The following is a 51,682-nucleotide window of genomic DNA, read 5'->3' on the forward strand; positions in this document are numbered from 1 at the left end:
TATTTCGAGTATTCGCCCGATATCCGCAGAGCTATCTATACCACAAATGCTATTGAGGCTATGCACCGTCAGATCCGAAAAGTGACCAAAACCAAGGGAGCATTTACTTCTGATCAGGCGCTGTTAAAGTTGGTTTATCTCACGGTTAAAGAAATATCAAAAAAATGGACCATGCCTGTCCGGAATTGGGGATTGACAATGCAACAATTACATATTAAATTTGGGGATAGAATTAAAGCCTTCGGCAACTCCTTTTAGGGTTCGCACTCGAGGCTGAAAGCCTCTGAGAACGAACCCTAAAAGGAGTGATGTGACACAGTTCAGTTTACACTACCGAATTTTAATTCTAAATGAAAAGCTCTGATACGACAAATTTTATATAAATGAAAAAATGACTTTCTTGCAATAGTTTGAGAAAGTCATTTTCAATGGATTTTATTTAGAATAGATTTATAGATTTGGTCAGATTAATTTTTTTCTAGACCATGTACTGATTGTTTTTATTTATTGATGTTAAATCACTTCCATCGTTCTCATTTTACGATGTTTTTATTATTCACGGAGATTCCTATGACCTGGTGCCCTTTATATTCGGTTACTTTCTCAAGTTGCTGAGCATGCAATTGAAAACACGCCATCATTACGAAAGGGTACATAAGTCTTTTTATAATTCCTTTGCTTATTATATTTTAAGTTTCCCTGCTGCAGCCATTACCAGTCCGTCCAGCCAGTCCTGGTGCCCGTTGATCATTGGATTTGGTTTTTGAGCAGCAAGTTCTAATGCAGGTTTACCTATTTGTGATTCCTGGGTCAGGATACGTACACGATCACCTTCGAGGTTTTCAATCAGCCAGGCGTGGATAACATCCAATCTTGTTTCTTCATCACCTTCGGCCCATCCGTGCCAGGAAATTCTTGCTGGTTCACCATTTGCAGGAGGAAGATATTCTGTTATTTCAGCTTCGATCGGGAATCCGAATGTTTTAAATCGGAAACGTGAATTTGATGAAAACTCAGGTCCGCCACCATTGTCAAATTCTACATCCGAAGAATTGCCATAGTACTTTGGCCAGGCAAATGGATTATTGAGATATGGCCAGATCTCTTCAGCGGATAGATCCTTAATAATAACTTCATTAGAACAATAGTTGTCTGTTAGGCCTGGAAGATACTCCTGAGGCCAGTTGATTGAATTTTGCATTTGTTTGTAATTTTAATTAGCCCATTGTTAGTCCAACGGATTCCTTTTATCCTTTGGGAATAAAGACAGATGTTATACCATCAGGTCTTTCAATGGGTAAACGTTTGATTTCTATTCTTGTTTTTAAATCTATGACCGAAATATAATTATTTGGCGTACAGGATATAAACATCCTGTTATCATTGTCGATATAGATTCCGGCTCCTTGACCAATATGCATCTTTTTTTCAAGCTGAAAAGTTTCTCTATTATAGAATATCAGATCTCCTGTTTTCACACTTACAATACAGACCGTTTTGCCATCCGGTGTAATTTTTAAACGATGAAGCCCCTGAACTGAGGTTTTTATTTCTTGTTTGACCTCCTTTTTTTCGAGATCAACAATTACTAGCATTCCATCAGGTCTTGCTGCCCATAGTTCGTTTTCGTCGGGCGAAACATCAAAACCTTCTGCTCCAAGACCAACATCCAATAAAGTCTGCCGCCAATCATTTCTTGGTTTTACATTAGGAGGCTGAACACCGGTAGGTGGCATATATGGAGGGATCTCCTTATTTTCGTAGATGCTCAATGTACCACTTTCCACATTTGTGGTATAAAAGGTTTTGCCACTATTGTTCAAATAGATCAAATGTGTAAAATCCTGTCCCGTTCCTAATGCTTGAACTGCTTTGTTACCTTTAATATCATATATAACAACATTTTTTGAGCCCTGTGCAGTAAACCATAACGAGTCATTTCTAAATACTAGTCCGTGCGGAATGGTGAAAGGTCTTGTATCAATTGACTGTTCTGGTTCAAGAGTCTGCAGATTGATCACATTGATTTCATGGCCTCCAGCATTCATGAGCGGTATGGAGATATATGCTCTGGTTGCATCTGAGTTGGTGACAACTTCGTGCGGATCGTCGCCTACCGGTATTTTTTTTAAAATATCCAGTGTTTTATAATCCATGACAACGAGCTTTTTATCACCCTTTGACAGCGCCAATAGGTAATGGTTTTGCGCTGAAGTGGTAGTTCCTAAAATACAGAAAGCCAAGAATATTACGCGCTTTAAATTGATTATATTCATTGCCTTATTTTTATAACCTAGTTTTGTTAGAACTGAAAACTGTTTGAACGTGCTGAAAATATTCAGCTCTAAAACTTGCAACAAGCTCAAGTGATCCATTTTTCTCGACATCATGAAAGTGCTTACTTTCCAGCGGCTCTAGGCCACAGAATGCATTCATTCTATGAAAGGGAAAGAGTACACCGTCATCCACGCTGCGTCCCTGAAAAAACTCTTCTGCAACGGTAAATGAATCTTCCGGCGCATTCCATGTTGTTGTGACCATATATTTCTTGCCCTGCATTAAACCGCCTGTGCCATAATTTCTTGCTGGGTTATAGGCCTTACGTCCATCACTATAGTACATGCCTTTTCTATGCCCCGCCGTAAAGACCTTATCAATATATTCTTTGAGTGTGAAAGGGATGTACATCCACCAAATGGGGAAGTGGTAGATTATAACATCTGCCCAAAGGAATTTATCGACTTCCGCTTCATAATCATATTTCCCAGCTCCGGTTTCGGTTATTTTTAGTTCGAAACCATTTTCAGCAGTAAAAAAAATTTTATCCCATTGCATGATGGTTTCATTTAGCTTACCTCCTGAATGAGCAAATTTCATTCCACCATTGATTATTAATATCTTTTGCATCTCGCCATATTTAAATCTTGGCGCAAAATTATGGACTGTTGTGATTAAATAAAAATAATAGTATTTTTGCATAACTATAAAAATATTTATACATGAATGAAAATCTAGAATGGTTTAGAACGTTTAAGGTAATCTACGAAACGGGAACTTTAAGTGGTGCAGCCAAGCAGCTGTTTGTTTCTCAACCAGGGGTTGGTATACATCTTAATTCATTGGAAGCCTATACGGGATATCCCTTATTTGAGCGAAAGGCAAGAAAGATGGTTCCTACTGAGCGGGGTCATTTACTATATCAGCAGATGCAGCACTCCTTAAATGTTCTTGAAGATATACAGGGCCGATTCCGGAGAAAATCGGGTTCAGATCGACCGACAGTTGGTGTGGGAATGTGCGTGGAGACTTTTCAACAGGCACTAGAGAAACATATACCTTTTTTGGATTTTAACCTCATCATGCAGTTCGGTGAAAGTGATAAGTTGGCTGAGTTACTGGAAAATGGAGGAACTGATGTTATTTTAACAAGCAAACCTAAAATAGACAATAATCTGGTATATGAAGCATTTACTACTGAAACCCTGATGGTCGTATGTGGAAAAAATACAGATCTTGCTGGTTGGGAATCAATCAATCCTAAGGAGGGAGATGCGATGCGTAATTGGTTCCAGGAGCAGATTTGGTATAATACAGCCTCTGATATGAAGTTACTCAATCAATTCTGGGAAGTAAATTTTGGCATCATGCCTGAATTTGTTCCTAATTATATTGTTCCTAATAAATTTTCTATTATCCGATGTTTATCGCTAGGGCGAGGGCTTGCTGTTCTTCCTGACTTTATCTGCAATGAAGCATTTGAAAAAGATGAGATCAGAATATTATGGCGTGGGTTTAAAGACGTAAAAAATACCCTGTATTTTGGCAGAAGAAAAAAAAGTTTGTACAAAGAGCAGATAGATTTTTTAACACAAACTCTGATTGCTGAGTATGTAAAACTTGATGGCGAAAAATAGACACGTGATAAGTGTTACTAGATGGCATTGTTCAATAATTAGTTAAGAGGTAAATAATCTTTTTATCATCAACTAGTTGAGCATTGGTCATTGGGTTAATGCGTAGGTTGGATTAATAGAAGTTATTTATGGATACAAGTAGTTTAAGAAATAAAAAATAAATACCTTTAACCCATGATGAACAGCAAGTCCAATACCATTCCGCTCAACACGCTTTCCGATATTTATGCATCGGGGATTGTTGTTGCGAATAATACTAGCCAAACGTTAGGACTAGATTCGATCACAGAAGCAAACCGCGATGATTATCACATCTTCGTTATACTTGAGAAAGGTTCAGGGCTGTTTGAGATAGATTTTAAGCAATATGAATTAAACCCAAATCGGTGATGTACATGCAGCCCTATTAGGTGCATCGGGGTATCATGCTCAAAGATGTAATCTATATTGCCTTACATAGTCAGTACTGAAAATATAAATGCTGCTTATATACAGCTCTTAAAGGACACCAGTCCTGCATAACCAACTTGCTTATTATATCTATAAGTTATCAACTATCGGCTAAGTAACATTATTTTGTCGGACCATACAGGATAATTAGACAAACGGCACTTTTTTATACAAACCTGCCATATTGTATAATAAGCGGTCAATACAACTTAATATTTGATTACTTTTGCATGTTAAATACTTTTGAGTTATTATTAAAAAGAAATGGAGAACCTGACCGCTGACCAAAAGAACAGACAGCTGATCGGCTTACTGATCGATAGACGATACCGTTTATGGAGACACGGGGCATTTCTGTCGGGATTTTTGCTGTTGCTATTTTACAAGGTAAACCAGTCAACCGAATACCACGGTATTTACCGTTATTATAATCTGTCGGCGATCTTTCTGACGTTCAATTTCATGTTCTATTTCAACATGTATTTCCTGATCCCCCGTTTCTTCTTCCGGGCAAAGTATATCCATTATCTGCTGATCCTGATGCTAGTTGTATCGCTGGGGCTTTATGTGTTGGATTTTATTTCCGATACTCTGGCCCCGCACAGATCTCACGATACGGTCAAGGTGACCGAAAACATGGGGCATCCCATCTGGTTTATCATTGCTTATGCGGTGATCCTGGTGACCACTACCATAAAACTGTTCCAGCGGTGGACTTTGGACAGGGAAAGCTATGCGGAGCTGAAAGACCTTACCCTCAGTATGGAATTGGAAAGCCTGAAGAACCAGATCAATCCGCACTTCCTCTTCAATATGCTCAACAATGTAAATGTACTGATCCGTAAAAATCCCGACAGGGCCTCTATGGTCGTGTTTAAGCTTTCCCAGTTCCTTCGGTACCAGCTTTATGAAAATCAGACAGAGACCACACCGGTTTCGGCAGAAATAGGATTTCTTTCTAATTTCCTCAACCTTGAAACGATCCGCAGGGACAATTTTCTGTTCACCATAGAAACCGGCAACGAAAATCTGAACTCCGTTTTTATCCCGCCCAATCTGTTCACAACCTTTGTTGAAAATGCCGTAAAGCACAGTGCGGATATATCGGGGGGGGGCACCTTTGTGGGCATCAGCTTAAAAATAGACAACGGTAGGCTTTTATTCCACTGCACCAACTCAGTTGCGGCCGGCGAAGGTTCGCCAAATTCCGAAAAAGGAGGACTCGGCCTGATCAACATTAAACGAAGACTGGAGCTCTTGTTTGACAAAAATTATCGTCTGGATATCAGTACCGTAAATAACCAGTTTATCGTTGACCTGGAAATTCCTATAAATTAGCACAGCGATGCGACCAAAAAATATTGATTTGATTTTAAAGATGAAATGTATCATAGTTGACGACGAATCCTTAGCGAGGGAATGGATTTTAACACTTGTAGGTGAAATTTCCGAAGTTGAAATAATCGGCGAGTTTACGAACGCATTGTCGGCACTTGATTTTATCCGGGAAAGTGAGGTAGACCTTGTATTTCTGGACATACAGATGCCAAAGTTCTCAGGTCTGGAATTTGCACAGGAACTGCCTGAACGTACGATGGTCATTTTCACCACTGCCTTCCCGCAATATGCCCTACAAAGTTATGAGCTGGATGCAATTGATTACCTGCTCAAACCTATCGAAAAGGAAAGACTGGAAAAGGCCGTAGGGAAAGCGAAAGAATACCGTAGATTATTGCTTCCCGAAACTACCAAAAATACATTCGAGGGAAAGAGCAATGATTCCATACTGATCAAGGCAGACAGGCGATATTACCGGGTGCTGCTCGCAGAGATATTGTTTATTGAAGGACTAAAAGATTATGTGGTCATTCATACCGTCGAAAAAAAGCTGGTTACAGCCATGAACATTAAGAATATACTCCTAAAAATTGACCTCCCTTATTTTTTAAGGGTCAGCAAGTCCTATATTGTCAATGGAAACCGTATCGATTCGTTCGACAACCAGACCATATATATAGGGGAACATGAAATCCCGATAGGAGATGTATATAAAAAAGAATTCCAGCAGGAGTATACCAGACAGATTTTTGGAAATAATCCATGATCAGATATTCAGGCTGATAGCTGTATCCCTAACAGACGTTATTTCTCTCCGTCCTAAATCAGTCTCGGAGATCTTCACGATTAGTAACCTTTGGTCTAAAAAAAAGATAGGTTCGTATAAAATCAGAAAATGACTTTTAAAAAAATCTTTCCTTAGCACAAAGATCAAAAATCATTCTGTTTTTAATCGAAATATACAATACGTGAAGATGAACACAAGAAGAATAATCTTACTGGGGATCTGTTTGGGGATTTCTACATTTTCCTATTCGCAGGATCAAAAGGACAGTATTTCACAAAAAGTAGTTCAGTATGCTATGGAAAAATTTCCTTCCATCCGTACACTCAATATAGAATACGATCATCAGGCGCCGTTTAAATATTCATCAAAAGAAAATGTCAATAAGTTGCCCGAAAATAAGGTTGGTGGCGTAAACCGGGTGGTTATCGACGGAAACAAAACAGTTCTTGTGAAAAATGGATGGATTTTCGGAACGAAAATCAATTACAGTTACAATTCGTTCACTTTAGCAGACCCCAATCCTGTATCCGGAGTGCAGACTGAAATATTACAGGACTACCATTATTTCGCAGCGGGACTCAACGTGGCACGGGTATCCAAATTGTTTGGCAAACCGTTTATCTATTCAGGATCATTGATTGTGGATGGCAGTGATAAGCATTTTGAACGGCTGCGGGGAATACTTACCGGAACCTTGGTTTTAAAAACGGATGAACGGACCAAGATGACCGTTGGACTGGCTGCTATGGTAGATCCAACCGTATTGATCCCGGTATTGCCTTCTTTTTCCTATGAATATAAATTCAGAAATGGATGGATTCTCGACGTAATATTGCCACAAAAGGTCTATATGCGGAAAGAACTGCTTAAAAACGGAAGGATATCCTTCGGTAGCGAAATGGCGGGCTCTACATTTTATCTTTACGATCTTTATGGTAAAAAAAAGCGGTACCAGTATCAGCAACTGGAGATCAATTCCGGGTTGATGTATGAACATAATCTGGGCAGGTCTTTCGTGGGAACTTTGAAATCCGGACTGAGAAGTATACCGACAGGTCGAATTTTTGAAAAAAGTGGATCGTTCAACGATTATATTTATGAAGCAAGGCCCCAGTCTTCTTTTTACATCAATGTGGGTGTATCCTTTAACCCCTTTGAAATGAAGCGAAAGTAAAATTAAAATGATATTGTTTATTGATCTTGCCTTATACATTTAATTTATGAATTGTGGACCTGCAATCCACCCTTTGATGACATTAAACATGATAAAAATATTTAAAACTAACATTTCGGACAGAAATAATGCAGATCGGGTAATCAGGATGCTGGAAGATGACTATCCGGAATTTATGATTACAATCGATACTGAAGATTGTGACAATGTACTTCGGGTAGAAGGTAACAGGATGTTTTCAGCGGAGGACATAATTGATATTATAATGGTTATAGGATTTACTGTTGAAGAAATGAATTAATGCTTGATAAATAGGTATTACAGTATCAAACTTTAATACGATTCCTTTTTGCTAAGATTTATAAAGGAGCTGCCAAATCTGCATAGATTGGTTCGAGATTAAAGCTAAGATTGACGGTAAATGCAGAGAGTTTCTTGAGCGATTCTGCGAACAGAACATACAGTCCTACGGTACAGAACAAAGCCAATACCGCTAAATAAAATACATCCGATCCGTCCGGAACATTTCATTTGGGGAGAAATAAAAGAAAACCGGTAACAAAAACACCTAATCCCAATGTTCCACCCACGATCTGGTAATAATTGATCAGTTTAATATCGTAGGTTTGTACCAAACGCTCATTGTAAATCGTGTATAGTGCAGCAAAAAGCGCAAGAAACTACCCCTAATATGATACCGAGCTGATAAGATGAATCAAAGTGAAAAATTAGAAGAAATAATATTTGTAGACAAAGGACATGTACTAGCGAGAATATTTCCTGAATTACTTAAAGATTGGGTGGATTTTATAAGAACGGAAACCGAATATTTTAGAAATGAAGAAGATTATTATCGAAATAATTGTAAATTAACACTTTTATAGCGCTCGGTTTTTGGTACAATCTGGTCACTGATATTGAAGATCTATTGAGAAAATTTAATGTCGCATTATACCGGGATCCAAAGGTTTTTGCAGATCAATTGTTTTATTGAATATTCCGAAAGTGAACATTGTAGTTTGGAAGCTAGGATAGCTATTCACTTACTTTCTGGCCAGGAGAAAAATGTAGAACATAGAATCTTTAAACCATGAGAACTTTGATTTTCAGTATAGATAGCGTATTATTCGGTTTAGAAAATACAAGAGGACCAATGGAAATGGTGCAATTTGCTAACCGCCTAACTTCACATGAGGGGATTCGGTGGTTCAATCGAATGGCTTGTATCGAATTCAATGATCTAAATATTAATAAGGCACTTCCTGGTGGAGTGCATACTGATAACACACTTCTAATAGGACAGGAGAATGGTGTATATTTGGACCTTTACCTTTGTATCAGAAACGGGCGAAATTGTTGTAGAATAGCCACAGCACATTTTCCTGATAGCGAAATATATATCCATGACGAATACCGACATACAATATTTTTGGAGAAACTCACTGAGGACGAAATTAAAAGCCTTTTTAATTATGTACGTGGACATATAGAATTAATACATCTGAAGCCAGCCACTCGGGGATACTAAGCTTCTGTAATATGTGAATGGCAAAAAAAGCCATTCACATATTAATTAAAAACGTCCCTGTGTTTTCACACAGAGGCCTAGGTTATCATATCTTTATTTTGTTGCAAATAGCAAAAATTAATTCAATCACTTTTCTTGTTGATAAAAGTAAACCCAAAATCGATAATAACCAAATTTTTGCCACTCTAAATTTCCTTCAGTTCCTCGATATTGGTATCATAATTTTTATCTTTCAAATATGCTATCCAACTGCCGAGCATTATAAATTCTTGATTTCCTGCAGAAAGTAAATCTTTAAAAAGTTGTTTGAACCTTTTGTCGAATTTACTACTTACGCTTTTGGAGGTCTTCTTTAAATCATTAAAATCTTGGGGAAGATCATAATCATCTAAACTAAGATTGCAATCTTCGACCGCAGCCAAAATAAATTTTTCTATTGCTGGAAAAATCTGCACTATATAGTGATGTCTTGTCTTGTGTTTATGTAATGTGAGTGTACCATATGAATGAACCTCATCAAATTCGTTTAAATAGTCCAGTTGCAGTTTGTCTTTATCAATGATGCCAACAGCAAAATCGTCAGTGAATTTCTCCTTCATCACTTTTGCTACTGTACCACAACCTTTCTGATGGTTGAATCCCTTACCTGTGGGAACACGAGTCTCGATCAAATTTGTGTCGACAAAACATTCTTGTATAATATGTAAGTCCATACTAGATATAACTTTCGCTGTTTGTAAATAGATACACGCCATATTGGTAAACATCATGCAACTCCTTGTCAGATAATTGCCTTAGGTTAGTCTCATGATTCTCATAATTCACCGTATAAACCGCCAGCTCTTCTCTAGCGTTCTCTAAAAAATCATTTAAAATAAATGGGCTATGGGTTGCTATAAAATACTGATTATCTTTTTTGTGGATTATTTCTTGTGTTACATGAGAAATACAGGGAGGGAACGAATGAGCCTCCGGTTCTTCAAACAAAAGTACACAATCAGTATTCGTTACTACGGCAGTTTTAAAAAAGATAATCCTCTTCAATGTATCAGCAATTGAGTTATATGGGACAAGAAAAATTTCATTTTGATTTTCCTCTGACTGCATTATTCGTAATGTTTGGCTAGCTCTATCAAAAAACAAATTTAACCTATACTCAGCAAAAAGAGACGAAACTTCCTTTTTAAGCTTTTCGTCTTGTTCAATCATATTGAATATGTTCGTACCGAATGGTGGGACAAGATATCTCGCATAGGATTTTTTTTGAGGAATATTTTGTTGAAATGCATATTTCCGAATACTGGAAATATAACTATCTCCGCGTTTGAATTTAACATTGAGTTTATCATCAACAGAGTAAATCCCTAAATCTGCAGGGGTTTCAATTTTTATTTGTAGCCCTGTAGTCTTTTCATATGAAAATTGTACAAACCCTAACTCGGTTTCTATTCTTGCTGGGGCGTGATAATTTCCATTGTAAAAAGCTCTGTCTCACTTTCCAATCTAATTAGTTGATCTAGCCCCTTAGATGTATTTTCTCTCAAAAAAGGAATAGTGAAACTTGATAGTGCCTCTAAAATGTTGGATTTATTCGTGCGATCAATGCCTATAAGAAGGTTTATTCTTTTGAAACCGTCAATCTTAAAGTCCCTAAATCCACGAAAGTTTCTGATATATAAAGATTTAATCATGGTATTTTTATGGTTATTCCACCAAAATACCATTTATTTTAACACTGCAATTAATTGAAATGCTATCACACCACTTCTTCGTAATGGATCTGTTTTCTTTTAATCATTAATTTATGCTCTTTGAATATCTTTTGTTGAAGAGTTTTAAATTTTTGGTCGGCGGCTTTGGGTACAGCACTGGAGACAATGACGCCGATAAAGTCTTGCGTTCTTTTCTTTATTTTGCTGTTTAATATGTCGAAGGTACTTTTTATTTGTTCGACAGCATCGTCAAGTGATTGTCCTTTAAGTTCGACTAGATAAAATTTTTGATCTTCTTTTATTGCAAAGAAAAAGTCACATTTACGGATATTATTGTCTTTGAAAAGGCAATTATCGATGTGAATTTTACAGATGCTCTTCTTGCTTCGGTTGTTTATTACAAATTTTTTGCCGTTTTCAAAAGCGACGGACGAATTACTATAACAATCCATGTCACCTCCTAATATAGCATATATATCCTTGCACGGCATATTACGAATATCTTAGTGTTAACAGATTTTCAAACGTTTCACTTAGCTCCTCAGAAATATCATCTATATTGGATGGACCGATAGATTTCAATTCATTGTCTAATGTGGAGGTTGATTTACCATTGCTGAAGTAGTAACAAGCGACATTTTCAAAATCTAACCATAATGGGGATGGTACAATATTGTCGACATCATTTTTAAGTTCGGGCTTTTCGCGAACCACATTTCCTGCTTGTATCAAATTATCAATTGATGTAAGCAAATATGGGCTGTGCGTCGTTACGATCAGTTTATCCTTTGATTGTTTTATCCTTTCGATAATAAATTCTATCAGGTCTTTTTGGGAAGTGGGATATAAGTTAAGTTCGGGTTCTTCTATTACGAAAAGATCATCATCTTTCTTTTTTGAGTTGGTATTGTGCTGCACGACAAGGAGAAGTGGAACTATAGATTGAATGCCGCTTGATGCCTGCGATAGTTTTATCGTAGTCTGATCTGCTACCTGAATATAGTCTGTCCCATCTTTCCATTGATATTTTGTTTTCAGAAAATCAATCGATAGTTCTTTGATATGGCTTCTTGCGCTTTCGAACTTGGCTCCAAATTCAATTAGCCATTTAGGCAAAGCGATATCGCTACTGATCAAGCTAAAAATAGATTGAGAAAAAGTCGCAAAAAATACCCTATCAGCAGGTATATAAATCGGGTTTAAACTTTTTATATCCTTTTCATTCAAGATATTTGAGGCGAATTGTCGATTCTCAATGGTATAAAAGTAATCGCCATTTTCATACTGAATTAAGGTATCTTCGTTTATTGCAAAATCGATATTAAGGTGGCTGAGAGATTTTTTAAATGTTTCTAATCGATTGTTGGAATTGAAGAAAATTCCAGATTTAAGAATTGATAATAGCTTTGCAACAGTACTTTTTCCACTGGGATTAGATCCGATATAGATGTTAATATCCTTGATTTCTATATCTATATTCGATAAAGGACCGAAACTTTTGACGATTAATCTTTCCATAGACCATAATTTTTCTATTTGAATTTCTTCACAACCTATATTTTCTGCTATACTCGATGGTTCGGTTCTACCAATACATTGCCACAAATATAATACATCTTTCTGCTACTGCTTCCTCTGTATCTACCTCGAATTCGTGGCAATTAAAATCGGAGTTATTATTTTAGGGAATTATAATTTTTATAACGCTTACGATTAGAAAAAAGAGAAGTTATCTGCCCTATTAGGCCATATTAGTTGTTTAACACGGACAGCTAGCAATGAACTTATAAGGAATTATCCTCTTATTTTGTAATCAGGAATATAGAGTGGTTACACTTTCTTTCGAAAAATTAATGTTTTATTGAATTATATGTTGATCTCGCCCCCAATGCTTATTCTAACACGGTATGTGTCGAAAAAGCGTCTTTTAAGTTCAGTCTGGATAGTCTGAAAATGCTTTCTTTTTTTATTAACGACAAATGCTCTTTTATAGTTGTAAACAGAAAAATTATGATTTTGTTGGAAATGAACAATTGTGGATTCGAGCTGCTTTAAGCCATCGCTGGCCCAGCCACCCGTCAATTGGTTCTTTAATTCAACGAAGACAATATTTTGCTCGTAGTCAATCATACCATCACACCTAGAATCCATATCCCCGTTAGGATTAATGATGTCGATGCAATTATCTATTGCGGTAAAACAAACAGGTTTAGCTTCTGGATTGTTTACTGTCGCGATCCATTTATGTTGATCATCCATATCAACATATGCAACCATTCCATTTTGATCATCACAGATACCAAATCGGTTATCTGTAATGGCTTCTTCTCTACAAGCTGCTTCAAAAAAATTAATCATATTAACTCTTGTTCAATTTCCAAAAGGGAGTCAAATAAATTGTTGCCCTTTTCCAAAAAGATATTTAAGTAATTTTGGTCGCTGGGTAATCCATCGTAATCTGGCAATTTAGCTATCGTGCCATCGTCTTCTAGCTGATAGACTGTCACTACAGGTCCATCGATACTCGATTTTAAAGGTACAATTAAATTTAGGCGTTTTAAAAGCTCTTCTTTATCAACATTATTGCTTTTTATAATTCTACTGTGCAAATGACCAGCTTGGATGCTTAGAGAGAGATAATTGATAATGTAAGGGCTGTGAGTTGTCAGAATTAGTCCATTCCCAGCATGCAAATTTGCATATTCCAGCAATGTGAAGAGCACGGACATCTGAGAAGAAGGAAAAAGATTTTGCTCGATTTCCTCAACGATATTTAGAAACGTGTCATTTCGATACTTTGACGAGAGCAATTTTAACGCCGCTTCCCTAAGTTCACTGGAAAGCTTATCATTACTTACGATCTTTGCTATTTCATCCTGTAGTTTTCGTTGGGTTTCGGTACTGACTTGACTTTTTGAAGTATCTCTTTCTTTCTCAATGGATGTCGCCAAGTTGTGTGATACAAGATATAGCGGCACGAAAGATTGAAATCCACTGGATGCCTCTGAAAGTCGAAGCCGATAAGAGTTTCCCACAATTCGAGGTATCTTATTGGCTTTGTCATATTCAAATTTAACATCTCCTATTGGGAGTTTTATACTACCCGATAGTTGGCTTAGTGCCTTTTGCATTTCTTCCCAAAAAGTAGATAGCGATTTTGGGAGCCCTTTTAGCTTATCCGGATTTTCTACAGCGCTTAGAAAATTTCTTTCAGCGGGGACATACATTATTTTTGGTACTTTATAGTCCTTCGTGTTTTTTGCAAATAGGGTCAATTTTCCATCACGGAATTTCATGTCATAGACATCTCCAATAAAGTCTATCTCAGTTGCTGGGGTAAAATAGTTAGCAAGATTTTGATAGTTACAATATTCTTTTACAAACCGATTGTAGCTCGTTACATAGTTTTCCTTTATCTCTCCTCTATACAAAGTCTTTTCCAGCCAACTCAAAGTAGAGATAAGTTTGGAAATACTACTTTTACCTGAACCTTGATTTCCAATAAAAACAGTTATTTTGCTGATGTCAATAAAACCATCATTATCTTCGAAACCATTTTGAATTGGACCAAAGTTCTTAACTTTTATTTTGCTCATAATTTCTACCCCTTAAATCGTGTTAGAAGAATCATCACTATTTTCCACGTTGGAGCTAGGTAACAAATCACTAATATTGTGCTTAGGACGTTCTTGCTCCACTTGTGTGGTAATAAACTCCCAAATAATGTTTTTGTCAACTCCAGTAATATCTGATAACTTGAGGATATCTTCCACGGTGAATTTACTTGGATCTAAGAATTTTGTCACAAATGAATCATGCCCCATATTGAGAGCTTTTTTTAACCCAGTTGAATACATATCTGATACATCCGTCATTTTCCGAAAAGATTTTGATTCAAATCTCGCCTTAATGGAGAGAAGAGTACTTTTCAATTTTTCTGGATTTATTTTATATGGAGTTGATTTTGCCATTTTTAGTCCTATTACATCATAAATTTGCTAATCTAAATTGAGATACTTTGCATAAAACTCTAAACCCAAATAGTAAAACTCTATATTCAAATATTAATTTTTGATTTCAGTAAATTTATATTGGTTTTTATTTTATTTATATCTATTTTTGTGTATTATATATATGATTTTAGACTATATATACATGATTTTAGATCTAAATATTAACTCTTTTTAAATTGGATTTAGACGACTATGAACAAAAAGCAAACAATAAAAAACAAGATCAAGCCGGCCGAGTAGCTTTGCAACCAAAGTCATATAATGACTTGCCATAATCGTAAAGAGCGTGACGACCCTACTATATACCTTTGAAATAACCATTCAAACGCCCTTCGATTTTTTATTAACCTTATTATTTATTTGTGACCTAAGCTAGGCTTAGGAGCAAAGGCGATGCGTTTGTAAGTATCACAGGCAATTCTAATTCAGCAGGTCACAGCCCTATTAACACCTTTAAAAATGACTCATTTTTACAAGGGTAGGAGTGAACTGCCTATTGGTACGCAATACTCCTGCCCAGAACAAACTAAATCGAACTGCTTAAAATTGTCAGTCCTCTTCTTGAGTATTGTAATGTTTTCTATGTTTAGTTTATCAGCTCAGACGCCCCGCAAGGACAGCGGGGCCGATGGGCTTTCAATAAAACCTCTGAAGGTAGGGGATAGTATACCCCAATGGCTATGGAACCATCCAGTCGAGGCAGCCAATCATGCTACTGGTAAAACCACGATCTCCCTTCAAGAATATAGAACTAAAAAACTAATAATTCTTGATTTTTGGGCGACATGGTGCACGGCATGTATTAAAGGCTTTCCAAAGATTCAAACACTAAATACTGAGTTTGTTAAGGACATCGTTATACTACCAGTTTCCGATGAAAGCGACGAGCGGACGGACAAATTTTTTCAAGGGGTAGGACAAGAATACCGATACCTCACCTCGGTTATTAATGACACAATCCTCAACAGATCTTTTCCTCATCGCGGTATTCCATATTATGTTTGGATTAGAGATAACAAAGTCATTGCTACGACAGATGGTTTTGAAATCACCGACGAAAATATAAGGAAAGCCATCTCCTCGTCAGAAAGTCAGATCCAGTCAATAAAGAAAATCGATCGGAAAATCCGCCCACTCCTACAGTCGTCTTTAGTGGATTCAACCATGAATGTACAGGCGTATTCCATATTTATCAACGGATACATCCGCGGCATGTCAGCAGGCTCATTTGCTAGATATACTCCACAGGGAAAGGTGTACGGTCGCCAGTTCGCTAACTTGCCTTTAAAGGATATGTATTTCGGTATCGCAACCCATCTTTTCAAAGAAAAACAGCAGCATTTCTATAATAAACTTATGTTCACCGAATGTGCAGATCCTTCTCTTCTTGATGCGGATCCGACAGCTCCTTTGGAAAAGTACTCCCCGAAAACGTACAGCTACGAGTTGAATGTGCCATTCGATAGGACCGACTCACTCTATGAGTTTATGCTTGCAGATCTAAATCGTTATACAAACTTCGTGGCGACAATGGAGAAAAGAGATTTAAAATGTTTGGTTCTCAAAAAGTGTACTGAAAATGAGAAACTTAAAAGCAAGACTGTGGCCAGTGAGTCTTCGTTCAAAAATGCTGCGGTACGATTGCGAAAGGTGCCGCTTTCTTATCTACTTAATCACTTGAACGCATTAAAAACTTTTGAAGAATATTTTGTGGATGATTCTGGTATTGACTATTTAATAGATATTGATCTTGGCGACAAGTCGAGTATAAAAGCTCTAAATGAGGGGCTGCACCTGTACGGCCTGACGTTAGTCAATGAAATTAGACCAGTAGAAATCATGGTGATACGCGATAAACAAATGCCAACTAAACAATAACCTAGAAAAATGAAAAAACTATTCTTAATTATATATATCCTATTAATTATTGCTGCGGAGGCATCAGCTCAGGAGCGAATTGACGGCTATGTCCTCGATAGCCAATCGAAAACACCTTTAACGGAGGTAAATGTAACTATAGATGGAGGAAAGACCACCAAAACAGATCGGAATGGATTATTTGAGATCGTCGTTGAACATAAAAAAATGCAACTTTCTTTTTCTCATATAGGGTTTAAGACGTATGTGCAGAATTTAATTTTACCTATAAAACAATCGCTACAAATCCTTTTGGAGGCGAATCACAACCAATTGGAAGAGGTAGAAGTCACTACGGGCTATCAGCGTATCCCGAAGGAAAGAGCAACTGGCTCATTTGCCTATGTTGGCAAAAAACAGCTCGAGAAAATGGTGACGACAAATATCTTGGAACGCTTGCCGATGATGGCCAATGGGGTGATGATGGACCAGGGGACTTCAGATAATGGAAATCTGATGGTACGCGGTCTGAGCACGATCAATGGTCCTAAATCACCTTTGATTGTTTTAGATAACTTTCCTTACGAAGGAAACATCAATAATATCAATCCGAATATTGTCGAAAGTATTACAGTGCTCAAAGATGCGGCTGCAGCATCCATATGGGGGGCTAGGGCGGCCAATGGGGTAATTGTAATCACCACCAAAACAGCTAAGGCGAATCAACCTATACGGATTGATCTCAAAACTGCGCTGACAATCGGTAGTAAACCTGACTTAGACTATATTCCGCTTGTCTCGAGTAGCGATTTTATTGATGTGGAGACTGAACTTTTTAAGCGTGGATTCTATGATGCTGACTATTCTTCTACCAATAAACCGGTGTTGTCTCCAGTGGTGGAGCTACTTTTTAAAGAGAAAAATGGCGATATAAGTGCAGAAGTAGTTTCTGCAGAGCTGGATCGTTTACGGGGGATAGATTCAAGGCAACAATATCGGGACTACATGTATAAGCCGTTGGTAAACCAGCAATATTTCCTGAATATGTCGGGTGGATCGGAAAAATATGCCTGGACAAGCGGAGTAGGGTATGATGCAAATAGTGGCAACCTGGATGAAAAAAATAAGCGGTTGAACCTGCGGTTTCAACAGGTCTGGCAGCCGATTTCCGCTTTAAAATGGCTATCATCAATCTACTTAACAAACGGACAGACGCACTCGGGAAGACTTGGTTTTGGAGCAGTCACTTTAAAAAATAATGGTGCTCCGCCCTATCTGGAATTTGCAGACCGTGAAGGTAATGCCTCACCGGTGTATACTGGCTATAATCAGGATTTCAAAAACTCTTTTGGTAGTAAATTGCAGGAATGGAATTATTATCCTTTAACTGACTGGCAGCATGATTATAGTACTTCGTCAAATACTGAGATCATACTATCTTCCGGTATTCAATATCAGATTTTTAAGGGCGGCAACTTAGATCTTAAATATCAATACCAACAGACCGATGGAATATCGGATAATATGCATGATAAGGATAGTTACTATAGCCGGGATTATGTCAATCGCTTTGCCCAGCTAAAATCGGATGGCAATTACGATTATCAGATTCCGGTAGGCGCTATCTTAGATAGAACAAACAGTCAAAATAGGACTCATAATTTTAGGGGACAGTTCAATTTTGAGCGTACATGGGATCAACACCAGCTGACCATGCTGATGGGAGGTGAGTTCAGGAAATCTAAGTCGACATACGAATCTAATCGTTATTATGGCTATAATAAAAATAATCTGACGTTAGCCTTGATTGACTATGTGAATAGGTATCCGAGTCTGATCAATGGGGCTGAAACTTATATTCAGAATGGCACTTCGCTGGAGGAAAGAAATACAAATTTTGTTTCCTTCTTTGCCAATGGGGCTTATACATGGAAAGGGCGTTATATCCTTTCCGCAAGTGCCCGCCGTGATGCAAGTAATCTATTTGGCTTAAAGACCAATGATCAATGGAATCCTTTTTGGTCAGCAGGCATGGCTTGGATGCTTTCAAAGGAACAGTTTTACAAAGTAGACTGGCTGCCTTCTTTAAAGCTACGGGCTACTTATGGATTTAGTGGTAATATCGACCCATCTATGGTGGCTGTGACGACGATTGCCTTTGATGGTACAGCCTCGCGATATACGGGCGGAAGGACTGCACGCTTTGATAATTATTTTAATCCAAGTCTACGCTGGGAAACATCCAAGATGTTAAATCTTGCCGTCGACTTCAGTACCAAAAATGATCGGCTATCGGCTTCCATCGAGTATTTTATAAAAAACGGAGAAAATCTATTCGGTACCTCCCCGATAGATTATACCAAGGGTGTTTCCACATCCATGTTGTTCAATGTAGCAAACATGAAAGGTGATGGACTGGATATTGATCTTAATGCTGTCTGGTTGGATAGAAGGCTTAGATGGAATACCAAACTTAATCTGAACTACTACAGAGACAAAATCAATTCGTACTATATGTCAAATCGCACAGGGAGCTATTATATCGGTGCTGGGTCGGTACCGATCTCTGGTGCGGAGGGGAAACCAGTGTATTCGATTTTTGCTTATAAATGGGCCGGTTTGGATCCCAATACGGGTGATCCGCAGGGGTGGCTCGACGGAGAAGAAAGTACAAATTATGCGACTATGATGGGGGCTGCCACTACAGTAGATAAACTGCAGTATTTCGGTTCTGCCATTCCAACGATTTATGGTGCTATGACCAATTCATTTTCTTATAAAGGATTTGGTTTAGATATCGCCCTGCTGTATAAGTTTGGTTATTGGTTTCGTCGCGAGTCGATAAACTATAACGATCTTTTTTACAACCTAAATGGACATAGCGATTATGCTAAGCGTTGGCAGAAGCCGGGAGATGAAGTTTTAACAGATGTACCATCAAATATATGGTCGACAAATTCCAGTAGGGATAGTTTCTATAAGGGATCTACTGTGCTTGTCGAAAAGGGCGACCACATCCGACTACAGTACATTAACTTGAATTATACGCTTAGCAATCTGAAAATTGGACGTCTGCCTTTCCAATCCATCCAATTTTATGCTATTGCCAATAATATCGGTCTGCTCTGGAAAGCAAATAAAAAAGGGATAGATCCTGACTTCAATATGGGTCAATATGCGCTAAAAACACCAGCAGTTTATACGATCGGATTGAATGCAAACTTTTAAATCTAGAAACCATGAATTACTTAACTCACAACTATAGAATCATCATCATTTTATGTACAGCACTATTGTCAGGATGCAATAAATTGTTGGATGAGAAATCAGATCTCAAATTGTCTACACCGGAGTCGGTACAGGATTTCCAGGCTTTATTGGATCGTGTCACGGATGTTAATATCAATTATGCCGGAAGCGGGGAGGTCTGTTCGGATAATTACTACCTGACTGATGCGGGTTATGCCGGACTGAAAAACGAAGAAGACAAAAGATTATATACTTGGCAGCCCGATCATGTGGCGCTTAGCGGTACTTCTGGCAATGACTGGCGCTATTGCTATAAGACAATCTATAGCGCCAATTCGGTTATTTATGGTATTAAGCAAAAGAATCTGACCGGAGCAGACAATGTTAAAGGTCAGGCTCTGGCAATACGGGCATCGCGCTACCTTGATGCCGTAATCGTATGGGCGCCGGTGTACAACAAAGCTACCGCAGATCGAGACCTAGGTGTGCCACTTCGACTGGATCCCGACATGAATCCTGGTTCAAAAAGGGCGAGTGTAAAGGCGTGTTTCGATCAGATAATCCAAGATCTCAATGAAGCAAAGGAGTTGCTTCCAGCGAAGCCAATTGCATTGACACGAGCCTCTAAGGGTTTTGCATATGGCCTTTTGGCGCGAGCTTATCTATATATGGGAGACTATAATTTGGCCTTGGCCAATGCTCTTGAGGCATTGAAGTATAATAATCTCCTGATCGATTACAATGCCTTGAATCCAAATGATAAAGTTCCGATCAAGGATATGAACGTAGAATTTGTTTTTTGGGGGACAATGCGTTTAGCTCCACCAATTGGAGTATCGATCGCCTTTATACCAGAAACACTCTATAATCTTTACGGAGAAAACGATCTTAGAAAGGAAATTCTATTTAACAAAAACGCTAATGGTACGATTTCCTTTCGGGGCGATTATACGGGGTCGTCCAATAGTAAGATTATGGGCGTCACTACGGCAGAATTGTATTTGATTGCCGCAGAGGGGTATGCAAGAAGTGGGCAACTTTTAGAAGCAGAAAAGATAGTCGAAAAGTTGCAGTCGAATAGATGGAAAAAAGGAAAGTATAGCCCAATGAAAGATTTAGGGCAAGAGGAATTGGTTACTTTAATTTTACAGGAACGTAGAAAGGAGTTATTATTTAGAGGCTTGCGATGGGGGGATCTTAAACGCCTCAACCGTGAAGGAGCTAATATCACATTAACTCGTAGCGTAGCCGGCACAAGTTATACACTCCCCCCTAATGACAAAAGGTATGCGATTGCTATACCGGAAGATATTATCGATATGTCGGGAATAGAGCAAAATGAAAGATAAAAAAAGAGGGACTATTGTCCCTCTCTACTTAAGGTGGTTTGCTTAAGGTTTACGATCGGTACTCATTTCAAGTACTTCATCGTTTGATTTGTTGGCAAGCACCTGATTGATCGTTTGCCCCGTTGGTACTTCGATGTGACAAGGACGATCGCCATCAGATTGACACTCATTTGAAGAGTCTGAGGTGCTCCAATTGCTCGGTTGAGCAAATTCGCCTTCATTTGTTTCTGTACTGTTGTAATAGTACGTTTGACTTTGAGTATTGCTTTTTGCAACTCCTGCTGAGGTCAATGTTGCCCCAGTTACTCCTGCAACGGCCAAAGCTACTAAGGCCATTACATTAATTTTAATTTTTTTCATATGCATAGCATATAATCTTTAGTGTTTAAAAATTGTATTAGTTTTCCCTTTTTGATAGGAAATTAGGCCGATGTAGGACGAGAAGACCTATGTCTTTTGGCAGACGAGCCCTTCTGCCGAGCCAGCCTTGGGCTCAGCTTCCGCTGTGGCAATTGGTGCTAATTTCTTGATGAACCTAATATGCCGTTTCGTTTCGTTATACTGGGCTTTCTTGTATTCCAATCAATCAATAAACCTGCGATACATGCTATCGTGATTAGTCCATTGACCCAAAGGTGTGCTTTCCAGCTGATCGGAAACTCGAGTATACAATCGCAGGGAATGCTGCCCCAGGTATCGCGCAGGGCCAGGATCACATAGCCTGAAAAAACAAGCATCAGCAAGAGTGTAATCCAAAATCCCACTCTTTTTGTGCCTTCAAAAATAAATAGGATGCCTGTCGCTAATTCTACAGCTGGCAGGATATATGACAGCATAATCCCATACTGATCTGCAAAAGGTTGCCTGATCATGGCTGCACGGAATTCGGCGTAGGTGAATACCTTCTTCGATCCGACATAGATCCACAGACAGAGCAAAGCAAAAGTTAATACCTGCAAGATAAATTCCTGGGGATGCTTCCTGATAGACGAAAGCACCCCAGTGAATTTGCGCCTCAACCAATCGCGTGCCCTTACGCCTTGACCTGTATCCGGTACGGCACACTCATCATACTGTATATATTTTCCGCTTTGTTTCATCGCCGTTATTGTTGATCGCTTATTAAATTCTACAATGCTAAATTACTGCAAAACAGAGCTGATCGTTAGGGAGAAAGGGTACTATAGATTGGTAGAAAAGTGACTGGTGATCAAATTATTGATCAGAATAATGGATTTGATGATTTGAGTCTTCGAAATGAAAAGACTATTGTTGTAATTTGAAATTGAGCGCTGTGAGATTCGTCCTTTTTTTTATAAAATTATTCATTTCTGAAACGGTGCTAAAACCACATTCTTCAGCAGTTGTGGCTAGTTTTTCATTTCCCGCAATAACAGTAGCGATATGTTCCAAAAGAATTTGGTGGCGGTAATCGTGAAATGTACACCCATAATTTTTTTTATGCTCTTTGTTGAGATAGTTCCTGCTGACAGATAGGATATGGGCAATATCTGATAGTTTTGCTTTAGCACCCTGATGCAAAATGTTAATTTCTAATAAGTAGCGGGCCTGATCAATCCGACTTAAATTTGTTTGTTTTTCTTTTAATACTTTAAAACGGCTAAGTTGTATCAGGAAAATCAAATGTTTTAATAGCATATGTTCATTGTCAAGAATATTAGGATTAAGCTTGCTGAAAAGAAGACACAGCTGTTTTTTCGTAATATCGCCCACTCTGAATGTAATACTCTTTGCTGACTTTGATGATTGTTCTTTTTTAGCAGTCACTAAATGCTGTAAAAAGTCAAAATTACGATTAGCCGGTGGTCTAAATAAACCTGCATCCAAAATGAAACCAACGACAATATGATGGCCTTTTGGGACTTTCAATGAATATTCTCCTTTAGCAAAATAAAGATAAGCACCACGTTCTTCTACAAAGTCCATGACGAAATCTTGCCCATGATGCATTTGTTTTAAAGGAATATCACTAAGTAGCGTATAGCTAAGATGTAAATCACCAAATTCGGTAAATATTGGAATCGTTTCTTCATCGTCTATCCAAAATTCGTAATAATAGAGATAGCCATAGCGACCGTCAAATGTTTGCTCACAAATACAGTTATTCCTCAATGCCCAATTCCGCACTTGGGCATTTCGGATAGGGTAGGTTACTGTTTGAGTTAGCGAATCAACAAGTTTGTAATCTTGTGGTAAAGTGAAATCATAGCTTCTTTCCATATAATTATAATTTAACGAGGTTGTTGGCTAACGCTCTGATTTACTGATTATTCAATTAAGGTTGTGAGTGTACTAAAAATAATTTTTATGGCCAAAAATAATTGTGGATAGGTTATATGAGCCGGTAAAACGGTTTTTAGGCACGGTGAATTTTTTAAGATAACATAATTATTGGTTCACAGGTTGGCTGAACCTATGTGTTCAAAAATGAATCAATTGTCTTCTTTTTCTTTCAAATTAGTTCCGTGATCACATGCTTTAGGGCCCCAAAGCAAGTGACCAAACAAGGCAAGTTTGGTGCTATTGTGGAACAAAAAAAAGATGATAAAGATAATGGAACAGCTTTTTAATGATATGCAGCGATTGGCGGACCAGGCGCTCTACACATTTTCCAATTTGGAGACAATAAAGTTCATGATCGATTCTGCAGAAGAAAAATGTAGTCTATACTATCTGTAAAATACTAAGGGTGATCCGGACACCCTTTTTTGCATTTATTTGATTAAAAAAATGGATTCATTAACAAAAGTCTTAGTAAAACTTTAAAACCACCCCATATGGAATTATGTTTTCGCTCTGAAATTTGGTATAAAAGTTTAAAATGTGTATCACTACTATACCAATGGCAACTCATTGATAATTATGATTCAATTATAAAATTACAAAAGGCCTATCTTGAATGGTCACAACAATCTCGCTTTCAAAATGACACAGATCTATTAAATGATCTTTTAAATAAATGGCCATTTAAAGATAGGGAAGTTCGTATTTGGGCTTGTTTGCATATAGGACCGTATGCAATTATTGTAAGAGCGCTGATAAATATGGAATATAAAGTCGCAATCTTGCTTCGTTCGGATGTATTTGAAGAGCAAATGAATATTTATAAAAAACAATATCAACTTTCGTTCGGTAGGGAAGCTGACGAAAGTGAAATATTGTTTATAAAATCTGATGTTGGAAATCCTTTATTGAGATTAAAGGACGCAATTTTGAAAGGTTATCAGGTTGTAATTTTTATTGACGGTCAACTTGGAAATAATGAAAATGCGAAAGGATGGCAATCTGTCAAACTTTATGGATCTACTGTCAATTTAAGGGAAGGAGTCGCGGCTTTAAGCCATTGGACCAATACGCCGATTACAACATTGATGCTTACCGTTTTGGATGAAAAGATCAATATTAGGTATAAGCAAAATAAAGTGGTCAAGCATAAAACTGATTATCAAAATGTCCTTCAGCACATTTTGGGTCTTATCCATTCTTTAGCAACTGAAGAGCTTATTCAATGGGAATATCTACCCGCTATCTTAGAAAAAAGCATAGTATCTGAACAGAAAAAACATAATAGTCCAGGAATCTGGCTGCCCTTGTTTATACAGAATAGGAAGATGCTTTTTGATATCACAACAGGTAGATCAGTCTTGATCAATCAACGCGACTATGATAATGTATCTAAAAAAATTTGGGGGCTATTTTTTCTCCATTAAACATGTTTTATTGATATAGTGTAAAGATCTCGTAGTATTTATAATAAATTTCGTTTGTTAATTTTATAGTTGTTAAAATTAATGGAGATTTTATTTTTTACCTAAACTTGTCATGATAAAGCAGAACCTTCTTAAACCTTTGTCAAGGCGTATACATATTGCGTTTTGGATGCTTTATTTATCCTGGTTGACCGCAGTGAACATTTATAAGTTTGGCTGGGAGCATATATACGTTATAATCGGTGTTACGCCGATCATATTATGGATCAGTTACACAAATAGAAGCTGGCTACGTAGTTTGTTATTTAGGAAAATAGAGTTTATTACAATTATTAAAGCACTGCTTTATTTTTTATCGGCCGCAGTCGTAGCCTATCTCACATTATATCAATTTCCGACAGAAATCAGTAGAAAGATACTCAAAAATCCGCAATATTTTAAGTTCATTGATTTTGGTATAGATATTTTAACCTTCTATTTCACTTTTGCGATCAAAGGCGCTTTTATTTTGATAGTTGAAATTCTCTTTAATCTATCTGTAGAAGTTTTTACACATTTGGGATTGGTCCGTTTAGATTCTCAAGTCGCTTTAAAAAGTCAAGTCTTCCAAGATTGGATTGCGCATTTCATAGGTAACCTAACCCAAAGTTTTATAAGACTGACAAGGAAAGCACCATCAACTATTACCAGGGTCGATGCCTTACTAAAGATCGAAGGATATGCAGTCCGAAAGTTAAATTTTAGAAAGAGCTTCTTAGGTAGTCTCGAAGATGAGATAAAATATTTACGATTAATCATGCATCTATATAACGAAAAGCATATAAAACTTCAATTGGATATTGAAGATTATTCCACACCAGTTATACCAATGATGTTATTGAGCTTGTATAAAAATATGGTTAAGCACGGTGATTTTCACGATAGTACCTGTACCGCTATTATGTCTGTCTCAGCATTTGAGAATAAGCTTTTGATTTATTGTAGAAATAAAATAGCTCCTGTTTCGGCTTGGATATATAAGGAAGGAGGGACTGGATTGGGACAGCTAAGGAAGTTATTACGTTTGGAATATAACGATGATTTTTCTTTAACGGAAGAATTAGTCGATGGAATGTTTAACCTAAATATTAAAATACATTATAATAATGGAAACGATAAAGAGATTATTAAGACAGGAGAAGAGAGTCAGGAAGATTAGAGTAGGCATTTTGGATGATGATCCGGAAATGGTAGAGGAGCTTAAAGAATATGTTGATCTAACGGTTAACTTTGAATGTGTATTTTCATCAACTAACCCTAAAGAAGCATTGATGGCTTTAAGGACGCTTAAACTCGATGTATTATTTCTAGATATCGAAATGCCGGTTATCAGTGGTCTTGATATTTTACCCCAACTGGAAGATTTGAAGCTTAGTAATCCCGGTATTGCTAATATGCAGGTTGTTGTATGCAGTACGAATGGGAATGTTGGTGATAAAATGTTTCTTTATGGAGTGGCCGATTATTTTTTAAAACCATTTGAAATGGACCGTTACTGGAGAGCGATTAAAAATGTCAAAACAAAACTTATGGGGCTTGGACTCAATGACCTAGATGAAAAGAATAATTGTTTTTTCTATGGACGAAGAGGTAAAGAGCGACAAAGGTTAGACTATGGCGATATAATCTGTATTGAAGCTAAAAACGAACAAAGCTGGATATGGCTCGATGGTAAGACATTTATTGAGGTTAATGAATCATTTGGAGATATCCTGACGAGATTACCAAAATCTAAGTTTGCGCAGATACACCGTAGTTTTGCGGTTTCTCTTAATCATGTTACCGGAATCACTGCGAAACACGTCTACCTCTCGGAAATAGAACTTAATAGGGGTGAAAAAGGCAAATACAAGTATTTTGACAAGTGGATCGAAGATAATGTAATTACAGGTAACCTCAATACATCTGGGGAAGTAAGGCTAAAAGCCAGAGATGATCATGAATCTAATCTAGAAATTGTTTAAAGGGGTGGCACTATTTTAAACGAATTGTTTTGAATACGACAAGATATTCCAATTGGTCCACAAGTAAATGGTTGTATAAAATTGAAGAGGTATTTTGTCCTTTGGCGTATTCAAACCATTTTTGTTCTTCTGTGACGGAGTTTTTAGAATTTCTAAAAGCAAATATGATTTATTTTCTGTCAAGCTTTACAGAGATAATGGGCACGTCAGCAAAAAAAGCTAGAATCGCGCTATCTCAGCTTATTTTGACGAGCAATAAGATTTATGGGCATCTAATTAATATTACAAAATCGAAAATAACCATTGAAAAAAGTAGTTTTTTAAGAAGAAATTATCTTCAGCTGTTATCTGTTATAGAGTCGTTATTAGATGATTGTGAAAATCTAAATGAGAAATTACTCCGAAATCTACCTTTGACAAAATACTCGTCCTTTGTAGGCAAAGACTTGTTTAAGAAAAATCTGGATATTTTGAAATCCAGGATATATAGCTTTTCCATCAATCATGACCTGGTCAAACTTTTGTTAGCAGCGCTCCGAAATGTTATAGATAAGAAAGAAATTAAAAGAGGTGAACTAAAATATGCGCTGATGATTTTGGGAGAATTTTTAAATTTGGATGATCTTTCCACGGAAAAGATGGAAGATATACTAATTCAATATGATTTTAATACTCCTAAGTTCTTTAATTATTGTGCAAAAAAATGCTTAAATGAAACCGTTGAAAATACGAGTCTACATAGTCAAATGGAAAACATAATAAGTTTGGAAGAGCGATTAAATGTTATTCCGCAGAAACGTTTTGTTCGACTTACTTTTGAAGATGAATCCATCCGCCAACAACTGAAAACTTTGTATAAAGAAAAGAAAGAGAGTCTGAAGGAAAGACTGGAATTGAGAAGAAATGAAATTTTGGATTCAAAATTATGGCAAGATAATGAGAAAGCTATGGTAAATCTTTCTGTTCCACAAATGGGGCTTTTTATAAGGCTGTTTATGGAACAGGGAATTATTCCTCGTGAAGATATTGGTAAAACCTTCAATTATTATGCAAAGCATTTCAGAACGCCCCACACCAGTTTTATTTCTGCGGAAAGTTTGCAGAAAAAATCTTCGGATGTGGAATTTGCCACGGCAAAAAAAATGAAAAGTCAATTAATAGGCATGGTGAACTGGTTAAATGAACATTATAATACTTCAAATTTTAAAGATTCATAGATCTTTTTCATCAAATTCATCCAATGGGAGTGTAACGTGTACTGCGTTAGTGGGTTAAAGTGTAGTAGTCAAGACTTAATCTGACAGTTGCAATAAATTAACAACTGTAAAATAGATTATAGTTATGACAACACAAGAAAACATCATCAAGAACAAACTGGGTGTTTTAGAACTTGCCCAGAATTTAGGGAATGTATCAAGAGCCTGTAAAGTAATGGGCTATTCCAGAGACAAGTTTTATAGATTCAAAGAATTGTATGATCAAGGAGGCGAACTTGCACTTCAGGAACTTTCCAGAAGAAAGCCAGTGTTAAAGAACCGAGTAGAAGAACATATCGAAAAAGCTGTTGTGGATTTGGCTATAGACCAACCTGCTTTAGGCCAATTACGGGTATCTAATGAGTTAAAAAAGCAAGGGATATTGATCTCACCTGGAGGAGTTCGGAGCATATGGATGCGCCATGATTTGCAAACTTTTAAGCTTCATTTAAAGGCGTTAGAAGCAAAATCGGGACAGGAAGGTATTGTTTTGACGGAAGCCCAGCTTATCGCACTGGAGAAAGCTAAAGAAGAAAAAAAGGCACACGGCGAAATAGAAACGTATCATCCTGGATATTTAGGAGCTCAAGACACTTATTATGTTGGGAATATTAAAGGAGTCGGACATATATATATATCAGCAAACTTTCATAGATACCGATTCCAAAGTCGCTTTTACAAATGCAGACCTTTGACGATACAATTCATTTGGCAAAGCAAAAGATGCTGGAGACACTAAAAGAAGATCAGCTTGTTACTTATCCAATACAGGAGAATAAGCAACAAGTCACATCTTTAGATTTTGGAGAAACATCATTATATTCGAATAGGCAATCTGAGACACTGTCTCATAAAGTGTGTAAGTTATAGAAATGCGGAGTTTAAAAGGACTTCGCATTTTTTATTTATTAACTTTATAAGAGTATGATTGACAAGGAGTCACTATTAAACGACAAGGAGTTCTTAAAGAGTTTTAAGGACGGTTTAGAGCTGCAATCGTTTTTCCGCGAGTTACAGGCACGGGCAGTATCGCAAATGCTTGAAGGAGAAATGGACGGCCATCTTGGCTATGAAAAGCATGAGCGCAGCGGTCAGGGCAATTCCCGCAACGGACATACGAGCAAAAAGGTTCGTGGGGATCAGGGAGATCTGGAGATTCAGGTTCCCCGAGATCGCGATGGTACATTCAATCCGATCATCGTTCCCAAACGCAAGAACATGATTGACGGAGTTGAGGACGTGATCGTTTCGCTATATGCCAAAGGCATGAGTGTTTCGGATATAGAAAATATGATGCGCGATGTGTATGGATTTGACCTTTCTGAATCGACGATTTCCCGGATTACCGACCGTGTGGCGGGTGATGTGATCGCCTGGCAAAACCGCCCGCTGGACAACGTCTATCTGATTGTATGGATGGATGGCATTGTTTTTAAGGTCAGGGAGAACTCCAAAGTGGTCAATAAAACCATTTATCTTGCTGTGGGCCTAAACCGGGATGGCTATAAAGAAGTTCTTGGCATGTGGCTGGGCAAGAATGAAAGTGCCAGTTTTTGGATGGGAATCCTGACAGACCTAAAATCCCGGGGAGTAGAGGATATGCTAATTACAGCGACCGATAACCTTAATGGTTTCTCCGCTACTATACGAAGTGTGTTTCCTGAGTGTAGTACTCAGGTCTGTGTTGTCCATCAGATCAGAAATGCTTGTAGATATGTTGTATGGAAGGATAAAAAGGCATTTACAGCGGACATGACGCCTATCTATGATGCTCCCAATAAACAGGCAGCAGAAGCTGCACTGACTGATTTTGCTAATAAATAGGAATCCAAATATCCTTATGCCATACGATCATGGAGGGAAAACTGGGACGAACTGACCGTCTTTTACGGCTTTCCACTTGAGATCCGAAGAATAATCTATACGACCAATATCATCGAAAACATGAATGGGAAGATCCGCAAATACACAAAGAATAAACTGTCATTTCCCAGCGATGATGCCGTATATATTTCATAACTATCGTTTTTTGAGATTATAGAAGACCATTTTTGTAGATTTTATCATAAATGTTCACATCATATTTTAATTCGTTGGGAAAATCTCTTTCGAACAAAATGTAGTGAATATCCGTTAATATTTCTCTTGCTATATAAATCAATTCTACATTCCTATTAAGACTAACATAGTTTTCATTATTAATTTTCATTTGATGCGACAATTTAAATTGATGAGCTTCACCATCACGCTTCCTAATTATTTTGGATATATCTATTTCATTTTTCGTATAAAATAAATCAATATCGTTCATGACTTTCTTTAAGGGGTCAACGTTGATTTTTACTCCTTGCCCGTACAAAAACCCTCTTAAAGTAAATATCGAGTGTTTTTCATCTCTTTTTGGTTTACTTTTTAATAAGTATGCTGATTGTATTAATGCTAATTGATTATGATAAAATATCATATCTGCTGATTGTTGAGAGAACCTTTGTAATTTCGAAAATACTCTGTCTAAAGCAACAATAGCATTTATATGCATTTCGATTTCGTAAGTAACTTTAAACATCCAAAAAAGATAATCTTCTATAAGACCTTTATTTTCCATTTGAATCATCGTCTATTTATATTAGATCTTAGATTTTACTCCGTAAAGATTGCTTCCTTACCTATATGAGTGTTTCGAGCTTTTCTACAAGTTCGACTAAATTATAAATTTCCTCAACAATTATTTTGTTATGGATTAACAATAAATTAGGCATCTTCAAAAGTTCTTTAAAGTTTTCTCTTCCATTATTTTTAGGAAGAAAGTTCTGCATTATTAGAGAATTGTTATGGGCAAACTCATTACGTTCCAATTTTTCTATATCGATTTTCACTTTACAAATCCATTTATAAAATTTGTCTTCTTTTAACGCAGGATGATCAATTAAAAGTTGAGGAACAACAGTGGCAAAATAAGTTTTCTTTAATTCTTTAGGATTTTTTAAGTAGGTATTAAGCACTAAACCAACACGGTTCCAAAAAGAATAAATACAATGAATTGTAGATTCTATCATAAAGGTATACCTGTGATTATAAACATTCGGACTTCCTGTTTTAATACTTATTTTATCCCTAAATAAAATACTACTTGCTATTCCGAAGTGTATTTGACTGCTGAGACCTTGGATTTCATATAAAAAGTGATATCGGTATTCATCATATAGTTTATTAAAAAAGCTAAGGCTTGCCAATCTTTCCCAATAACTATCTTCATAGAATTTTTGTATCGAAATCAAATTCATAATTCCATACTCATCAGTAACTTCTTTAAGAGCTATGTTCATTTCAGTAAAGTAATCACTCATATTGGTCGTTTTTGATATTATTATTAAAAATTATGGTCGATATATTTAACCAAATGCATAATCGAGTAATCTATTTTCATTATGTATTCATCTTCTCCGGCATAGTTTCTTAACAACCCCCACCCGCCATTTTCTTTTGCTTTTTTTAATACTTGGCTTAGCGGATAAAAAGTATTTCTATATTTACCTCTATTCTTTTCGAGAGAAGGTAAACAATCTTTTGTATCACAAATAATCTAGTAACCTATGCTGTAAGTACCCCATTTTTCCGACAGCTGGGATTGGACTTTTCTAATTTACGTTACTAATTGATTTATTTGTTGTTTGTGTCTAATATTTTTTGATAATTCCGTTGGTGTAAGATTCCCAAGACTCATGGGAGCTGTTGTTATTGTATTCATCCATCCATGTCTGGGTATGTTCTCTTATTTCTGACAAGTTGAAAAATAAATAAGCATCCAAAATTTCTTTGCGATAACTTCGGTTGAACCGTTCGATGTACCCGTTCTGCATAGGCTAACTGGGCTGGATAAATTGAATAGCGATGCCTTGGTCTTTACACCAGAGCTCAAAATGATGACTGGTGAATTCAGGACTATTATCTACGCGTAGATAGAGCGGTTTGCCCCGCCAGTCTATGATTTGTTCAAGTGTCCGAGTTACCCGCAAAGAAGAAATTGAAGTAGCTATTTCGATACACAATATCTCACGGGAACAGTCATCCATCACATTAAAGGTTCTAAACCTGTTTCCGCTGGCCAAGCTATTGCTCATAAAGTCCATGCTCCATTTTTGATTAATGCTGACCTGTTGTTCCAGAGGCTGTTTCTCCCGAGCAGGTAGCCGACGTTTGCCACACCGCTTCTTGTTCATATTTAATAGCTTATACACCCGATAAACTTTTTTGTGATTCCAGGGCTTCCCCGCTCTGCGCAGATAAGCGTAAAGTTTTCGGAATCCATATACAGGATGTTTGGTGGACAGATCATCTAATGCAAATATGACTGCACTGTCATCTTTCTTACTAACATAGTAATATTGTGAACGACACATGCCTGTCAATTTGAAGGCTCCGGTGACACTCAAACCGTGATCTAGTACAATTTCCTGGGTTAACTGTTTTTGCTGCCGGAGCCCCAACCTTTTTTTGAGATGACTTCTTTTAGGATATCATGGTTCATACTCAGTTCGGCAAACATCTTTTTCAAACGTGCATTTTCTTCCTCAAGTTCCTTTAGGCGTTTGACATCTGAGGCTTCCATGCCTCCGTAACGGCTCTTCCAGTTATAAAATGTGGCCTTGCTAATTTCCAGCTTACGGCAGATGTCTTCGGTCTTTCTGCCTTCCTCGCCCTCTTTGAGTGCTCGAACAATCTGGCTTTCTGTAAAACGTGTTTTTTTCATTCTATTACTTAAATCTAAACATTTATGTCCACTTTTAAGCTGTTTGATTTTTTGGGACACTTACAAGCCTACATTAATTAACATGTGACATAGTTCACTTTACACTTCCTAGTTCCCAAATTATATGACCGGTCTAAAAATTCACGATCAATAACCAATGTAGATAGGTCTGTTGTCTGCGTAGTCATAATGCAAAAATTTTAAGAAGTATTAGCCGCAAATTGACCAATATAAATCACCATGTTAAATATAAACATTCTTTAAATATTGCCATTGATTACCAGCTAAATTTTCCCAACGTAGTATTTTTTCAACGAAATCTAATAATCATTAAGTGGCGATAAAATCGCCTTAAATGGCTCTAAGCTAATTTTTATCGCAGGGGGTGAATGGGTTCTTTTCACCCCCTTTCACTGTTTCCATCTATATCATTTTTCGTGCTTTGCAACCATTGGGACAATAAACCCATGGGAATTTATGAAAACAAGGGAACTGTTTTTTTACATGAAGCAAGCAACTGAAGATGGTGCATCGAAAGCATTATTAGCAACTGCTGCAGCGCCTACATCTATCAATAAGACCCAGGCTTACCGCCTGTACGGTCGGTGTAACATTGATAGATGGATACTTGAAGGTATCCTACGCCCTATATCAATTCAAACTTCCCAGATTTTGTTTGACCCTGCGGAGTTGGAATCTATCTCTGATTCCAATAACCGAATTACCTATCTGCAAGTAGCAGAAAGGTAATTAAGCGTGCCGTGAGGTAGGCGTTCTTGTTCTTTGACATTAGGGGATGAAGCATTATCCTTACTAAAAAGGAAATTATGCGAAGAAAAACATTTTTCAAAATTGTTTTTCGAGAACGCATAGGCAGGCAAACGGCCCGATCTGTACAGATTGACGTGAGTAGTCCCGACCAATTTAACACTTGACTTATTTCATATGGAATATCCAGATATCCAAATTACTTGTCAAGCATACCATTAACCAATGAATATTTTACTTACACCGCATCAACTCCAAATGCTTTTAGCTGATGCCTCAGAGCTTGGAGCGCTTAAAGCTTTGACAAAAGTTGGAAAGATTAAACCGTATCTAAAAAAATCAGAAGCATTCAGACGATTCGGGCGAAATAATGTAGAACAATGGATTGTCCAAGGATTAATTACTCCAAGGAAAGACGGTAACCATTCTGCTGCATGGCGTATCGACAGAATCGAAATTGAAATCTTATACAAGGCAAAATTAGCCATGAAGTTTTTATAAAAGACATATATAGCTATGAAATTAAATTCAGTCGTATCAGATGGATTAAATTCAGGAGAAGAATTTATTTCCATCAAATCATTATTGAATCATTTAGGATTTAAACCCTTGGAATCAAATGAAAAGGAGAGTTTTTATTCAAATATTTTTATCTCTAACAGCTTAAAACCAAAAAGCTTTAGGTTGGACCATGCATTAGATGTATGGTTTGATAAATCAATAGGAAAAGGTGGTAATATAATTGATTTTGGAAAACTTTATTGGCCGAATTTGGAACTTCATGCATTGCATGAAAAGCTAAGTTCATTTTCTGACAAAAAGGAATATCATTACATGTTTCCCTTGAATGAGAAATCGAGAAGGAAAAGAAGGCCAGTAAAATTGCCGCATTATCAGATAGAGCGTATCCGCCAATTAGGTATCACAAGCGAAGTCTCTGCATTTCTTCAGGAAGCAGGCTTATGGGAAATAGCGGATTCAAATTTAGTAGAGGTACATTATTACGTAAGGGATGAAAAAGGAAAAAGAAGAGATTTTTGTGCGGCGGGATGGCCTAATGAAAACGGTGGTTGGGAAGTTTACGCTAAAAACTTTAAATCCTGCATTGGTTCTAAAGGAATGAGTATTTTTCAAGCTTCAACTAGAAATATCACCATCTTTCAAGAGTTTACAGATTATCTGAAAAATAGGGATAAATTATATGCACTTTATTCTTCTATTTTAGTACTTAACTCTCCGAAATTTCTTTCTGCGGCAATTAAAAGAGTGAGTAAATATAAAAATATAACCTTCTATATTGATGAAAAAAGGGAAGGATATGAGGACGCTAAACTGCAAGTACAAAGCACCCTACAAAATTGTATCATTCAACCTCTCTAAATCAATTTGTTTAAATGTCTAATTACATTTTGCGTCAAGATCTCGAAGACCGCTCAATTGTTGATTTTCTTGGAAGGTTGGGCTATTTCCCTGTCAAAAAATCTGGCAGGGAATTTTTTTATCACAATATGCTAAGGGAAACAGGGAAAAATACTCCATCCTTAGCTGTATGGGATGAAGGAGGAAAATGGATGGATCATGGTGGTTCTAATCAAACAGGAATTCAAGGAGGCGGAATAGTGCAATTGGCAAGAGCATACTGGCCGAATAATTCCTATTTCGAAGTTTTGCAAAAGATTCAATTTACCTTTGACCATTTTCAAAAAGCTGAAATCCCGGTTTTTGATTCTTTTAAGCCTACGAATAAGGAGATTGAAAGTATCCTAGAATTTTCCCATAGTCAACAGCTCGGCAGAAATTATGTGCTATACAGTTACCTACAAAACCGAGGTGTGGAATCTGTTGCCCCGGGGTTGCTTTGGGAAGTTTATTATAGAAATAAAGCTTTTGAAAATCCTTCTCAATTATTTTATGCACTTGGATGGAGGAATGAAAAAGGGCATTGGGAAATTTCAAGCCCTAAGGGTTTTAAAGCAAGTATCGGTAATAAAGATATTTCCATAATTCGTGGAGCGGCTGATTATCTAGTCTTGTTTGAAGGTTATTTCGATTTTTTAAGCTGGCTGAAATTTAAAAAAAAAGAAATTACACCTACCATAATTGTTCTTAACTCAGTTTCTTTGGTAAATCGTGCTATTGAAGCCATGCGTGAATTTAATAAGATCGATCTTTATCTAGATAACGATGAAGTCGGAAGACATTGTACATCATTAATAAAAGAGTCTTATCCTTTTGCCAATGATCGGTCCAATGTATATACCGGTTTTAAAGATTATAATGAAATGTTAATGCACTTATTGAGAAACGGCTATAGTCGCATAAATAGATAGCTGTTTGTATATGCAAATATTTATATTTCTGTATATATGACTAACGGGATTTACAGCCGGCTAGCTATTTGTTCTTCAAAATATATCGGATAGCGATTATTTAAATATTTGAATATATGTTCTATTCTTTCTCCCTTTACGTATCTAGACCATTATACGAACATAGAAATATAAAAATAGCAGTAAATCTCTATATCTGCATATTCCAATATTTGACAGGGTACCTCAGTGAATATAAATTTTGTCTGTCTAAATTAAATATTTGTATATCATAGGTTGCCCTAACGTCAATCTTTGTTTTAATTCTCGGCTTACTCCTGAAGAGCGCTAAGACTTGATTCAATTCAAAGTTTTGAATGGATTTCGTAGTGATACTCCACTCAAATAGTTTTTTGTTTTGTTTTGAGCAAGTTGTGTTTTTGTACGTACAGATTTGCTGCTCAAATCATGTACCCACAAAAACGAACTTGCCCTGAAATAGATCTACCCGCTGGGCTGATCCATACCAGGGAAGGAAAAATGTCGCAACTCCATTTTTCTACATCTAATCCCAACAGCATGTTAAAAAAACACGGCAGCCTATTTACGGAAATAGGTGGCTTTGATCTGGCTGCTTCCTGGATGGGATGGGAGAATGTTTTTTCCTGTGAAAAGAATCCATTAGGTGCTGCCCAGCAAAGACCAGTTTTAGGTAGAAAATTCCCTCGAGGGAACATTGGCCTTGTGAGCCCCCGTTTTTTGGCGGAGTTAATGGGATTTCCAGTGAACTGGATGGAATCTCCTTTTCTGTCTTGCAGCAGCAAAGCTTGAGAGCCTACGGAAATGCCATAGTCCCCAGGTGGCCTATGAGATTTTTAAGGCGATAGAATCCGTAAGCACCTAAAACAACAACATTATGAGAAATAAAAAAGCTTCCAGAGCTGAATCACCCAAGGATAATAGGATCTATAGGTTCGAACTTCGGTTGACAAAAGCCGAGAAGGCACAGTTCCTCTTTCTTGAAAAGTCCACGGGTCTGAACCGGTCGGAGATTGTCCGAAATAAGGTTTTGTCCCATTCGTTCAAGATATTGGTCGATTCTAAAACCATACTCCAGATGCTCGACACGCTTGGTTCTGAGCTAGGAAGATCAGGGAATAATATCAATCAGCTGGCCCGGCATATCAATACGTTGAAACTGCAGGGCCGACTGGAACCCGGTGAACTATCACGGTTTCCATCCCTGATTGCTGATTATATAAAATATCAGCGGCAGATTGAACAGGAATTCAGAAATCTGATGCGATTAATCAAAGGGCAGCGATGATTGTTAAAATCTTATCTTCAGCTAAAAATTTTGGAGGTGTCCGGTATAATACCAACAAGATGCAGCAGGATAAAGGTGAACTGGTAAAAGCTGCAAATTTTGGTGCGCTCGGTGCCATGACCAATTTACGCCCATCTGATTATATCAATTACCTTGAACTACAGACCAGCGCAAGCAAAAGAATAAAAAATCCGCAATTTCACGTAGCTATTTCATGTAAAGGGAGAAGCCACAGCAAGGAAGAATTAACCGAAATTGCGGAGAAATGGCTAAAGGGAATGGGGTATGAAAATCAACCCTATCTATTGGTTTTTCACAAGGATACTGAAAATAATCATATTCATATCGTCTCAACACGTGTCGGCAGGGACGGGAAAAAAATAAGCGATAGCTATGAGAAACTTCGTTCCTATGAGGTCCTTAACCGGGTGATGGGAAACGACGAAAAAATCGAAGCTTCGAAATTTATACAAAATGCCCTCCAATACAGCTTTTCCACACGGGCACAGTTTATGATGATTTTGGAAAATCAGGGCTACAGTATTACGATTAACGCTGGAAAGTACCAGGTTTCCAAATTCGGTAAAAATCTTGGTGAAGTATCGCTGGATGTTATTGACAATAAAATCGGACAGTTTCAGAAAGACCTTGATAGATTATCCCAGATTCGAGCAATTTTTCACCGCTATAAATTGGCGCATGATCCATCTGTGAAAACTTTGTATCAGGAAAATCCCGGTAGGGAAAGAAATTTTGATGTTGGTTACACATCCGATCTGGCAGAACTGCTCAAATCAAAATTTGGTGTTCAGATTCATTTTCATGGAAAATCCGGAAAACCTCCTTATGGATATACGGTAATTGACCATGCGTGCAGGTCCATATATAAGGGTGGTGACCTGATGCCACTTTCAGAATTTATCTCCGCAAATAATAGTGATAAAACGCTAAAACCTGTCAGGTCGGAAGATTCCGAAGGAGATTGTTTTACCTCGCCGGCTAATAAATCATTTAGCACTGAAAATTCAAATGTCCTCGATGACATAGCGGAAAATGGCAGTTTTCCTGTACCTGATTTTCAGATCGACATCCGGGATGACGTCGATGATGAGGCAATTCATGGAAGAAATCGGAGACGTAAAAGAAAATCCCGCACCAATACACGTTAGCAAAAACATTATTGACCAAACTCTAACATTATGCTTGTACTTATCGGAAACCAGAAGGGAGGATGCGGTAAAAGTACGCTTGCGCTTCTGCTCGCCAATTTTTTGGCAATAGAGAAACGTCAGCCCCTGACCATTCTAGATATGGATTATCAACAGTCTTTATTTGCGAAATCGCAAAAAGCTAAAATACTGGAAAATGACCCTTTTTATGAAATTGTTCCCGCCGCGCTTGAAGATTTTCCATTAATGAAGAAGAGACTTCTAAAATCTCCAAAGGATATCATTTTAATTGATCTTCCCGGAAAGATGGATGATGATGGCCTCGTTCCAATTTTCACTTCTGCCGACCTTTTTCTGTGCCCATTTGCGTATGACGAATTTTCAGTTGATTCAACAGTGCTCTTTTCAATGGTCGTCAAAAAACTGAACAGCCGGGCACAGGTTCTTTTTATCCCCAACAGGATCAAGACAAATGTAAAATATGAAACCAAAGAACAGGTCCAGAAGGTCCTGCGGAATTTTGGAACAGTCCTTTCGGAGATTTCGGACAGGATAGATTTTCAAAGGGTCTCTACCGTTCATACCCCCGAAACGATCCGTCCGGTATCTTATCCGGTGCTTTCCCATATCTATGACCATTTTCTTAAAAGTGACTAATGCCCATGAATATTAAAACACTAGCGGATGAACTGAGGGAAACCATTCGGAGAGATAATAATGAAGGAACAGGCAAAACAGTCCCTAAAAAGAAACCTGTCCCAAAAAACGCATTAGATCCTATCGTCGAGGAAATACGTGCCCACAGGCTGATCGGAAAAGAAAAGCTGCTGATCAGGCTCGACGATAAAACCATATTTCTTCTCAAACAGCTCAAGATTACCCAGGGAATTGACATGAACAAGATCATTTCCTATTCCCTTCAATACTTCCTCCAAAAACATCCCCAAATTTCAAATCATATCAAAGAAACACTAAAAAATCTCGAACTATGAACTGGATTCAATTTGTACTTTATCTTTCGACAGTCTATTTAGGTTATTATGGACTGAATCTGCTTTATGATCTGTTTTACCTGAAGGATCCGGGTAGTAAAATTAAAAATGCCAAAAAAGGAGAAATCACATTTCCTGAATTTTATTCCCCGGTACAGGTTGAATTGCCGGATGAGGAAATACAGGAAGACAATTTCGAGAATGTAGAAGTTATTTCGAGCGGGCCGATAGAAAGCTCAGGTGGAGTTTCGATCAAAGAATTATTCTCTTTGGCCCAAAATGACCTGATCGAATACACGAAGGCAATTGCTTATTAATCATTAAATGAACAGAAGAAAAACGATATGGACGGCATTCGCCGTCTTTTTTTTTGCCCATAGCCTTATCGCCCAGCCGGGTCTGTCCGAATTTAGGCAAGTCAGTTCTGAGATCAGGGGCTGGTATTTTAATTTCTCCGACTTCGCCCTGGTTCTGGGAGCAATATGTGGTCTGGTCGGCGGAGTTCGGATTTTCTACAATTGGCAGAGCGGAAAAGATCATCACATTGATGCACAGGTGATGGCCTGGTTCCTTTCCTGCCTCTTTCTCTCCTTACTTAGCGCATCCCTAAAAGCGCTCTATGGAATCTAAAGCGCCAAATCTTTTTCCATTCACTTTTTTAATTCCTATTTCTTATGAGAGTAAAAGCAAGCAGATTACTTGTTTTGGTATCCGCAATATGCCTATTTGCGGAACGATCCTTCGCCCAAGGGGGAACAGTCGGAATCGACGCAGCAACCTCCTCTCTCAACACCTATGTTGATCCCATATCGACATTGATTTTGAGCATTGGTGCCGTGGTCGGTTTAATCGGAGGAATCAGGGTTTATATCAAATGGAACAGCGGCGATCAGGACATCTCGAAGGAACTGATGTCGTGGGGTGGTTCCTGCCTATTTCTCATTCTGGTCAGTGTGGTCATCAAAGCATTCTTCGGCGTATGATCCAGAAAGATTATCAATTCTATAAGGGGCTCCAAAAGCCCCTTATTTACCGTGGTTTTAAAGGGAAATTCATCTATTATGGTGTTGGCTCCATTATGGGGGGAATGCTTTGCGGCGGTATGATCGGTGCATTTACCAATATGATATTTGGATGCCTGAGCATCCTTGTCTTCATGTCAGCAGGCATGGTTTATACCATAAGTAAGCAGAAGAAAGGTCTGTATGATAAGACCAACCACAGGGGAATTTTTATCCATCCATCCAAATCATTGTTCAGAAATGAAAAAGCAGACGAAACACTCATTTGATCTTCCTTTTGCCGGTATTGACGAATATATGGGCTTCTCAATCGTTTTTGGAGATAAGGGAGATTATTCGATTATCCTGAGTATTACCAATCCGGTTGTTCAGTATGATGCGGACGAAACAAAATATTCAGAGTTTCATCACGTACTTTCAAATATCATAAAATTATTAGGGGAAGGATATATTATCCAGAAACAGGATATTTTTATACGAAAAGTATATCGTCCGGTCCCGTCGGGAGATTTTTTGGAAGAGAAGTACCAGGAACATTTTAACGGTCGGGAATTTACCGAAATAAGAAGTTATCTGACCATCACCCGGCAAGTCAAAAAAGGGGCATTTTATACTTATGATGAGAGGGTACTTTTCAAGTTTACTAGAGATGTCGTTAAGATTATCGAAGTTCTGCAAGGGGCCGGAGCCAATCCTGTCAAACTTGGTAAAGCTGAAATAAACCGGCTTATATACCGCATACTGTCCCTTAATTTTGAACGGCCAGAAACAGTATTGAACAATTATCACTGTGATGAAAACCAGATAAACTTAGGAAAAAAATCTTTTAAGTGCATCAGTTTAATAGATACCGATTTAGTGGAATTGCCGGATACGATAAATGAATATGCAATAAGGAACGAGACAAATGGTATGCAGGATTTTCCTGTCGATAACTTGTTTTTTTTGCACAGGGTGCCAGATTATAAGGTCATGATCTTTAGTCAGGTGGTAGAGATACCGGCTCAACAGTTCATCTTGAATAGGCTCGAGCTCAAAAGAAAACGGCATTCCAATATGCCCGATCCCGCAAATCAGCTCTATGTGGAGGATATTGACAGTTTATTGGCTGACGTGGCAAAAGACAATCAGCTGCTTGTTAATTCCCATTTCTCGATTCTGGTATGCTGTGATTCCGAACTTTTGGAAAGAACATCAAATTTTATTGAATCCTCCCTATTTCAGCAGGGTATTATTCCTAACCGGAACGCTTATAATCAGCTTGAACTTTTTAGATGTACTTTACCTGGCAATGCCGTGGAACTCAAAGTCTATGACTGGTTTCTTACACCGGCCGATGCTGCACTCTGTTATTTTTTTAAGGAATCGCTGCCCCGCAATGAGAAAACTGATTTCCTGATCAGGTTTACGGACCGACAGGGGATACCACTTGCTTTTGACCCGGCAGATCTAAGTACCAACCGTATTTCCAACCGCTCGAAATTTGCATTGGGTCCATCCGGATCAGGCAAATCTTTCTTCATGAATGCGCTTCTGGAACAATATTATCGGTACAATATGGATATTGTAATCGTTGATACAGGAGACTCTTACCAAGGTCTGTGCAACTTTTTTGGTGGAACTTATTTGACCTATACCGAAGAAAATCCAATATCAATGAATCCTTTCGCGTTGACACGCGAAGAGTTCAATCTTGAAAAGAAGGATTTTTTAAAGACCTTATTGGCAGTACTCTGGAAGGGAGTTGATGGCAAAATGACCCAAGTGGAAGATACCCTTCTCTCAAATGTCATCTCGGCTTATTATTATGATTATTTCTATTTAGATTCAGGCCCGCAGAATCCGGAGCGGCCGGATAAACTGAATTTCGATTCTTTCTATATTTATTCGGTTGACAAGATCAGGGAGATAGCTGAAAAGGAATCATTAAACTTTGACCTAGATGAGTACAGGTTTGTACTGAAGAAATTTTTTACCGGTCAGGAATATGGTACGGTACTGAATAAGGATACAGATGCTTCCCTGTTTGAAGAAAGGTTTGTGGTTTTCGAAATCGACAATATCAAGGAGTCGAAGCAACTTTTCCCGATAGTGACCCTGGTCATCATGGACCTATTTCTCCAGAAGATGAGGAACCGGACTTTTCAGCGGAAAGCTTTGGTAATTGAAGAAGCGTGGAAGGCTATTGCAAGCCCATTAATGGCAGGATACATCCTCTATCTGTATAAAACTGTACGGAAATTCTATGGTGAAGTTGTGGTGGTTACACAAGAACTGGGAGACATTCTAGGCAACCCAATTGTCAAAAATAGTATTCTGGCCAATTCCGATACGATCTGTTTACTCGATCAGTCTAAATTTCAGTCCAATTATGATGAAATCGCAAAATTATTGTCCATAACAGACGTAGAAAGACGGAAGATATTCACCATAAACAAGTTGCAGAATAAAGAGGACAGATCACGCTTTAAGGAAGTTTATATCAGGCGAGGCTCAGTTGGAGAAGTTTATGGTATTGAGGTTTCCCTTGCTCAATATTTGGCATTTACGACTGAAAAGCCCGAAAAGAATGCTGTAAAGATGTATGCCGACTATTTAGGGAATTTTCAGGATGGCCTGACCGCTTTTATTGGGGATCTGAATAATTCGGGAATGGCATTATATGATTTTGTTCGGGAAGTCAATAGTAAAGGAGTTCAGAATTTTATATCAAAGATACAATGAAAAAGCTCATTCTACTTATTCTCATGATTCCCCCATTCCTGTTCAGTAAAGCCCAGATCTATACCGATCCGGCAGTCGCCGCAGCGACAGGCGCGCATGCCTCGGTCATGAACAGGCAATTGGATCATGTTAACGATAATCTCACCCTTATCCAGCGGGGGCAGCTTGCGGTAACCGGACAGTTACAGATTGCAAACGATCTACAGGATAAGATCTATAAAGGTCTTTCTGAGGTTTCGTCCGTTGTCAGATCACTACTGAGTATAAAAGAAATTGCTAGTGTAACGGTCGATATCATTGAGGATGTTGAAAAAGCAATGATACTGGCAAAGGGGAATCCCGTACTATTACTTTTTGCAGACGCAGGCGCAAGAGAATTTAAGACCAGGGCGACAAACCTTGCTACGGAAGTTGGTGCCTTCGTGCTTAAGGATGGAAAGGAAAATCTGATGGATTCCGGTGAGCGTGCAAAGTTGTTGAATCGAATTCTTACTGAGATGACAATACTCAGAGGTGTTGCTTATGGACTACATCGCAATATGTATTGGGCAAAACAGCGCGGAATATTGAACAGTTTGAATCCATACGCCAAGTTTATCAATTTGGATAAAAAGATAGCTGATGATGTGATTCGAAATTCGAGACTTGTAAAGAAATAATGCGATGAAATGGACAATTATCTTTTGTTTCTGTATTTTCTATTTATCCAAAACAGCCAATTGCCAACTGAATGTGCAGTTATTGCACCAGTTGGTAGGACATAGTAAGGAGGAATATGAACGGCAGAAAGACGCTCGTGACCGCCAGGCGCTTACCACGACAAATGAACAAGTAAATACTTCCTCGACAGCAAAACTCAAAAAGAAATATCGTGAGATTCAAGATCGGTTCAGTATCCTGCAAATAGCATTGCAGGGACTGAGTATAGGAATTGAATCCAAACCAATTATTGAACGGATTATTGCCCACCAGAACAGAATAATAAGTATCGCATCTGACCATCCCGAATTTATTCCACTGGCGTTAAACACTGAACGGGAAATTGTTAATAGGTCACTTCAATTGGGAAGATACCTTACCGGATTATTTTTAACAATCGGAGATCTCAACCAGATGAAAACCAGTGACCGCCGCTTGCTTTATGGACATATTCTCACTGAACTTCGCCAAATCGAAGGGGCATCAAGGGGATTGGCTTCGAACTTATATTATACAACTAGGAAGAAAATACTGGACGGTCTCAATCCCTTTAAGGAGTATATAAATACCGATAAGCGGATAGTTGAAAACATATTAAGACAATTAGAACATAAGCCATGAAACATCATCTATTTTATCTGATTATCTTCTGTTTTAATTTTTCTTATGGGCAAGGTTATGTGACAATAATTTCGGATGCAAAACATCTGGCAATAGTAAATGAGAATGGAGCTGTCAGGCTTGCTTCTGAATCGGCGCACAACAGCATGCTCAAACAGATCAATCAGAACCTGGACAATATCAACCTCAATATAACTTCACTGGTTATTGTTCAGCAGGTTATCCATCGGTCTTTAACAGAAGTCAACAGTGCTTTAAAAACAGGAAGATCCGTGATGCAGGTTTCATCTCTTATTACTGAAATCAATAAACAGTCCAATAGCTTAATAGCAATGTCAAAAGACGAACCATGGCTGCTTTTAGTAGCTGAGGGAACGGCAAAACAACTAAAAGTGAGGGGAATAAACCTTGCTTCGGAAGTTTCTGATTTTGTCCTTAAGGAAGGTAAAAACGTCTTAATGGATTATGAAAAAAGAGATTTTCTAATGCGTAAGATCATTATAGAGCTGAAAGTCATGCGGGCACTCCTTTTCAGTATGGAACGGGCGGTTTATTGGACAAAAATAAATGGATTATTAAAAACAGTGAATCCCTTCAAAAATTTTATTAATAAGGATATCCAGAAAGCAAACGAGATTTTAAGAAACTATGAAGCCATTAAACATTGAATTATGTGGAGAAATTTAACAATAGTTATTATTCTGTTGGGTGCAAGATCGGTTTACGGTCAAAGGGTTAAACGACAAACCGATAAACATATTATCAACCAGCAGGAGCGTATGGTTCATAAACAATGGGACCGCAAGAAATTCACGCCTACCTCCGGCTTTCTGGGACTCAATTATCAATACTGGCTCACCTGGGGGCTACACCCAAATTATCCCAAGCTGGATAGGCGGCCCCTATCTGGTTCAGGTCCTCAGACAATGCGTATGGGATTGGTTCTCGCCATGCAAAATACAAGTAATTCTTATAAAAAACAGTCCGATACCATCCGAAATACAGCTTTAAAGGAGTTAGCCCGGTATTCTGGGTTTACGAGTGAAGCCGATCCTTTGTGGATACTATATTATAAAAATGAGTTCAATGCACTTGAAAAGGATGGATCGGCTATTCTTGAAGGCCTGAATTCTGAGATCAAAGCATATCTGGTGAACAAAGGAGTTTACGAATGGTATTTAAACGAAAGTGCTGAATTGAAAGAGCGCTTGGAGGCTTTAAGAAATACAGACCTTGAAAGAGGTAGCAGGATAATGGGGTATCATCGCCTGCTTGCAGAATACAGAGCTCTTGAATCGGCATGGGAATCCAAGAGAAGCAATGCACTCAAATTTCTATCTATATCAAAGGGACTCTCCTCTGTTAAGGATACTGACCGAGTGATATCGCTTCCAAACTCAGGGCAATCTGATGTAGAAATTGCGAATAGAATCCTAAAAAAGAACAGATGATAAATTAGCTTTTATGACATACACTTTTTTTTTACAGGCATCTCCAGTGGGGGTGCCTGATTCATTTAAAGATACCTATAATTTCCTGCAGGGAAATGGGGTATACGAAGAAGGCGTAATGCACTTCCTGAAAGGGATGAAAGATACGATATGGACACATTATGATACGTTTATCACGGATGCGCAGGCACTGGCGGCAATCTTTATGCTCATATTTTTTGCAATAAAAAGCTATGAAATGATGTCCGGTGATAAAAAAATGGAGATAATGCCGCTTTTGCGACCATTTGGTCTGGTCATGGTTATCATCTGGTGGGGCGCATTCGCGCGAGTAGTTGCTTATCCTACGGATATTGTCGCGGCTAAAACGGAAAGTCTATTTGATAACGGTCAGACGGAAGTGAACAGCTTGCGGCTCCAGCGTGCGAAATTAATGTATGATATCGCCAATTCCCTGACCCAGATCCAGGCGGAAACCGAAGTTGCAAAAAACGAAGCGGATACCTGGTACGACAAGGCGTGGGATGCGGTTACCTCGACCGTAAAGGATGGATTCACCTCTGTCTGGAACAACGTTGTTGAGCTCAGAAACAGGATGCAGATAAATTTGCAGCTTTGGATGACCTATACACTGGAAACATTGGCAGTCTGGGTATTAAGGATATGTGTCTATATCATATTCATGATCCAAATACTCTATTCGACCATTCTGATCATTTTAGGGCCATTTTCTGTTGCCGTGAGTATTCTTCCCGCATTTAGGGATTCATTTGGAACATGGATCGCCCGTTTTGTTTCTGTAAACCTTTATTCGGGGATTGCTTACCTGGTGATGCATATTGCCAGTCTTTTCCAGCAATATGCTCTTGAAGCTGAAATCACCCGATATCAGGAATTATTGTCCAGCTCTGGCGATAAACTTGAAAAACTTGGCTGGCTTGCGGGAAATGGTATTATGTCATTTGGGATTGTGATCGTTACCTTTCTAATTGGTGGACTGACTATGCTTACAGTCCCAAGCATCAGTACATGGATAGTATCCACCTCGGGAATCACCTCCGCTGCAGGAACAATGGGGCGTGGAGCTTCAGGTATGGCAAGAACCGCCAGAAGAATAGTCGCCAAATTCTAAACTTAAATATAAACCATGATTATAAAAAATATAGAATCAAAGATCCGGCTTGCAACGCTAATTGCAATAGGAAGTCTGGTAACTGCTACGCTTCTGGTTTTCATTGTCTCCTTCTTTGCATATCGACAAGTCGAGAGTGCAAGAAAGTCAGTTTATGTACTGGACATAAATAATGTTCCGCTGTCTGCCCAGCAGACGAATGTGGAGATGAACCGTCCGGCAGAATACCGGACACATGTTAATTTATTTCATAGCCTATTTTTTACCCTTACACCGGACGAGAAGTTTATTGAGTATCAGATGAAGCGCGCGATGTATCTAATAGATGAGTCGGGAGCCCTACAATATAATAATCTCCGGGAAAAAGGTTTTTTTAATTCCATTTTATCTTCCAGTGCGGTACTTACAGTCCAGACCGATTCTATCTACCTCAATGGAAATTATTTTCGCTTTTACGGTAAACAGACTATAGACCGACGAAGCTCAACTGTAGTTCGGAGTTTGGTTACGGAAGGATATCTAAGGGATCTTAAAATCCGGACAGAAAATAACGCTCATGCCGTATTGATAACGCGCTGGAAAACACTGGAAAATAAAGACCTAAGCTATGTTCAGAAAAATAACCTCTAATCGACCCGATAGTAGCGTCTTGAAGGAAATCAGTAAGGAGTTCTATACTTATTTCCGATATATTAAAATGTTTGTACGGTGCCGGTTGATAGCTTATCCTAGACAGGTCTATATACTGATGATATTATGTATCACGATTTCTATCTGTTGTTTTTTTCTGCTGCCCAAGCCAATGGATGTTAAAACGACAAAAAGCGCCCATTCTGTTAAACCAGTGTCAGATGGAATGGCGCATATCATGGGATCAATTTCTGACCTGAAAGAAATAATAGAACTCCAGGCAATTATGGACGGTCTTTCAACAAAGAGGAATCTAGATAAACAGGATAGTCTGATCCTGATCCAGATCAAGGAAAGACTTTTTGCGCTCGAAAACCTCAAGGCAAAAGATTCTATTTCTAGCGATTAAAGAGAAGGTACTTTTCTTCCAAAAAGACTGATTCTCATTTTTTACAACTAAATCCAGTAATATTATGAAACTAGACCTAAAAAGGCCAAGGTATATAATACCCTTGATCGTGTTGCCTTTTATCTTAATTTTCTTTTATGCTTACCAGTCAGCATTTTCAAAAGACAAAGTTACGAGTGATCATAAAGTACAGCTTCAGGAGCAGATTTCGGATGTTTCTCCAGAAGTTAAAAATAAAGCGCTGACAGATAAGTTAAATGCTTACAGAGAACTTTACAGGCGTGGAGATGGCTATACAGCGGTAAATCAATTGCAGGAAGAAAAAGTAGATGGATTCCGTTTTGATGAAATTTACAATGACAAAGAAAAAAGAAAGCTGGATTCCATCAGGGATAAGCTTAAACAGGAATCGCTAAACGCTCGGACAGGAACAAAAAGCTTTCGGGTAAATGAAGACCTGGACAGTGTATTAAGCACCCTTGTTCCCAGATCCCAACCCGTACCAAGAAAGGAACCAGTAAGGAAAGAAGAAGATCCGATGCTCCTGTTTCGCCGGCAGATGGAATTTGCCGATAGTCTCGCAAAGGCTAACGACCCAGAAGAAAAAGCTGCCAGAGAACAGCGGGAGCGGATGGAGAAGGTGAAAAAAGCAGAAGCGGATATGCCCTTGCTGAAAGTAAAGAAGGCTGATGTGGCCGAATCCGTTTTTAATACAGTCAAGGACAATCAGCAAGAATCATTTATACAGGCTATCGTTGATGAAAACATAATCGGATACGTGGATTCCAGGTTGCGCATCAGGTTAATGGATGACCTGCTGGTCGGAAGCAATCTAATCCGAAAAGGGACATATCTCTATGCGAAGATAAGTGGATTTAGCGGACAACGTGTGCTACTGAGTATAACCTCAATTATGTTGGGGGGCAAAATTCTTCCTGTAAAACTTGATTTATATGATAATGACGGCCTTCAGGGGCTCTATGTTCCTTCTTCTGCATTTAGGGAATTTAGCCGGGAATTGGGTGCTAATTCCTCCCAGGGAATCAGTATCCAGCAGGTGGAAAATCAGAATCAGCTCATGATGGGAGTCATCCAAAGGATGTTCCAATCCACCACCACGGCAGTTTCCAGATATATTCGAAAAAACAGGGCAAAAATCAAGTATAATACCCTGGTTTACTTAATAGACCCACAGACACTTCGTGATAATCAAAAACAATACAAATAATCATTCATCATTTTCAATTATGAGAAATCTATTTCTGTTTTTATCGGCCTTATTTCTAATTGCCAAAGTACCAGCAATGGGACAGTCCCCAGGTGACCATCTGCTGGGCGATCTTAAATCTATTAGACTTTCCAAAGGCAATACAGTACACATTCTTTCCCCGGAACCAATTAGGTATGTTGATATATCTTCAAAAAAAGTTGCCGCAGACCTTCCTATGGAGAATCTGCTTCGGCTGAAAATAGTCCCTGACAGCCTGAATTTAGATGGGGTAGGAGCGGAGCTTGGAAGTGTTACCCTGGTAGGAGAAAATTATCTCACCCAATTCAGGGCTCTGCAATCCGAGCAGTATGTTGAAACCCGGTCACCTGTTCTGTATCAAATTGATCCATTGACCGTGGTTCCGCTGGAGCAAGCTGAAAACTCTCTCAGCAGAAGTCAGATGAGGTCGTTGTCGTATACCCTTTTGGCCCAATCAGACAAGCGCCCGCTGAGAAAAGAGGAAAGATTTGGTGTCGGAATTCATTTGAACAGTATCAGGACGGTAGGAGATTTTATTTTCTTAGATCTGTCCTTTACCAATAAAACAAAGCTTTCCTTTAGACCGGATCAGCTACGTTTTTTTATAGAGGATAAAAAAATCACGAAGGCAACAAATGTTCAATCTGTTGAAATAGAACCTATATGGCAATTCGGGCCTTTTGACGTTTTGAGGAAAAAGAACCGGAACATATATATTCTTAAAAAGGTAACATTCCCGGGAAGTAAAATTTTACGGGTCAGTCTCACCGAAAAGCAAATGTCCGGCAGGACAATTGACCTAAAGATCAAATACCAAGATATATTGAATGCCGATTCTTTATAACTGATACAACATGGAAGAAACAAAAGAACAGCAGGGGCTTTATAGGTTCTTCCAGTTTTCCATTTATCTTTCCATATTTCTTGAGTTCTACCTCTTTCTTTATGTTGAGAAATCCCTTGGATATGGGATTTTAAGCAAGATAGATTTACTTTTTGCTTCTAAGCTTGCAAGATTGCCTTTTTATTCCGGTCTGCTAGCAAGTAAGGCTTTTTCAATCTTTTTGGTCATACTGGTTTCTATCGGTACATTAAGTAAAAAGAAGAAAGATCTAAATCCCAAAAACCAGATTGTTTATCCACTTTCCACTGGATTTATCCTACTTGCTATGGCAATTTGGTTTCACGGTCATCATGAAAAATCTGTTTTCTATGGTTTGAACTTTTATGATATGGGTTACGTGCTCAGTTCGATCCTGGGTATAATTCTGGTCCATGTTTCACTGGATAACATCTCTAAGATCATAAGTTCAAGACTGGGGAAAGATAAATGGAATATTGAAGAAGAATCCTTCATGCAGCCCACGGAAGCGAAAATATCTCCGTATTCAGTCAATATTCCCATGTTATTTTATTTTAAGGGAAGAGTACTGAAAGGCTATATTCCGCTAGAAAACCTATTCAGGGGCTGTTTAGTTTGCGGAGTTCCGGGTAGTGGGAAGAGCTTTGGAGTGATTATGCCAATTCTGCGACAAATGTTGGCAAATTCCTTTACGATGTGTATTTATGATCTAAAATACCCTGATCTGGGAAAGATAGCCTACTATCATTATCTGCTGGCAAAACAGGAAGGAAAGATGCTGGATTATGAATTCCACGTCATCAATCTGAATGACCCATCAAAAAGTCGTCGTGTAAATCCATTTAAGCCGGAATATCTTCAAACTCTTGCCGACTGTTAATTCGCATATAAATACCCCCAGCAATTCGCATTAAAATGCCACCACCTTAAACAATTAAGGTTTTACTTGTTGAGAGTATAATAAACTCTCAGCGTTATGTATAAAGTGGCTATGTACAATACGATAAAAACACTTTTGGAACACGGCAAATCTTTGCGGGAGATCTCAAGGGAACTTGGGATGTGCCGCAAGACCGTTTCGCGTATCCAAAAAGCGCTGCTGAATGGAGATTCAGCTCCGAGGCAGCAGTCCCGTTCCAGTGGTCTTGAGGTATTTCATGAACAGATCGAGCATTATCTGGCCAGTGGACTTTCGGCACTGCTGATC

The 51,682-nt window shown here is 38.1% G+C and carries 57 protein-coding genes and 3 pseudogenes; 43 read left to right on the forward strand and 17 right to left on the reverse strand.

Going from position 1 to position 51,682, the window contains the following annotated elements; translation table 11 throughout:
* The coding region (locus tag IQ31_RS23900; protein WP_145330579.1) for a transposase at positions 1-258 on the forward strand (258 nt) is incomplete at its 5' end.
* 424 nt (positions 259-682) lie between these two features.
* On the opposite strand, the gene IQ31_RS23905 is transcribed toward IQ31_RS23900, so the two are convergent.
* From IQ31_RS23905 to IQ31_RS23915, 3 genes are read right to left on the reverse strand one after another with little or no spacing between them, the layout of a single operon-like run.
* Entirely contained in the window at positions 683-1,201 is a 519-nt protein-coding gene (locus IQ31_RS23905) for an SRPBCC family protein (RefSeq protein WP_145330581.1), read from the reverse strand.
* 46 nt (positions 1,202-1,247) lie between these two features.
* Entirely contained in the window at positions 1,248-2,276 is a 1,029-nt protein-coding gene (locus IQ31_RS23910) for a YncE family protein (RefSeq protein WP_145330583.1), read from the reverse strand.
* 10 nt (positions 2,277-2,286) lie between these two features.
* Positions 2,287-2,979 (reverse strand): NAD(P)H-dependent oxidoreductase, encoded by a 693-nt coding sequence (locus tag IQ31_RS23915; protein ID WP_208734372.1) that lies wholly within the window; start codon positions 2,977-2,979, stop codon positions 2,287-2,289.
* A gap of 20 nt (positions 2,980-2,999) precedes the next feature.
* On the opposite strand from IQ31_RS23915, the gene IQ31_RS23920 reads away from it, so the two are divergent.
* The 7 genes from IQ31_RS23920 to IQ31_RS23955 all read left to right on the forward strand — a co-directional run bounded on the left by IQ31_RS23920 (position 3,000) and on the right by IQ31_RS23955 (position 9,191).
* Entirely contained in the window at positions 3,000-3,914 is a 915-nt protein-coding gene (locus tag IQ31_RS23920; protein ID WP_145330585.1) for a LysR family transcriptional regulator, read from the forward strand.
* 174 nt (positions 3,915-4,088) lie between these two features.
* Positions 4,089-4,304 carry a cupin domain-containing protein gene (locus IQ31_RS23925; RefSeq protein ID WP_145330587.1) on the forward strand — a complete coding sequence of 72 codons (216 nt, stop codon included), beginning with the start codon at positions 4,089-4,091 and terminating at the stop codon, positions 4,302-4,304.
* Positions 4,305-4,628: 324 nt separating this feature from the next.
* Complete coding sequence (locus IQ31_RS23930) at positions 4,629-5,702, forward strand: sensor histidine kinase (protein ID WP_145330589.1); 1,074 nt, start codon at positions 4,629-4,631, stop codon at positions 5,700-5,702.
* A 40-nt stretch (positions 5,703-5,742) separates the two neighbouring features.
* The gene (locus IQ31_RS23935; protein WP_145330591.1) at positions 5,743-6,468 is read left to right on the forward strand and encodes a LytR/AlgR family response regulator transcription factor; all 726 of its coding nucleotides are present in this window, start codon (positions 5,743-5,745) and stop codon (positions 6,466-6,468) included.
* 208 nt (positions 6,469-6,676) lie between these two features.
* Entirely contained in the window at positions 6,677-7,663 is a 987-nt protein-coding gene (locus IQ31_RS23940) for a DUF6268 family outer membrane beta-barrel protein (protein WP_145330592.1), read from the forward strand.
* Positions 7,664-7,751: 88 nt separating this feature from the next.
* Positions 7,752-7,964: a hypothetical protein gene (locus IQ31_RS23945; protein WP_145330594.1), complete on the forward strand. Its 213-nt coding sequence runs from the start codon at positions 7,752-7,754 to the stop codon at positions 7,962-7,964.
* Positions 7,965-8,753: 789 nt separating this feature from the next.
* Positions 8,754-9,191, forward strand: a complete 438-nt coding sequence (locus IQ31_RS23955) for a hypothetical protein (protein ID WP_145330596.1) — start codon at positions 8,754-8,756, stop codon at positions 9,189-9,191.
* Between the two features lie 185 nt (positions 9,192-9,376).
* On the opposite strand, the gene IQ31_RS23960 is transcribed toward IQ31_RS23955, so the two are convergent.
* From IQ31_RS23960 to IQ31_RS23995, 8 genes are all read right to left on the reverse strand, one after another.
* The gene (locus IQ31_RS23960) at positions 9,377-9,904 is read right to left on the reverse strand and encodes a hypothetical protein (RefSeq protein WP_145330598.1); all 528 of its coding nucleotides are present in this window, start codon (positions 9,902-9,904) and stop codon (positions 9,377-9,379) included.
* Between the two features lies 1 nt (position 9,905).
* Entirely contained in the window at positions 9,906-10,400 is a 495-nt protein-coding gene (locus IQ31_RS23965; RefSeq protein WP_145330600.1) for an AAA family ATPase, read from the reverse strand.
* A 236-nt stretch (positions 10,401-10,636) separates the two neighbouring features.
* Positions 10,637-10,915: an AAA family ATPase gene (locus IQ31_RS28315; protein ID WP_145330602.1), complete on the reverse strand. Its 279-nt coding sequence runs from the start codon at positions 10,913-10,915 to the stop codon at positions 10,637-10,639.
* Between the two features lie 32 nt (positions 10,916-10,947).
* Positions 10,948-11,394 (reverse strand): hypothetical protein, encoded by a 447-nt coding sequence (locus IQ31_RS23975; RefSeq protein WP_208734376.1) that lies wholly within the window; start codon positions 11,392-11,394, stop codon positions 10,948-10,950.
* A gap of 1 nt (position 11,395) precedes the next feature.
* Entirely contained in the window at positions 11,396-12,421 is a 1,026-nt protein-coding gene (locus IQ31_RS23980; protein WP_145330606.1) for an AAA family ATPase, read from the reverse strand.
* A 348-nt stretch (positions 12,422-12,769) separates the two neighbouring features.
* Entirely contained in the window at positions 12,770-13,261 is a 492-nt protein-coding gene (locus IQ31_RS23985) for a hypothetical protein (RefSeq protein WP_145330608.1), read from the reverse strand.
* The gene (locus IQ31_RS23990; protein ID WP_145330610.1) at positions 13,258-14,499 is read right to left on the reverse strand and encodes an ATP-binding protein; all 1,242 of its coding nucleotides are present in this window, start codon (positions 14,497-14,499) and stop codon (positions 13,258-13,260) included. The genes IQ31_RS23985 and IQ31_RS23990 overlap by 4 nt, the downstream gene beginning before the upstream one ends.
* Positions 14,500-14,511: 12 nt before the next feature.
* The gene (locus tag IQ31_RS23995; protein ID WP_145330612.1) at positions 14,512-14,874 is read right to left on the reverse strand and encodes a hypothetical protein; all 363 of its coding nucleotides are present in this window, start codon (positions 14,872-14,874) and stop codon (positions 14,512-14,514) included.
* A 624-nt stretch (positions 14,875-15,498) separates the two neighbouring features.
* Between IQ31_RS23995 and IQ31_RS24000 the strand changes: the two genes are divergently transcribed.
* The 3 genes from IQ31_RS24000 to IQ31_RS24010 are packed head-to-tail and all read left to right on the forward strand — an operon-like array spanning position 15,499 to position 21,371.
* Complete coding sequence (locus IQ31_RS24000) at positions 15,499-16,794, forward strand: TlpA family protein disulfide reductase (RefSeq protein WP_158638966.1); 1,296 nt, start codon at positions 15,499-15,501, stop codon at positions 16,792-16,794.
* A 9-nt stretch (positions 16,795-16,803) separates the two neighbouring features.
* Entirely contained in the window at positions 16,804-20,001 is a 3,198-nt protein-coding gene (locus IQ31_RS24005) for a SusC/RagA family TonB-linked outer membrane protein (protein ID WP_145330616.1), read from the forward strand.
* 11 nt (positions 20,002-20,012) lie between these two features.
* Entirely contained in the window at positions 20,013-21,371 is a 1,359-nt protein-coding gene (locus IQ31_RS24010; RefSeq protein ID WP_145330618.1) for a RagB/SusD family nutrient uptake outer membrane protein, read from the forward strand.
* A 42-nt stretch (positions 21,372-21,413) separates the two neighbouring features.
* Here the strand turns inward: IQ31_RS24010 and IQ31_RS24015 are convergent, their stop codons facing one another.
* The 3 genes from IQ31_RS24015 to IQ31_RS24025 all read right to left on the reverse strand — a co-directional run bounded on the left by IQ31_RS24015 (position 21,414) and on the right by IQ31_RS24025 (position 23,612).
* A complete protein-coding gene (locus tag IQ31_RS24015; RefSeq protein WP_145330620.1) occupies positions 21,414-21,731 on the reverse strand; it encodes a hypothetical protein in 318 nt (105 codons plus the stop codon).
* 158 nt (positions 21,732-21,889) lie between these two features.
* Entirely contained in the window at positions 21,890-22,471 is a 582-nt protein-coding gene (locus IQ31_RS24020) for a MauE/DoxX family redox-associated membrane protein (protein ID WP_145330622.1), read from the reverse strand.
* A gap of 166 nt (positions 22,472-22,637) precedes the next feature.
* Positions 22,638-23,612 carry a helix-turn-helix transcriptional regulator gene (locus IQ31_RS24025; RefSeq protein ID WP_145330624.1) on the reverse strand — a complete coding sequence of 325 codons (975 nt, stop codon included), beginning with the start codon at positions 23,610-23,612 and terminating at the stop codon, positions 22,638-22,640.
* A gap of 321 nt (positions 23,613-23,933) precedes the next feature.
* Here IQ31_RS24025 and IQ31_RS27460 point away from each other — a divergent pair, with 321 nt between their 5' ends.
* The 7 genes and pseudogenes from IQ31_RS27460 (at position 23,934) to IQ31_RS24055 (ending at position 30,380) form a co-directional block, all read left to right on the forward strand.
* A complete protein-coding gene (locus IQ31_RS27460; RefSeq protein ID WP_158638967.1) occupies positions 23,934-24,071 on the forward strand; it encodes a hypothetical protein in 138 nt (45 codons plus the stop codon).
* 365 nt (positions 24,072-24,436) lie between these two features.
* The gene (locus IQ31_RS24030) at positions 24,437-25,102 is read left to right on the forward strand and encodes a hypothetical protein (RefSeq protein ID WP_145330626.1); all 666 of its coding nucleotides are present in this window, start codon (positions 24,437-24,439) and stop codon (positions 25,100-25,102) included.
* Positions 25,103-25,214: 112 nt separating this feature from the next.
* Positions 25,215-26,300 (forward strand): LytS family sensor histidine kinase, encoded by a 1,086-nt coding sequence (locus tag IQ31_RS24035; RefSeq protein ID WP_145330628.1) that lies wholly within the window; start codon positions 25,215-25,217, stop codon positions 26,298-26,300.
* On the forward strand, positions 26,248-27,105 hold the full coding sequence (locus IQ31_RS24040; RefSeq protein WP_145330630.1) for a LytR/AlgR family response regulator transcription factor: 858 nt from the start codon (positions 26,248-26,250) through the stop codon (positions 27,103-27,105). The genes IQ31_RS24035 and IQ31_RS24040 overlap by 53 nt, the downstream gene beginning before the upstream one ends.
* Before the next feature lie 29 nt (positions 27,106-27,134).
* Positions 27,135-28,322 carry a hypothetical protein gene (locus IQ31_RS24045; RefSeq protein WP_145330632.1) on the forward strand — a complete coding sequence of 396 codons (1,188 nt, stop codon included), beginning with the start codon at positions 27,135-27,137 and terminating at the stop codon, positions 28,320-28,322.
* A gap of 124 nt (positions 28,323-28,446) precedes the next feature.
* Positions 28,447-29,038, forward strand: a pseudogene (locus IQ31_RS24050) (helix-turn-helix domain-containing protein); the annotation flags it as partial.
* Positions 29,039-29,285: 247 nt separating this feature from the next.
* Positions 29,286-30,380: pseudogene (locus tag IQ31_RS24055) on the forward strand (IS256 family transposase).
* Between the two features lie 16 nt (positions 30,381-30,396).
* Here the strand turns inward: IQ31_RS24055 and IQ31_RS24060 are convergent.
* From IQ31_RS24060 to IQ31_RS28320, 3 genes and pseudogenes are all read right to left on the reverse strand, one after another.
* Complete coding sequence (locus IQ31_RS24060; protein WP_145330634.1) at positions 30,397-30,966, reverse strand: hypothetical protein; 570 nt, start codon at positions 30,964-30,966, stop codon at positions 30,397-30,399.
* 61 nt (positions 30,967-31,027) lie between these two features.
* The gene (locus tag IQ31_RS24065) at positions 31,028-31,708 is read right to left on the reverse strand and encodes a hypothetical protein (protein ID WP_145330636.1); all 681 of its coding nucleotides are present in this window, start codon (positions 31,706-31,708) and stop codon (positions 31,028-31,030) included.
* A 296-nt stretch (positions 31,709-32,004) separates the two neighbouring features.
* Positions 32,005-33,111: pseudogene (locus tag IQ31_RS28320) on the reverse strand (IS3 family transposase).
* A gap of 477 nt (positions 33,112-33,588) precedes the next feature.
* On the opposite strand from IQ31_RS28320, the gene IQ31_RS24075 reads away from it, so the two are divergent.
* The 25 genes from IQ31_RS24075 to IQ31_RS24195 form a co-directional block, all read left to right on the forward strand.
* Positions 33,589-33,861 carry a hypothetical protein gene (locus IQ31_RS24075; RefSeq protein ID WP_145330638.1) on the forward strand — a complete coding sequence of 91 codons (273 nt, stop codon included), beginning with the start codon at positions 33,589-33,591 and terminating at the stop codon, positions 33,859-33,861.
* 243 nt (positions 33,862-34,104) lie between these two features.
* Positions 34,105-34,380: a hypothetical protein gene (locus IQ31_RS24080; RefSeq protein ID WP_145330640.1), complete on the forward strand. Its 276-nt coding sequence runs from the start codon at positions 34,105-34,107 to the stop codon at positions 34,378-34,380.
* Between the two features lie 15 nt (positions 34,381-34,395).
* The gene (locus IQ31_RS24085) at positions 34,396-35,259 is read left to right on the forward strand and encodes a hypothetical protein (protein ID WP_145330642.1); all 864 of its coding nucleotides are present in this window, start codon (positions 34,396-34,398) and stop codon (positions 35,257-35,259) included.
* 14 nt (positions 35,260-35,273) lie between these two features.
* Positions 35,274-36,209, forward strand: coding sequence for a toprim domain-containing protein (locus tag IQ31_RS24090; RefSeq protein ID WP_145330644.1), 936 nt, complete (start codon positions 35,274-35,276; stop codon positions 36,207-36,209).
* Between the two features lie 558 nt (positions 36,210-36,767).
* Positions 36,768-37,019 (forward strand): hypothetical protein, encoded by a 252-nt coding sequence (locus tag IQ31_RS27750; protein WP_208734380.1) that lies wholly within the window; start codon positions 36,768-36,770, stop codon positions 37,017-37,019.
* 85 nt (positions 37,020-37,104) lie between these two features.
* Entirely contained in the window at positions 37,105-37,515 is a 411-nt protein-coding gene (locus IQ31_RS24100) for a plasmid mobilization protein (RefSeq protein WP_145330646.1), read from the forward strand.
* Positions 37,512-38,684 (forward strand): relaxase/mobilization nuclease domain-containing protein, encoded by a 1,173-nt coding sequence (locus IQ31_RS24105; protein ID WP_145330648.1) that lies wholly within the window; start codon positions 37,512-37,514, stop codon positions 38,682-38,684. The genes IQ31_RS24100 and IQ31_RS24105 overlap by 4 nt, the downstream gene beginning before the upstream one ends.
* 30 nt (positions 38,685-38,714) lie before the next feature.
* Entirely contained in the window at positions 38,715-39,341 is a 627-nt protein-coding gene (locus tag IQ31_RS24110; protein WP_145330650.1) for a nucleotide-binding protein, read from the forward strand.
* Positions 39,342-39,346: 5 nt separating this feature from the next.
* Positions 39,347-39,676, forward strand: a complete 330-nt coding sequence (locus IQ31_RS24115) for a hypothetical protein (protein ID WP_145330653.1) — start codon at positions 39,347-39,349, stop codon at positions 39,674-39,676.
* A complete protein-coding gene (locus IQ31_RS24120) occupies positions 39,673-39,993 on the forward strand; it encodes a hypothetical protein (RefSeq protein ID WP_145330655.1) in 321 nt (106 codons plus the stop codon). The genes IQ31_RS24115 and IQ31_RS24120 overlap by 4 nt, the downstream gene beginning before the upstream one ends.
* Positions 39,994-40,000: 7 nt before the next feature.
* Entirely contained in the window at positions 40,001-40,306 is a 306-nt protein-coding gene (locus tag IQ31_RS24125) for a DUF4134 family protein (protein WP_145330657.1), read from the forward strand.
* Between the two features lie 44 nt (positions 40,307-40,350).
* A complete protein-coding gene (locus tag IQ31_RS24130; RefSeq protein WP_145330659.1) occupies positions 40,351-40,659 on the forward strand; it encodes a DUF4134 domain-containing protein in 309 nt (102 codons plus the stop codon).
* Positions 40,656-40,967, forward strand: coding sequence for a DUF4133 domain-containing protein (locus IQ31_RS24135; protein WP_145330661.1), 312 nt, complete (start codon positions 40,656-40,658; stop codon positions 40,965-40,967). The genes IQ31_RS24130 and IQ31_RS24135 overlap by 4 nt, the downstream gene beginning before the upstream one ends.
* The gene (locus IQ31_RS24140; protein WP_145330663.1) at positions 40,939-43,422 is read left to right on the forward strand and encodes a TraG family conjugative transposon ATPase; all 2,484 of its coding nucleotides are present in this window, start codon (positions 40,939-40,941) and stop codon (positions 43,420-43,422) included. Before IQ31_RS24135 ends, IQ31_RS24140 begins: the two co-directional genes overlap by 29 nt.
* Positions 43,419-44,081 carry a hypothetical protein gene (locus IQ31_RS24145; RefSeq protein WP_145330665.1) on the forward strand — a complete coding sequence of 221 codons (663 nt, stop codon included), beginning with the start codon at positions 43,419-43,421 and terminating at the stop codon, positions 44,079-44,081. Before IQ31_RS24140 ends, IQ31_RS24145 begins: the two co-directional genes overlap by 4 nt.
* 4 nt (positions 44,082-44,085) lie before the next feature.
* Positions 44,086-44,742 carry a hypothetical protein gene (locus tag IQ31_RS24150; RefSeq protein ID WP_145330667.1) on the forward strand — a complete coding sequence of 219 codons (657 nt, stop codon included), beginning with the start codon at positions 44,086-44,088 and terminating at the stop codon, positions 44,740-44,742.
* Positions 44,739-45,410 carry a hypothetical protein gene (locus tag IQ31_RS24155; RefSeq protein WP_145330669.1) on the forward strand — a complete coding sequence of 224 codons (672 nt, stop codon included), beginning with the start codon at positions 44,739-44,741 and terminating at the stop codon, positions 45,408-45,410. The genes IQ31_RS24150 and IQ31_RS24155 overlap by 4 nt, the downstream gene beginning before the upstream one ends.
* Before the next feature lie 3 nt (positions 45,411-45,413).
* The gene (locus IQ31_RS24160; RefSeq protein ID WP_145330671.1) at positions 45,414-46,193 is read left to right on the forward strand and encodes a hypothetical protein; all 780 of its coding nucleotides are present in this window, start codon (positions 45,414-45,416) and stop codon (positions 46,191-46,193) included.
* Positions 46,194-46,206: 13 nt separating this feature from the next.
* Positions 46,207-47,325: a TraJ family protein gene (locus IQ31_RS24165; protein WP_167512274.1), complete on the forward strand. Its 1,119-nt coding sequence runs from the start codon at positions 46,207-46,209 to the stop codon at positions 47,323-47,325.
* 15 nt (positions 47,326-47,340) lie between these two features.
* Positions 47,341-47,955 carry a conjugative transposon protein TraK gene (gene traK, locus IQ31_RS24170; RefSeq protein WP_145330673.1) on the forward strand — a complete coding sequence of 205 codons (615 nt, stop codon included), beginning with the start codon at positions 47,341-47,343 and terminating at the stop codon, positions 47,953-47,955.
* A gap of 172 nt (positions 47,956-48,127) precedes the next feature.
* Entirely contained in the window at positions 48,128-48,364 is a 237-nt protein-coding gene (locus tag IQ31_RS27755) for a hypothetical protein (RefSeq protein ID WP_208734381.1), read from the forward strand.
* A gap of 64 nt (positions 48,365-48,428) precedes the next feature.
* The gene (locus IQ31_RS24180) at positions 48,429-49,592 is read left to right on the forward strand and encodes a conjugative transposon protein TraM (protein WP_145330677.1); all 1,164 of its coding nucleotides are present in this window, start codon (positions 48,429-48,431) and stop codon (positions 49,590-49,592) included.
* A gap of 19 nt (positions 49,593-49,611) precedes the next feature.
* Positions 49,612-50,457 (forward strand): conjugative transposon protein TraN, encoded by an 846-nt coding sequence (gene traN, locus IQ31_RS24185; RefSeq protein ID WP_145330679.1) that lies wholly within the window; start codon positions 49,612-49,614, stop codon positions 50,455-50,457.
* A gap of 10 nt (positions 50,458-50,467) precedes the next feature.
* Positions 50,468-51,355 carry a YWFCY domain-containing protein gene (locus IQ31_RS24190; RefSeq protein WP_145330681.1) on the forward strand — a complete coding sequence of 296 codons (888 nt, stop codon included), beginning with the start codon at positions 50,468-50,470 and terminating at the stop codon, positions 51,353-51,355.
* 96 nt (positions 51,356-51,451) lie between these two features.
* Positions 51,452-51,682: helix-turn-helix domain-containing protein (locus IQ31_RS24195; RefSeq protein ID WP_145330683.1), on the forward strand; the 231-nt coding region annotated here is incomplete at its 3' end.

This window comes from Sphingobacterium siyangense (assembly GCF_007830445.1).
Classification (GTDB): Bacteria; Bacteroidota; Bacteroidia; order Sphingobacteriales; family Sphingobacteriaceae; genus Sphingobacterium; species Sphingobacterium siyangense.

Bases quoted from the DNA above. Each gene is read 5' to 3' on its own strand.
- IQ31_RS24020 (WP_145330622.1), bottom strand. From the start codon at position 22,471: ATGAAACAAAGCGGAAAATATATACAGTATGATGAGTGTGCCGTACCG.
- IQ31_RS24025 (WP_145330624.1), bottom strand. From the start codon at position 23,612: ATGGAAAGAAGCTATGATTTCACTTTACCACAAGATTACAAACTTGTT.
- IQ31_RS24145 (WP_145330665.1), top strand. From the start codon at position 43,419: ATGAAAAAGCTCATTCTACTTATTCTCATGATTCCCCCATTCCTGTTC.
- IQ31_RS27750 (WP_208734380.1), top strand. From the start codon at position 36,768: ATGTTAAAAAAACACGGCAGCCTATTTACGGAAATAGGTGGCTTTGAT.
- IQ31_RS24190 (WP_145330681.1), top strand. From the start codon at position 50,468: ATGGAAGAAACAAAAGAACAGCAGGGGCTTTATAGGTTCTTCCAGTTT.
- IQ31_RS23995 (WP_145330612.1), bottom strand. From the start codon at position 14,874: ATGGCAAAATCAACTCCATATAAAATAAATCCAGAAAAATTGAAAAGT.
- IQ31_RS24040 (WP_145330630.1), top strand. From the start codon at position 26,248: ATGGAAACGATAAAGAGATTATTAAGACAGGAGAAGAGAGTCAGGAAG.
- IQ31_RS24155 (WP_145330669.1), top strand. From the start codon at position 44,739: ATGAAACATCATCTATTTTATCTGATTATCTTCTGTTTTAATTTTTCT.
- IQ31_RS24090 (WP_145330644.1), top strand. From the start codon at position 35,274: ATGTCTAATTACATTTTGCGTCAAGATCTCGAAGACCGCTCAATTGTT.
- IQ31_RS23910 (WP_145330583.1), bottom strand. From the start codon at position 2,276: ATGAATATAATCAATTTAAAGCGCGTAATATTCTTGGCTTTCTGTATT.
- IQ31_RS24035 (WP_145330628.1), top strand. From the start codon at position 25,215: ATGATAAAGCAGAACCTTCTTAAACCTTTGTCAAGGCGTATACATATT.
- IQ31_RS24180 (WP_145330677.1), top strand. From the start codon at position 48,429: ATGAAACTAGACCTAAAAAGGCCAAGGTATATAATACCCTTGATCGTG.
- IQ31_RS24130 (WP_145330659.1), top strand. From the start codon at position 40,351: ATGAGAGTAAAAGCAAGCAGATTACTTGTTTTGGTATCCGCAATATGC.
- IQ31_RS23945 (WP_145330594.1), top strand. From the start codon at position 7,752: ATGATAAAAATATTTAAAACTAACATTTCGGACAGAAATAATGCAGAT.
- IQ31_RS24005 (WP_145330616.1), top strand. From the start codon at position 16,804: ATGAAAAAACTATTCTTAATTATATATATCCTATTAATTATTGCTGCG.
- IQ31_RS23930 (WP_145330589.1), top strand. From the start codon at position 4,629: ATGGAGAACCTGACCGCTGACCAAAAGAACAGACAGCTGATCGGCTTA.
- IQ31_RS24150 (WP_145330667.1), top strand. From the start codon at position 44,086: ATGAAATGGACAATTATCTTTTGTTTCTGTATTTTCTATTTATCCAAA.
- IQ31_RS24100 (WP_145330646.1), top strand. From the start codon at position 37,105: ATGAGAAATAAAAAAGCTTCCAGAGCTGAATCACCCAAGGATAATAGG.
- IQ31_RS23905 (WP_145330581.1), bottom strand. From the start codon at position 1,201: ATGCAAAATTCAATCAACTGGCCTCAGGAGTATCTTCCAGGCCTAACA.
- IQ31_RS24010 (WP_145330618.1), top strand. From the start codon at position 20,013: ATGAATTACTTAACTCACAACTATAGAATCATCATCATTTTATGTACA.
- IQ31_RS23940 (WP_145330592.1), top strand. From the start codon at position 6,677: ATGAACACAAGAAGAATAATCTTACTGGGGATCTGTTTGGGGATTTCT.
- IQ31_RS24000 (WP_158638966.1), top strand. From the start codon at position 15,499: ATGTTTAGTTTATCAGCTCAGACGCCCCGCAAGGACAGCGGGGCCGAT.
- IQ31_RS27755 (WP_208734381.1), top strand. From the start codon at position 48,128: ATGGATGTTAAAACGACAAAAAGCGCCCATTCTGTTAAACCAGTGTCA.
- IQ31_RS24030 (WP_145330626.1), top strand. From the start codon at position 24,437: ATGGAATATAAAGTCGCAATCTTGCTTCGTTCGGATGTATTTGAAGAG.
- IQ31_RS24075 (WP_145330638.1), top strand. From the start codon at position 33,589: ATGAAAACAAGGGAACTGTTTTTTTACATGAAGCAAGCAACTGAAGAT.
- IQ31_RS24015 (WP_145330620.1), bottom strand. From the start codon at position 21,731: ATGAAAAAAATTAAAATTAATGTAATGGCCTTAGTAGCTTTGGCCGTT.
- IQ31_RS24135 (WP_145330661.1), top strand. From the start codon at position 40,656: ATGATCCAGAAAGATTATCAATTCTATAAGGGGCTCCAAAAGCCCCTT.
- IQ31_RS24110 (WP_145330650.1), top strand. From the start codon at position 38,715: ATGCTTGTACTTATCGGAAACCAGAAGGGAGGATGCGGTAAAAGTACG.
- IQ31_RS23975 (WP_208734376.1), bottom strand. From the start codon at position 11,394: ATGCCGTGCAAGGATATATATGCTATATTAGGAGGTGACATGGATTGT.
- IQ31_RS24140 (WP_145330663.1), top strand. From the start codon at position 40,939: ATGAAAAAGCAGACGAAACACTCATTTGATCTTCCTTTTGCCGGTATT.
- IQ31_RS27460 (WP_158638967.1), top strand. From the start codon at position 23,934: ATGATAAAGATAATGGAACAGCTTTTTAATGATATGCAGCGATTGGCG.
- IQ31_RS23980 (WP_145330606.1), bottom strand. From the start codon at position 12,421: ATGGAAAGATTAATCGTCAAAAGTTTCGGTCCTTTATCGAATATAGAT.
- IQ31_RS24125 (WP_145330657.1), top strand. From the start codon at position 40,001: ATGAACAGAAGAAAAACGATATGGACGGCATTCGCCGTCTTTTTTTTT.
- traN (WP_145330679.1), top strand. From the start codon at position 49,612: ATGAGAAATCTATTTCTGTTTTTATCGGCCTTATTTCTAATTGCCAAA.
- IQ31_RS23915 (WP_208734372.1), bottom strand. From the start codon at position 2,979: ATGCAAAAATACTATTATTTTTATTTAATCACAACAGTCCATAATTTT.
- IQ31_RS23955 (WP_145330596.1), top strand. From the start codon at position 8,754: ATGAGAACTTTGATTTTCAGTATAGATAGCGTATTATTCGGTTTAGAA.
- IQ31_RS24060 (WP_145330634.1), bottom strand. From the start codon at position 30,966: ATGGAAAATAAAGGTCTTATAGAAGATTATCTTTTTTGGATGTTTAAA.
- IQ31_RS23985 (WP_145330608.1), bottom strand. From the start codon at position 13,261: ATGATTAATTTTTTTGAAGCAGCTTGTAGAGAAGAAGCCATTACAGAT.
- IQ31_RS24160 (WP_145330671.1), top strand. From the start codon at position 45,414: ATGTGGAGAAATTTAACAATAGTTATTATTCTGTTGGGTGCAAGATCG.
- IQ31_RS24085 (WP_145330642.1), top strand. From the start codon at position 34,396: ATGAAATTAAATTCAGTCGTATCAGATGGATTAAATTCAGGAGAAGAA.
- IQ31_RS23990 (WP_145330610.1), bottom strand. From the start codon at position 14,499: ATGAGCAAAATAAAAGTTAAGAACTTTGGTCCAATTCAAAATGGTTTC.
- IQ31_RS24065 (WP_145330636.1), bottom strand. From the start codon at position 31,708: ATGAGTGATTACTTTACTGAAATGAACATAGCTCTTAAAGAAGTTACT.
- IQ31_RS23920 (WP_145330585.1), top strand. From the start codon at position 3,000: ATGAATGAAAATCTAGAATGGTTTAGAACGTTTAAGGTAATCTACGAA.
- traK (WP_145330673.1), top strand. From the start codon at position 47,341: ATGATTATAAAAAATATAGAATCAAAGATCCGGCTTGCAACGCTAATT.
- IQ31_RS24120 (WP_145330655.1), top strand. From the start codon at position 39,673: ATGAACTGGATTCAATTTGTACTTTATCTTTCGACAGTCTATTTAGGT.
- IQ31_RS23960 (WP_145330598.1), bottom strand. From the start codon at position 9,904: ATGGACTTACATATTATACAAGAATGTTTTGTCGACACAAATTTGATC.
- IQ31_RS24115 (WP_145330653.1), top strand. From the start codon at position 39,347: ATGAATATTAAAACACTAGCGGATGAACTGAGGGAAACCATTCGGAGA.
- IQ31_RS28315 (WP_145330602.1), bottom strand. From the start codon at position 10,915: ATGGTATTTTGGTGGAATAACCATAAAAATACCATGATTAAATCTTTA.
- IQ31_RS23965 (WP_145330600.1), bottom strand. From the start codon at position 10,400: ATGATTGAACAAGACGAAAAGCTTAAAAAGGAAGTTTCGTCTCTTTTT.
- IQ31_RS23935 (WP_145330591.1), top strand. From the start codon at position 5,743: ATGAAATGTATCATAGTTGACGACGAATCCTTAGCGAGGGAATGGATT.
- IQ31_RS23925 (WP_145330587.1), top strand. From the start codon at position 4,089: ATGATGAACAGCAAGTCCAATACCATTCCGCTCAACACGCTTTCCGAT.
- IQ31_RS24105 (WP_145330648.1), top strand. From the start codon at position 37,512: ATGATTGTTAAAATCTTATCTTCAGCTAAAAATTTTGGAGGTGTCCGG.
- IQ31_RS24080 (WP_145330640.1), top strand. From the start codon at position 34,105: ATGAATATTTTACTTACACCGCATCAACTCCAAATGCTTTTAGCTGAT.
- IQ31_RS24165 (WP_167512274.1), top strand. From the start codon at position 46,207: ATGACATACACTTTTTTTTTACAGGCATCTCCAGTGGGGGTGCCTGAT.